At 71.8% G+C, this 56,404-nt stretch carries 52 protein-coding genes, 3 tRNA genes and 1 pseudogene; 33 read left to right on the top strand and 23 right to left on the bottom strand.

The window, feature by feature from the left end; genetic code table 11:
• Positions 1–283: 283 nt before the first annotated feature.
• The 7 genes from AB0D99_RS14260 (at position 284) to AB0D99_RS14230 (ending at position 7,592) form a co-directional block, all read left to right on the top strand.
• Positions 284–1,291, top strand: coding sequence for a DUF5937 family protein (locus AB0D99_RS14260; RefSeq protein WP_362360304.1), 1,008 nt, complete (start codon positions 284–286; stop codon positions 1,289–1,291).
• Entirely contained in the window at positions 1,288–2,115 is an 828-nt protein-coding gene (locus AB0D99_RS14255) for an alpha/beta hydrolase (protein ID WP_362360301.1), read from the top strand. Before AB0D99_RS14260 ends, AB0D99_RS14255 begins: the two co-directional genes overlap by 4 nt.
• A gap of 317 nt (positions 2,116–2,432) precedes the next feature.
• A complete protein-coding gene (locus tag AB0D99_RS14250; RefSeq protein ID WP_362360298.1) occupies positions 2,433–3,488 on the top strand; it encodes an aldo/keto reductase in 1,056 nt (351 codons plus the stop codon).
• Between the two features lie 264 nt (positions 3,489–3,752).
• Entirely contained in the window at positions 3,753–4,934 is a 1,182-nt protein-coding gene (locus AB0D99_RS14245; RefSeq protein WP_362360295.1) for a winged helix DNA-binding domain-containing protein, read from the top strand.
• 74 nt (positions 4,935–5,008) lie between these two features.
• The gene (locus AB0D99_RS14240) at positions 5,009–5,935 is read left to right on the top strand and encodes an ATP-grasp domain-containing protein (RefSeq protein WP_362360292.1); all 927 of its coding nucleotides are present in this window, start codon (positions 5,009–5,011) and stop codon (positions 5,933–5,935) included.
• A gap of 20 nt (positions 5,936–5,955) precedes the next feature.
• Positions 5,956–6,381 carry a YciI family protein gene (locus tag AB0D99_RS14235; protein ID WP_362360289.1) on the top strand — a complete coding sequence of 142 codons (426 nt, stop codon included), beginning with the start codon at positions 5,956–5,958 and terminating at the stop codon, positions 6,379–6,381.
• A gap of 2 nt (positions 6,382–6,383) precedes the next feature.
• On the top strand, positions 6,384–7,592 hold the full coding sequence (locus AB0D99_RS14230) for a sigma-70 family RNA polymerase sigma factor (protein WP_362360286.1): 1,209 nt from the start codon (positions 6,384–6,386) through the stop codon (positions 7,590–7,592).
• A gap of 38 nt (positions 7,593–7,630) precedes the next feature.
• On the opposite strand, the gene wrbA is transcribed toward AB0D99_RS14230, so the two are convergent.
• Positions 7,631–8,239 carry an NAD(P)H:quinone oxidoreductase gene (gene wrbA, locus AB0D99_RS14225; RefSeq protein WP_362360283.1) on the bottom strand — a complete coding sequence of 203 codons (609 nt, stop codon included), beginning with the start codon at positions 8,237–8,239 and terminating at the stop codon, positions 7,631–7,633.
• Positions 8,240–8,408: 169 nt separating this feature from the next.
• On the opposite strand from wrbA, the gene AB0D99_RS14220 reads away from it, so the two are divergent.
• Positions 8,409–9,077, top strand: a complete 669-nt coding sequence (locus tag AB0D99_RS14220; RefSeq protein ID WP_362360280.1) for a TetR/AcrR family transcriptional regulator — start codon at positions 8,409–8,411, stop codon at positions 9,075–9,077.
• Here AB0D99_RS14220 and AB0D99_RS14215 read toward each other — a convergent pair.
• The gene (locus AB0D99_RS14215) at positions 9,049–9,840 is read right to left on the bottom strand and encodes a TetR/AcrR family transcriptional regulator (protein WP_362360277.1); all 792 of its coding nucleotides are present in this window, start codon (positions 9,838–9,840) and stop codon (positions 9,049–9,051) included. The genes AB0D99_RS14220 and AB0D99_RS14215 overlap by 29 nt on opposite strands.
• 98 nt (positions 9,841–9,938) lie before the next feature.
• Between AB0D99_RS14215 and AB0D99_RS14210 the strand changes: the two genes are divergently transcribed.
• The 5 genes from AB0D99_RS14210 to AB0D99_RS14190 all read left to right on the top strand — a co-directional run bounded on the left by AB0D99_RS14210 (position 9,939) and on the right by AB0D99_RS14190 (position 16,579).
• On the top strand, positions 9,939–12,209 hold the full coding sequence (locus tag AB0D99_RS14210) for an excinuclease ABC subunit UvrA (RefSeq protein ID WP_362360274.1): 2,271 nt from the start codon (positions 9,939–9,941) through the stop codon (positions 12,207–12,209).
• A 175-nt stretch (positions 12,210–12,384) separates the two neighbouring features.
• Positions 12,385–12,945 (top strand): alpha/beta hydrolase, encoded by a 561-nt coding sequence (locus AB0D99_RS14205; RefSeq protein WP_362360271.1) that lies wholly within the window; start codon positions 12,385–12,387, stop codon positions 12,943–12,945.
• A gap of 79 nt (positions 12,946–13,024) precedes the next feature.
• Positions 13,025–14,170, top strand: coding sequence for a hypothetical protein (locus tag AB0D99_RS14200; RefSeq protein WP_362360268.1), 1,146 nt, complete (start codon positions 13,025–13,027; stop codon positions 14,168–14,170).
• A gap of 137 nt (positions 14,171–14,307) precedes the next feature.
• Complete coding sequence (locus tag AB0D99_RS14195; RefSeq protein ID WP_362360265.1) at positions 14,308–14,901, top strand: HhH-GPD-type base excision DNA repair protein; 594 nt, start codon at positions 14,308–14,310, stop codon at positions 14,899–14,901.
• 115 nt (positions 14,902–15,016) lie between these two features.
• Positions 15,017–16,579: a M28 family metallopeptidase gene (locus AB0D99_RS14190; RefSeq protein WP_362360262.1), complete on the top strand. Its 1,563-nt coding sequence runs from the start codon at positions 15,017–15,019 to the stop codon at positions 16,577–16,579.
• A gap of 116 nt (positions 16,580–16,695) precedes the next feature.
• Here AB0D99_RS14190 and AB0D99_RS14185 read toward each other — a convergent pair whose 3' ends face one another.
• Positions 16,696–18,261 carry a helicase HerA-like domain-containing protein gene (locus tag AB0D99_RS14185; protein ID WP_362360259.1) on the bottom strand — a complete coding sequence of 522 codons (1,566 nt, stop codon included), beginning with the start codon at positions 18,259–18,261 and terminating at the stop codon, positions 16,696–16,698.
• A 97-nt stretch (positions 18,262–18,358) separates the two neighbouring features.
• Between AB0D99_RS14185 and AB0D99_RS14180 the strand changes: the two genes are divergently transcribed.
• Both AB0D99_RS14180 and AB0D99_RS14175 read left to right on the top strand, forming a co-directional pair.
• Positions 18,359–18,655, top strand: a complete 297-nt coding sequence (locus AB0D99_RS14180; protein WP_009067182.1) for a type II toxin-antitoxin system VapB family antitoxin — start codon at positions 18,359–18,361, stop codon at positions 18,653–18,655.
• Between the two features lie 105 nt (positions 18,656–18,760).
• Complete coding sequence (locus AB0D99_RS14175) at positions 18,761–19,390, top strand: LytR C-terminal domain-containing protein (protein WP_362360256.1); 630 nt, start codon at positions 18,761–18,763, stop codon at positions 19,388–19,390.
• A gap of 106 nt (positions 19,391–19,496) precedes the next feature.
• Here AB0D99_RS14175 and upp read toward each other — a convergent pair whose 3' ends face one another.
• The gene (gene upp / locus AB0D99_RS14170) at positions 19,497–20,132 is read right to left on the bottom strand and encodes a uracil phosphoribosyltransferase (RefSeq protein ID WP_260230861.1); all 636 of its coding nucleotides are present in this window, start codon (positions 20,130–20,132) and stop codon (positions 19,497–19,499) included.
• Positions 20,133–20,218: 86 nt separating this feature from the next.
• Between upp and AB0D99_RS14165 the strand changes: the two genes are divergently transcribed.
• The 4 genes from AB0D99_RS14165 (at position 20,219) to AB0D99_RS14150 (ending at position 21,789) form a co-directional block, all read left to right on the top strand.
• Positions 20,219–20,416 carry a hypothetical protein gene (locus tag AB0D99_RS14165; protein WP_355110872.1) on the top strand — a complete coding sequence of 66 codons (198 nt, stop codon included), beginning with the start codon at positions 20,219–20,221 and terminating at the stop codon, positions 20,414–20,416.
• 217 nt (positions 20,417–20,633) lie between these two features.
• On the top strand, positions 20,634–21,161 hold the full coding sequence (locus tag AB0D99_RS14160; RefSeq protein ID WP_362360251.1) for a hypothetical protein: 528 nt from the start codon (positions 20,634–20,636) through the stop codon (positions 21,159–21,161).
• A gap of 47 nt (positions 21,162–21,208) precedes the next feature.
• Positions 21,209–21,637, top strand: a complete 429-nt coding sequence (gene tadA / locus AB0D99_RS14155) for a tRNA adenosine(34) deaminase TadA (RefSeq protein WP_362360586.1) — start codon at positions 21,209–21,211, stop codon at positions 21,635–21,637.
• Between the two features lie 67 nt (positions 21,638–21,704).
• A tRNA-Ser gene (locus AB0D99_RS14150) sits at positions 21,705–21,789 on the top strand.
• A gap of 1,191 nt (positions 21,790–22,980) precedes the next feature.
• Here AB0D99_RS14150 and AB0D99_RS14145 read toward each other — a convergent pair.
• A pseudogene (locus AB0D99_RS14145) lies at positions 22,981–23,211 on the bottom strand (site-specific integrase); the annotation flags it as partial.
• Positions 23,212–23,237: 26 nt separating this feature from the next.
• Between AB0D99_RS14145 and AB0D99_RS14140 the strand changes: the two are divergent.
• Positions 23,238–23,786 carry a phosphogluconate dehydrogenase gene (locus AB0D99_RS14140; RefSeq protein ID WP_362360248.1) on the top strand — a complete coding sequence of 183 codons (549 nt, stop codon included), beginning with the start codon at positions 23,238–23,240 and terminating at the stop codon, positions 23,784–23,786.
• A 266-nt stretch (positions 23,787–24,052) separates the two neighbouring features.
• Positions 24,053–24,811 carry a DUF6193 family natural product biosynthesis protein gene (locus AB0D99_RS14135; RefSeq protein WP_362360245.1) on the top strand — a complete coding sequence of 253 codons (759 nt, stop codon included), beginning with the start codon at positions 24,053–24,055 and terminating at the stop codon, positions 24,809–24,811.
• Between the two features lie 242 nt (positions 24,812–25,053).
• Here AB0D99_RS14135 and AB0D99_RS14130 read toward each other — a convergent pair whose 3' ends face one another.
• Positions 25,054–25,446, bottom strand: coding sequence for a hypothetical protein (locus AB0D99_RS14130; RefSeq protein WP_362360242.1), 393 nt, complete (start codon positions 25,444–25,446; stop codon positions 25,054–25,056).
• A gap of 627 nt (positions 25,447–26,073) precedes the next feature.
• Between AB0D99_RS14130 and AB0D99_RS14125 the strand changes: the two genes are divergently transcribed.
• From AB0D99_RS14125 to AB0D99_RS14100, 6 genes are all read left to right on the top strand, one after another.
• The gene (locus AB0D99_RS14125; RefSeq protein ID WP_175439350.1) at positions 26,074–26,238 is read left to right on the top strand and encodes a hypothetical protein; all 165 of its coding nucleotides are present in this window, start codon (positions 26,074–26,076) and stop codon (positions 26,236–26,238) included.
• 23 nt (positions 26,239–26,261) lie between these two features.
• Positions 26,262–26,555, top strand: coding sequence for a Dabb family protein (locus tag AB0D99_RS14120; RefSeq protein ID WP_362360238.1), 294 nt, complete (start codon positions 26,262–26,264; stop codon positions 26,553–26,555).
• A 210-nt stretch (positions 26,556–26,765) separates the two neighbouring features.
• Entirely contained in the window at positions 26,766–27,686 is a 921-nt protein-coding gene (locus AB0D99_RS14115) for an RNA polymerase sigma factor SigF (RefSeq protein WP_362360235.1), read from the top strand.
• Between the two features lie 235 nt (positions 27,687–27,921).
• Positions 27,922–28,824, top strand: a complete 903-nt coding sequence (locus tag AB0D99_RS14110; RefSeq protein ID WP_362360232.1) for an RNA polymerase sigma factor SigF — start codon at positions 27,922–27,924, stop codon at positions 28,822–28,824.
• A gap of 50 nt (positions 28,825–28,874) precedes the next feature.
• Positions 28,875–29,594, top strand: coding sequence for a hypothetical protein (locus tag AB0D99_RS14105; protein ID WP_362360229.1), 720 nt, complete (start codon positions 28,875–28,877; stop codon positions 29,592–29,594).
• 52 nt (positions 29,595–29,646) lie between these two features.
• A complete protein-coding gene (locus AB0D99_RS14100) occupies positions 29,647–30,027 on the top strand; it encodes a hypothetical protein (RefSeq protein ID WP_362360226.1) in 381 nt (126 codons plus the stop codon).
• Between the two features lie 196 nt (positions 30,028–30,223).
• On the opposite strand, the gene AB0D99_RS14095 is transcribed toward AB0D99_RS14100, so the two are convergent.
• Positions 30,224–30,454, bottom strand: a complete 231-nt coding sequence (locus tag AB0D99_RS14095) for a hypothetical protein (RefSeq protein ID WP_362360223.1) — start codon at positions 30,452–30,454, stop codon at positions 30,224–30,226.
• 276 nt (positions 30,455–30,730) lie between these two features.
• On the opposite strand from AB0D99_RS14095, the gene AB0D99_RS14090 reads away from it, so the two are divergent.
• The 3 genes from AB0D99_RS14090 to AB0D99_RS14080 all read left to right on the top strand — a co-directional run bounded on the left by AB0D99_RS14090 (position 30,731) and on the right by AB0D99_RS14080 (position 34,623).
• Complete coding sequence (locus AB0D99_RS14090; protein ID WP_362360220.1) at positions 30,731–31,174, top strand: MarR family winged helix-turn-helix transcriptional regulator; 444 nt, start codon at positions 30,731–30,733, stop codon at positions 31,172–31,174.
• Between the two features lie 124 nt (positions 31,175–31,298).
• On the top strand, positions 31,299–33,713 hold the full coding sequence (locus tag AB0D99_RS14085) for a DHA2 family efflux MFS transporter permease subunit (RefSeq protein ID WP_362360217.1): 2,415 nt from the start codon (positions 31,299–31,301) through the stop codon (positions 33,711–33,713).
• Positions 33,714–33,819: 106 nt separating this feature from the next.
• A complete protein-coding gene (locus AB0D99_RS14080) occupies positions 33,820–34,623 on the top strand; it encodes a YceI family protein (RefSeq protein WP_362360214.1) in 804 nt (267 codons plus the stop codon).
• A 252-nt stretch (positions 34,624–34,875) separates the two neighbouring features.
• Here the strand turns inward: AB0D99_RS14080 and AB0D99_RS14075 are convergent, their stop codons facing one another.
• From AB0D99_RS14075 to AB0D99_RS14030, 10 genes are all read right to left on the bottom strand, one after another.
• Entirely contained in the window at positions 34,876–35,649 is a 774-nt protein-coding gene (locus tag AB0D99_RS14075) for a TetR/AcrR family transcriptional regulator C-terminal domain-containing protein (protein WP_362360211.1), read from the bottom strand.
• 44 nt (positions 35,650–35,693) lie between these two features.
• Positions 35,694–37,217, bottom strand: coding sequence for an MFS transporter (locus tag AB0D99_RS14070; protein WP_362360208.1), 1,524 nt, complete (start codon positions 37,215–37,217; stop codon positions 35,694–35,696).
• A gap of 76 nt (positions 37,218–37,293) precedes the next feature.
• Positions 37,294–39,459: a glycosyltransferase family 39 protein gene (locus AB0D99_RS14065; protein WP_362360205.1), complete on the bottom strand. Its 2,166-nt coding sequence runs from the start codon at positions 39,457–39,459 to the stop codon at positions 37,294–37,296.
• Positions 39,456–40,715: a bifunctional glycosyltransferase family 2/GtrA family protein gene (locus AB0D99_RS14060; protein ID WP_362360202.1), complete on the bottom strand. Its 1,260-nt coding sequence runs from the start codon at positions 40,713–40,715 to the stop codon at positions 39,456–39,458. The genes AB0D99_RS14065 and AB0D99_RS14060 overlap by 4 nt, the downstream gene beginning before the upstream one ends.
• A 190-nt stretch (positions 40,716–40,905) precedes the next feature.
• Positions 40,906–42,456, bottom strand: a complete 1,551-nt coding sequence (locus AB0D99_RS14055) for a HAMP domain-containing sensor histidine kinase (RefSeq protein WP_362360199.1) — start codon at positions 42,454–42,456, stop codon at positions 40,906–40,908.
• Between the two features lie 8 nt (positions 42,457–42,464).
• Positions 42,465–43,202 carry a response regulator transcription factor gene (locus tag AB0D99_RS14050; protein ID WP_362360196.1) on the bottom strand — a complete coding sequence of 246 codons (738 nt, stop codon included), beginning with the start codon at positions 43,200–43,202 and terminating at the stop codon, positions 42,465–42,467.
• A gap of 40 nt (positions 43,203–43,242) precedes the next feature.
• The gene (locus AB0D99_RS14045) at positions 43,243–44,139 is read right to left on the bottom strand and encodes an amidohydrolase family protein (RefSeq protein ID WP_362360193.1); all 897 of its coding nucleotides are present in this window, start codon (positions 44,137–44,139) and stop codon (positions 43,243–43,245) included.
• Between the two features lie 136 nt (positions 44,140–44,275).
• Positions 44,276–44,611 (bottom strand): antibiotic biosynthesis monooxygenase, encoded by a 336-nt coding sequence (locus AB0D99_RS14040; RefSeq protein WP_362360190.1) that lies wholly within the window; start codon positions 44,609–44,611, stop codon positions 44,276–44,278.
• Between the two features lie 116 nt (positions 44,612–44,727).
• Complete coding sequence (locus AB0D99_RS14035) at positions 44,728–45,567, bottom strand: DUF2797 domain-containing protein (protein ID WP_362360187.1); 840 nt, start codon at positions 45,565–45,567, stop codon at positions 44,728–44,730.
• A gap of 122 nt (positions 45,568–45,689) precedes the next feature.
• Positions 45,690–46,055, bottom strand: coding sequence for a PH domain-containing protein (locus AB0D99_RS14030; protein WP_362360184.1), 366 nt, complete (start codon positions 46,053–46,055; stop codon positions 45,690–45,692).
• A 147-nt stretch (positions 46,056–46,202) separates the two neighbouring features.
• Here AB0D99_RS14030 and AB0D99_RS14025 point away from each other — a divergent pair, with 147 nt between their 5' ends.
• The gene (locus tag AB0D99_RS14025; protein ID WP_362360181.1) at positions 46,203–46,478 is read left to right on the top strand and encodes a hypothetical protein; all 276 of its coding nucleotides are present in this window, start codon (positions 46,203–46,205) and stop codon (positions 46,476–46,478) included.
• A 36-nt stretch (positions 46,479–46,514) separates the two neighbouring features.
• On the opposite strand, the gene AB0D99_RS14020 is transcribed toward AB0D99_RS14025, so the two are convergent.
• The 3 genes from AB0D99_RS14020 to AB0D99_RS14010 form a co-directional block, all read right to left on the bottom strand.
• Entirely contained in the window at positions 46,515–46,976 is a 462-nt protein-coding gene (locus tag AB0D99_RS14020; RefSeq protein WP_362360583.1) for a DUF5959 family protein, read from the bottom strand.
• An 84-nt stretch (positions 46,977–47,060) separates the two neighbouring features.
• Positions 47,061–47,133, bottom strand: a tRNA-Arg gene (locus tag AB0D99_RS14015).
• 228 nt (positions 47,134–47,361) lie between these two features.
• Positions 47,362–47,452, bottom strand: a tRNA-Ser gene (locus AB0D99_RS14010).
• Between the two features lie 204 nt (positions 47,453–47,656).
• On the opposite strand from AB0D99_RS14010, the gene AB0D99_RS14005 reads away from it, so the two are divergent.
• Positions 47,657–48,109 (top strand): SSI family serine proteinase inhibitor, encoded by a 453-nt coding sequence (locus AB0D99_RS14005; protein ID WP_362360178.1) that lies wholly within the window; start codon positions 47,657–47,659, stop codon positions 48,107–48,109.
• Between the two features lie 159 nt (positions 48,110–48,268).
• Positions 48,269–52,102 carry a PAS domain-containing protein gene (locus AB0D99_RS14000; RefSeq protein ID WP_362360175.1) on the top strand — a complete coding sequence of 1,278 codons (3,834 nt, stop codon included), beginning with the start codon at positions 48,269–48,271 and terminating at the stop codon, positions 52,100–52,102.
• A gap of 76 nt (positions 52,103–52,178) precedes the next feature.
• Here the strand turns inward: AB0D99_RS14000 and AB0D99_RS13995 are convergent, their stop codons facing one another.
• The 3 genes from AB0D99_RS13995 to AB0D99_RS13985 form a co-directional block, all read right to left on the bottom strand.
• Complete coding sequence (locus AB0D99_RS13995) at positions 52,179–53,831, bottom strand: long-chain fatty acid--CoA ligase (protein WP_362360172.1); 1,653 nt, start codon at positions 53,829–53,831, stop codon at positions 52,179–52,181.
• A 481-nt stretch (positions 53,832–54,312) separates the two neighbouring features.
• Entirely contained in the window at positions 54,313–54,882 is a 570-nt protein-coding gene (locus tag AB0D99_RS13990; RefSeq protein ID WP_362360169.1) for a SigE family RNA polymerase sigma factor, read from the bottom strand.
• Positions 54,883–55,088: 206 nt separating this feature from the next.
• A complete protein-coding gene (locus tag AB0D99_RS13985; RefSeq protein WP_362360580.1) occupies positions 55,089–56,255 on the bottom strand; it encodes a lipid-transfer protein in 1,167 nt (388 codons plus the stop codon).
• Between the last annotated feature and the right edge of the window lie 149 nt (positions 56,256–56,404).

Below are 56,404 nucleotides of genomic sequence, written 5' to 3'. Positions count from 1 at the left end.
CTCGCCGCCAGGGCGTGGCCCGTCCTTCGAGGGAGGGGCAGGCGGCGTCGGCGGCCGGCCCAGGAGGTGGCGGACGCGGCGTCGGCGGCCGGGACCAGGAGGTTGCGGACACCGACGACGTACGTCTACCTCCTCCCCGTCACATGCTGTGCGCCAGGAAGAACGCGGGAAAGCCGTCCACACGGTCCGCGGACGGAGGGGACATCGGCGGGCCACCGCGCCGGGCGTCGGGGCGGTCCGGTGGCTAAGCTCGGGCCGAGTCGATCTACGGTGTGGGGGACCCATGGAATCGGGGCTCAACTTCTCGGCCGCGGACCTGGCGCAGACCCGGTTCATCGTCTCGCCGATGTGGGAGGTCGTCACCAGTTTCCGGCTGCTGCGGGACACCACCGATCCGCCGCTGCACCGGCGTTGGGCCGCGCAGGTGCGGCCCCGGCTCGCGCAGGCGGGCCTGGACAGCGGCTGGCTGGCCGAACTCGTGCCCGGCCACGGCTACCTCGCCGACTTCCTCACCCCGACCCCCGCCACCCCCTTCCCCGCCCTCGCCGCCGAACTCGACGCCATCCGCGCGTCCACCCCCGCGCAGGTCCACGCCGACCTGGACGTCCTCCGGGCCAAGGATCCGGTCGGCGGCCGGCCCTCGCCCCGGCTCAGGCTGCTGCGCGAGGCGCCCGAGGAGGCCCTGGAGAAGGTCGCCGCCGAGATCGAGACGTACTGGGAACTCGCCCTCGCCCCCTACTGGGCCCGCATCCGCCAGATCCTCGAAGCCGATGTCTTCCACCGCGCGCGGCAGGTCGCCGAGCACGGCTCCGCGCGCGTCCTGAGCGAGCTCCACGAGACCGTCCGGTGGGACGACGACACCCTGCACATGGTCCGCCGCCACCGCGCCACCATGACCCGCGACCAGGTCGGCGCGGGGCTGTTGCTCGTCCCCTCGGCGTTCGCCTGGCCACGCGTCCTCACCCGCGCGGTGGCGGCGGATCCGCCCCAGCTCGCCTATCCCGCGAGGGGCGTCGGCAACCTCTGGGAACCGCGTACGAACGCCGCGACCGACGCCGTCGCAGCCGTCCTCGGCCGCTCCCGCACCCTGCTCCTCACCGAACTCGACACCCCGGCCTCCACCACCCAGCTCGCCGCCCACTGCGGCCTGTCGGCCGCCGGTGTCTCCCAGCACCTGACGGCGCTGCGCAACGCCGGCCTCGTCACCGCGCACCGCAGCGGCCGCTCCGTCCTCTACGCCCGTACGTCGGTCGCGGACGCACTGCTCGCCCCCTCGGAGGAGTTCGTATGACCTGGTCGGAGCGGATCGTCGAACGGGAGGACGGCGTACGGCTGTCCTGCCGGGACGGGGGCGGCTCCGGAGCCCCCGTCGTGCTGCTCCACGGGCTCGCCGGGCACGCCGGCGAGTGGGACGCGGTCGCCGTACGGCTCCGGGCGGACGGCCACCGGGTCGTCGCCGTCGACCAGCGCGGGCACGGGCACAGCGAGCGCTTCCCGAAGGACACCTCACGAGCCGCGTACGTCGCCGATGTCGTGGCCGTCGTCGATCGACTGGAGCTGGAGCGGCCCGTGTTGATCGGGCAGTCGCTCGGCGGTCACACCGCCATGCTCACCGCCGCCGCGCATCCCGGGCTGCCCGGCGGGGTGGTGCTGGTCGACGCCGGGCCGGAGCGGGCGGACTCGGGGCTCGGCGAGGAGATCGGCGGCTGGCTGAGGTCCTGGCCCGTGCCGTTCCCCTCGCGGGAGGCGGCGGTGCGCTTTCTGGGCGGCGGGGCCGTCGGGGAGGGGTGGGCGGCCGGACTGGAGGAACGTGACGGCGGTGGTCTCTGGCCGCGCTTCGACCCCGAGGTGATGGTGCGCTCGCTCGCCGAGAACGCCGCCCGTGGCTGGTGGGAGGAGTGGGCGGCGATCGAGTGCCCGACGCTGGCGGTGGTCGCCGAGAACGGGATCATCGCGGCGGAGCAGTTCGACGGGATGGTCCGCGGACGGCCCGCCCTGTGGTCGGCGAGCGTCCCCGGATCGGGTCACGACGTCCACCTGGAACGGCCCGATGCCCTCCACCGGCTGCTGGTCGACTTCATCGGCACGTGCGCTGGAGTCCACCCCAGATCCTGAGAGGCCGCGCGGACCCGCCGCACGCCCGACGCCCACCCCTTGCGCCGGAGTCCACCCCAGCTCCTGAAATGCCACGCGGACCCGCCGCACGCCCGACGCCCACCCCTTGCGCTGGAGTCCACCCCAGATCCTGAGAGGCCGCGCGGACCCGCCGCACGCCCGACGCCCACCCCTTGCGCTGGAATCCCCCCAGCTCCTGAAATGCCACGCGAACCGGCCGCACGCCCGACGGCCACCCCTTGCGTTGGAGTCCACTCCAGCTCCTAGAGTGCGCGCGAACCGGCTGTACGCCGGAAGACCAGGGGGAGGTTCGACACATGCGTTATCGCGTACTCGGCGGGACCGGGATCGAAGTCAGCACGTACTGCCTCGGCACGATGATGTTCGGCGCCGTCGGCAATCCCGACCACGCGGACTCCGTACGCGTCATCCACGCCGCGCTCGACCAGGGCATCAACTTCGTGGACACCGCCGACATGTACTCGGCCGGTGAGTCCGAGGAGATCGTCGGCAAGGCGCTGCGGGACCCCAGGCGGCGGGACGGCGTCGTCCTCGCCACCAAGGGGTACTTCCCGCTCGGCGAGGGGCCGGGCCGCGGCGGTCTCTCGCGGCGCTGGCTCACCCGGGCCGTCGAGGACAGCCTGACGCGGCTCGGCACCGACCGGATCGACCTCTACCAGGTCCACCGTCCCGATCACCGTACGGACATCGAGGAGACGCTCGCGGTCCTCGGCGACCTCCAGGCGCAGGGCAAGATCCGGGCGTTCGGCTGCTCCACGTTCCCCGCCGAGGAGATCGTCGAGGCGCATGCCGTCGCCGAGCGGCGCGGGCTGCGGCGCTTCCGCACCGAGCAGCCGCCGTACTCCCTGCTCGCGCGGGGCATCGAGGCATCGGTGCTGCCGGTGGCGCAGCGGTACGGGATGGGGGTGCTGACCTGGAGTCCGCTGGCGTCGGGGTTCCTGACCGGGAAGTACCGCAAGGACCGGCCGATCGACCTCACGAGCGGGCGTCCCGCGCTCCATCCGCACCGCTTCGACCCGGCGATCCCCGGAAACGCCGCCAAACTCGACGCCGTCGAGCGGCTCGTCGCCCTGGCGGAGGACATCGGCTGCTCGCTGCCCGAGCTCGCCATCGCCTTCGCGGCCGCGCACCCCGCGGTGACGTCCGTGATCATCGGCCCGCGGACGGCGGAGCAGCTGGAGGGTCTCCTCAAGGGCGCCTCGCTGGTCCTCGACGACGACGCCCTGGACCGCATCGACGAGATCGTCCCGCCGGGGACGAACCTCTACCAGCCGGACGGCGTCTGGCGCCCGGCGGCCCTGACGGACGCGACGCTGCGGCGCCGGCCGCTGAGCGAGCGCCCGGCGGCATGACGGCCCGGCCGCTGAGCGAGCACCCGGCGGCATGACGGCCCGGCCGCTGAGCGAACGCCCGGCGGCATGACAGCCCGGCCGCTGAGCGAGCGCCCGGCGGCATGACGACCCGGCCGGTGAGCGAGCACCCGGCGGAGTGACGGCCCGGCCGAAGACCGAGCGCCCGCCCGAATGACGCCCCGGCCCAGGGGCTCCCGCCCGCATCGCCCCACCAAGGTGAGTGCCCCGGGCCTCCTGTCAGTGTGAGGAGCCATGCTTACCGGCATGGGTACGAAGAGGCGTCCGGTCACGACGGACGAGCGCAGGGCCCGGCTGGCCGTACGGCACCGGCTGGCCGGGGAGGCACGGACGGCGGACGTGGCGGAGGTGGCGCGGTCCCTCGTGGCCCTGCACGCGACGGACCCGGCGAGCGTCTTCCTGTCGGTGGGGGCGCGGCTGAGCGGGGACGAAGGGCCGGTACGAGCCCTGGAACGGGCCCTGTACGAAGAGCGGACGCTGACCCGGATGCACGGGATGCGGCACACCATCTTCGTCTTCCCGACCGATCTCACGCCCGCCGTGCACGCCTCCACCACGCGGGACGTCGCCACCCGCGAACGGGCCATGCTGGTCAGGGACTTGCGCAAGGGGAGCGCGTACGACGAGGAGTGGCTGGCGGAGACCGAGCGGCTGGTGACGGCGGAGTTGGCGGCGCGCGGCGAGGCGACCGGCGCGGAGCTGGGCGCGGCCGTCCCGCGGCTGCGCGTGCAGTACGTGTACGGGGCCGGCACCCGCCAGGAGGGGAACCAGCCGCTCTCCAGTCGGCTGCTGCGGGTCCTCGGCATGGAGGGCCGGATCGCCCGCGGCCGGCCGCAGGGGAGCTGGACCTCCAGCCGGTTCCGCTGGACGCTGACCCCGGAGCGCCCCGATCCCGACGACGCGGACGCCCACGCCGAGCTCGTACGGCGCTGGCTGGCGACCTGCGGGCCCGCGACCGAGGCCGACCTGAAGTGGTGGACCGGCTGGAAGGTCACCGACGTCCGCAAGGCGCTGGCGGCGCTGGGCACGCAGCAGGTGGAGCTGGCGGAGGGCACCGGCCATGTCCTGCCGCACGACACCGATCCCGTACCGGCGCCGGAGCCGTGGGCTGCGCTGCTGCCCTCACTGGATCCGACGGCGATGGGCTGGCAGCAGCGCGACTGGTACGTCGACCCGGAGTTCAGGCCCGTGCTGTACGACCGCAGCGGGAACATCGGCCCGACGGTGTGGTGGAACGGCCGCGTCGTCGGTGTGTGGGCGCAGCGACCGGACGGCGAGATCGTCCACCGGCTGCTCGCCGACGTGGGATCGGAGGCCGGCGCCGCCATCGGCGCGGAGGCGGAGCGGCTCGCGGGCTGGATCGGCGACGTACGGGTGACTCCCCGCTTCCGCTCGCCGCTGGAGCGGGAGCTGGCGGCCGGGGGATGAGCGGGGGCGAGAGGACGGTGGAGGGCAGGATGCCGGGCTCCGGGGAGGGGATGGGGGACGAAGGGAGCGCGGACGTGCGGTCCGAGGGCGGGCGACCGGTGCTGGTGACCTCGCCGCAGCTCACGTCCACGACGGTCCTGCTGTCGGAGGCGGCAGCGCGGCGCGGCATGGGGGTACGCGTCCTGGACGGGCTGCCCGACCCCGTCGCGCCCGGCCCGCCGTGGCACCACTGGTACGGCGGCCCGCTGCTCGCCGACCGGATCGCCCTGCCGCTGGGCCTCGGCCTGCTGGAGCCGGCGGACGCGTGGCTCGCGGACCTGTCGGAGGAGTTCACCGCCCGTCGCGTCGTCCTGACGACTCTGGAGGAGGCCACGGCGACCCTTCGGCAGCCGGCGTTCGTGAAGCCGCCGGTGGACAAGTCCTTCCCGCCGGCGGTGTACGCGGACGGCGACGGCCTCGCGCGAGGGGTGCCGGGGCACCTGCCGCCGGACACGGCGGTCCTGGTCTCGGAGGTGGTCGGTTTCGCGGGCGAGTTCCGGCTCTTCGCGCTCGACGGGCGGATCGTCACGGGGAGCCGGTACGCCGTGCACGGCCGTCTCGACCCGGGTCCGCTCCCGGCGGATGCCCGGCGCTTCGGCGAACGGCTCCTCGCCGAGGCGGGCGAGTCGCTGCCGAGCGCGGTCGTCGTCGACGTCGGCCTGGTCGGGGACGCGGAGACGGGCGGGGGACGGTGGGCGGTGGTCGAGGCGAACATGCCGTGGTTCGCGCACAGCTACGGGGCCGAGCCCGACCGGGTCCTCGACGTCGTGCTGCGCGCCGCGGGGCCGCTGCCCCTCGTCACGGAGCGGGACCGGCCCTTCCTGCGGCGGAGGAGCACCGGGGCCGGAGCCGTGGTTCCTGCGGGTGGAATCCGAGAAGAATTCGGATCGGACCCCGCGAGGTGTCGAGGATCGGCGCCCGGCTCCGACGTCCCTTGTGAGAGGCATCCGGAAACCGGATGAGACCACCGAAGGAGAACGTCATGAAGTACCTCGTCATGGTGCAGGGATCCCAGGCCGACTACGACGTGATGAGCGGCAAGAGCTCCGGGCAGGGTCCCGTGTGGAGCGAGCAGGACATGAAGGCGATGTTCGAGCACATGGGGTCGATCAACAACGACCTCGCGGAGTCGGGCGAGCTGGTCGACGCACAGGGGCTCGTCGAGCCGGCCAGGACGCGGTTCGTGTCCGTCGACAAGGCCGGGCAGCCGGTGATCACCGACGGGCCGTACAGCGAGACGAAGGAGCTGCTCGCCGGGTACTGGGTGCTCGACTGCGCGAGCCTGGAGCGGGTCACCGAGATCGCGGCGCGCGTCGCCCGGTGCCCTCAGCCGGACGGTGCGCCGGAGTACCCGGTGGTGATCCGGCAGATCGACGAGCGCTCCGAGTCCGAGTTCCTCGCCGGCTGAGCGTGGGCGAGGAGGAGAGGGTCGAGGACCTGCTGCGCAGGCACGCGCCGCAGGTCCTCGGCGCGCTCGTGCGCCGTTACGGCCACTTCGACGCCGCCGAGGACGCCGTGCAGGAGGCGCTGCTGGCCGCCGCGCGGCAGTGGCCGGAGGCGGGGACGCCCGCGAATCCGCGGGGCTGGCTGATCCGGGTGGCCTCGCGGCGGCTGACCGACCAGTTGCGCGCGGACGAGGCGCGGGCGCGGCGGGAGGAGACCGCCGCCCGTCTGGAGCCCCGCGAGACCCGGGCCGCTCCGTCCGACGACGACACCCTCACGCTGCTGTTCCTCTGCTGCGACCCGGCGCTGGCGCCCGCCGCGCGGATCGCGCTGACGCTGCGCGCGGTGGGCGGCCTCACCACGGCGGAGATCGCCCGGGCCCATCTCGTACCCGAGGCGACGATCGCGCAGCGGATCAGCCGGGCGAAGGCGAAGCTCCGCGACCATCCGTTCCACCCGCCCGGCCCGGACGACCGGGACGCCCGGCTGGCCACCGTCCTGCAGGTGCTCTACCTGATCTTCAACGAGGGGTACACCGCGACCTCGGGCGCGGCCCTGCGCCGCGGTGACCTGGCGGGCGAGGCGATCCGGCTGACGCGTGCCGTGCGCCGCCTGCTGCCGCGGGAGGGGGCGGTGACCGGGCTGCTGGCCCTGATGCTGCTGACGGAGGCTCGCAGCGCGGCCCGGACGGGTTCGCACGGCGAGCTGATCCCCCTGGACGAACAGGACCGCTCGCTCTGGGACTCCGGCGCGATCGCCGAGGGCACGGCCCTGGTCGAGGAGGCGCTCGCGGAGGGCCCGCCGGGGCCGTACCAGCTCCAGGCGGCGATCTCGGCGCTCCACGACGAGGCGGCCCGCCCGGAGGACACGGACTGGCCGCAGATCCTCGCCCTCTACGACCTCCTGGCCGCCCGGGCCCCCGATCCGATGGCGGAACTGGGCCGCGCGGTGGCCGTCGCGATGGTGCACGGCCCGGAGTCGGGGCTCGCCGAACTCGCGTCTCTGGAACCGCGTCTGAAGGACCACCACCGCCTCGCGGCGGTCCGCGCCCATCTCCTGGAGCGCACCGGAGCGACGGAAGCGGCCCGCGCGGCCTACGAGGAGGCGGCGCGCCTCACCCTCAGCCTCCCGGAACGCCACTACCTGCACACGAAGGCGTCCCGCCTGGGCGACTGAGCCCGCGTCCGCCTCTCGTGCGCGGCCCCGTCCGGAGGTCAGTCGGTCGCGAGGCCCTTCAGCTTCTTGGCGAACGTGGTCAGGCGCGCGCCCTGGTAGCGGGCGGCCTGGAGGACGTTCTCCTCCGGGGTGCCGTTCGCGCCCGGGTGCGCCGTGCCGTAGGGGTTGCCGCCCGCCGCGTAGACCGCCGGGTCGGTGTAGCCGGGGGAGACGATGACCGAGCCCCAGTGGTGGAAGGTGTTGTAGAGGGCGAGCAGCGTCGACTCGTTGCCGCCGTGCACGTTGTGGGCGCTGGTGAAGGCGGTCGCCGGCTTGTCGGCCATGCCGCCCTGCTGCCAGAGCCCGCCCGAGGTGTCGATGAACTGCTTCAGCTGGGCGGCGACGTTGCCGAACCGGGTGGGCGAGCCGAGGGCGTAGGCGTCGGCCCACTCCAGGTCGTCGAGCGTGGCGATCTCGACGTCGCTCGTGGCGTCCACATGGGCGCGCCACGCCGGGTTCGAGTCGATGGCGGCGTCGGGGGCGAGCTCGGGCACCCGGCGCAGCCGGACCTCCGCGCCCGCCTTCTCGGCGCCTTCGGCGACGGCCTGCGCGAGCTCGTGCACGTTCCCCGTGGCCGAGTAGTAGATGACAGCAACCTTGACGGACATGTCGAGCCCCTTAAGCGGATTCGGTTCCGGTTCTACGGGTCCGAGCGTAAACGGATAGCCATCCACTTCGCAAGAGGAGCTCATGAGGAACCGGATACCGCTCCGTTATGCTCGACTCACGGACGGACCGAGGGGGCTCGGGGCGAAGGGCGAAGGGCAGGCGGACGACATGAGCACGGAGAAGAAGAAACCGGCGCAGGGCGGCCCCGCGCCGCTCCCCGTCGCGGGCGTCCCCGCCACCCCCGGGATCACCCTGCTGCCCACCGCCGGACGCGCCGCCCCCGAGCGGGCCGACGCCGCGCGCAACCGGCGCAAGATCCTCGACGCGGCGGCCCGGATCGTCTCCGAGGTGGGGCCCGAGGCCGTCACCATGAACCAGGTCGCCCACGCCAGCGGCATCGGCGTGGGCACGGTCTACCGCCGCTTCGGCGACGTCTCCCAGCTCCTGTGGGCCCTCCTCGACGACCGGGAGCGGCAGTTCCAGGAGGCGTACATGGGCGGCCCGCCCCCGCTCGGCCCTGGCGCCCCCGCCGACGAGCGGCTGCATGCCTTCCTCGACGCCCTCGTCGACCGGGTCATCGAACAGCGCGAGCTCCTGCTCGCCGCCCAGGCCGCCGCCCCCAGCGCCCGCTACACCAGCGGGGCGTACCTCGCGATGCACACCCATGTCGCGCTGCTGCTCTCGCGGCTGCGACCCGAGGCGAACGGCGCGCTGCTCGCCCACCTCCTGCTCGCGCCGTTCTCGCCGAGCCTGATGCACCATCTGTCGGTCGAGCGCGAGCTCTCCGCGGACGAGCTCAAGGAGGGGCTCAACGCGCTGCTGAACCTGGGGGGATGAGCGCCGCGAGCCCGTCCAGGACGCGGGAGAGACCGAAGGCGTAGGCGTGGCCGGCGTCGTACAGACCCTGGTACGCCACCGCCGACGCCTCCCCCACCCGCGCCGCCAGCGGGAAGCGCTCCGGGTCGAGCACCCGGGTCAGCAGGGGCTCGTGCGCGGCCCACCACTCGTGGTCGGACAGCACGCTCTCCCGCTCCACGGCCCGCGCGTCCAGCTCCGTCCGCGCCACGGCCTGCACGAAGCCGAGGAGATGGGTCAGGGCCGAGTCCATGGCCACGTCGTCGAGCCCCATGCCCTCGAAGGCGCCGAGCTCGTGTTCGTACTTCGTCATCACCCCCGGCCCGAGCGGCGGCCGGTGGACCCTGAGCTCCGCCAGCCAGGGATGGCCCAGATAGAGCGCGCGGTTGGCGTCGGCGACCGCCGTCACCCGCTCCCGCCAGGGCTCCCGCGCCGCGAACGCCGCGCGCGGCATCCGCAGGAAGACGGCGTCCAGCATCAGATCGAGCAGCTCGGCCTTGGCCGGTATGTAGGTGTAGAGCGTCATGGGGGTCACCCCCAGGCGCTGCGCGACCGCGCGCATCGTGAGCGCGTCGAGCCCGCCCTCGTCGGCCAGACCGATCGCCGCGTCCACGACCGCGTCCACGGTCAGCCCCTGCCGAGGCCCCCGCCGCCGGCCCCCGGGGGCCGCTGCCGCGCCGTCCCGCCACAGCAGCTCCAGGGTCCGCGCCGGATCCCCCTCCCCGCTGCTCCGATCCTTTGCCATGACACCCATTCTCGCAGGTCAGACCTTACTCACATTACTTTGTACGCTGTATAGAGTAACGTGGTCCCGGTACGGGACCACCATCGGAGGGCGCACACATGACCACCCCCGCCGCAGCGGACAGCCACCACGTCATCCAGGTCCGCGGAGCCAGGGAGAACAACCTCAAGAACGTCTCCGTCGACCTCCCCAAGCGCCGCCTCACGGTCTTCACCGGTGTCTCCGGCTCGGGGAAGTCCTCGCTCGTCTTCGGCACCATCGCCGCCGAGTCGCAGCGCCTCATCAACGAGACCTACAGCGCCTTTCTCCAGTCCTTCATGCCGAGCCTCGGCCGGCCGGACGTGGACGGACTGCACAACCTCAGCGCCGCGATCGTCGTCGACCAGGAGCGGATGGGCGCCAACTCCCGCTCCACGGTGGGCACGGCGACCGACGCGTACACGATGCTCCGGATCGTCTTCAGCCGTCTCGGCACCCCGCACATCGGCACCTCCGGCGCCTTCAGCTTCAACCTGCCCGAGGGCATGTGCCCGCGCTGCGAGGGCGTCGGCGAGGTCTCCGACATCGACGTCGACGAGCTCGTGGACCGCACCAAGTCCCTCAACGAGGGCGCCATCACCGTGCCGGGCTACGCCGTCGACTCCTGGATGTGGCAGATCATGGCCAACTCCGGTTTCTACGACCCCGACAAGAAGCTGGCGGACTTCACCGAGCAGGAGTGGGAGGACTTCCTCCACAGGCCGTCCTGCAAGGTGAAGGTCGGCTCCAACAACTTCACCTACGAGGGCCTGGTCCTGAAGCTCCAGCGCACCGTCCTCACCAAGGACCGCGAGGCCATGCAGGCCCACATCCGGGCCTTCGTGGACCGCGCCGTCGTCTTCCGCACCTGCCCGGAGTGCGAGGGCACCCGCCTGACCCGGGCGGCGCTGTCCTCCCGCATCGACGGAGTCAACATCGCCGAGTGCTCGGCGATGCAGATCAGCGACCTGGCCGAGTTCGTCCGCCGGATCGCGGACCCGTCCGTCGCCCCGCTCCTCGCCGGCCTGCGCGAGCTGCTCGACTCCCTCGTCGAGATCGGCCTCGGCTACCTCAGCCTGGACCGGGCCTCCGGCACGCTCTCGGGCGGCGAGGCGCAGCGCGTGAAGATGGTGCGCCACCTCGGCTCCTCCCTCACCGACGTCACGTACGTCTTCGACGAGCCGACGATCGGACTGCACCCGCACGACATCCAGCGCATGAACGACCTGCTGCTGCGGCTGCGCGACAAGGGCAACACCGTCCTCGTCGTGGAGCACAAGCCGGAGGTCATCGAGATCGCCGACCACGTCGTCGACCTCGGCCCCCGCGCGGGCTCGGCGGGCGGCGAGATCCGCTACTCCGGCGACGTGCCCGGCCTGCGCACCTCAGGGACGCTGACCGGCGACCACCTCGCGCACCGGGCCAAGCTGCGCACCGAGGTACGGCCCCGGACCGGCTCGCTCGCCATCGAGGGCGCGACCCAGCACAACCTCCGGAACGTGAGCGTCGAGATCCCGACCGGCGTCCTGACGGTCGTCACGGGCGTGGCCGGCTCCGGCAAGTCGTCCCTGATCCACGGGAACCTGCCGGGCAGGGAAGGGGTCGTCGTCGCCGACCAGTCGCCGATCCGCGGCTCACGCCGCTCCAACCCGGCGACGTACACGGGCGTCCTCAACCCGATCCGGAACGCCTTCGCCAAGGCCAACGGGGTCAAGGCCGCCCTCTTCAGCGCCAACTCGGAAGGCGCCTGCCCGACCTGCAACGGGCTCGGTCTCGTCTACACCGACCTCGCGATGATGGCGGGCGTCGCCTCGGTCTGCGAGGAGTGCGAGGGGAAGCGCTTCACCACCGAGGTGCTCTCCTACACCCTCGACGGGAAGAACATCCACGAGGTGCTGTCGATGTCGATCGAGGAGGCGTACGACTTCTTCACGGCGAAGGGCCAGGCGCGGACGATCCTCGGCCGTCTGAAGGACGTCGGCCTCGGCTACCTCCGCCTCGGCCAGCCCCTCAACACTCTCTCGGGCGGCGAGCGCCAGCGGCTGAAGCTGGCGATCCACATGGCCGAGAAGGGCGCGATCTACGTCCTGGACGAGCCGACGACGGGACTGCACCTGGCCGATGTCGACAAGCTCCTGGCGCTCCTGGACCGGCTGGTCGAGGCCGGCAACACGGTCGTGGTCATCGAGCACCACCAGGCGGTCATGGCCCACGCCGACTGGCTGATCGACCTGGGACCGGGGGCGGGCCACGACGGCGGAAGCATCGTCTTCGAGGGCACGCCGTCCGAACTGGTGGAGAAGGGCGACACCCTGACGGCACGCCATCTGAAGGCGTACGTCGGCGCCTGACCACGTGGCCGTGGGCGCGGGGGGCGGGAGACACCTCCCGGCGCCCACGGCACCCCGGGGCGCGGGGCGGGAGACACCTCCCGGCGCCCACGGCACCCCGGGGGAATCCGGCATGCCCGTCCACCACCCGGAACGGCCTGGACCGCGCGCTCCCCCGCGGCGCACCATCGGCACCATGGCGACCTTCCTCATCCTCCACGGCTTCCAGAACCACCGTCCGCCCGGCCACTGGCACCACTGGCTGGCCGGGGAGCTGCGGGCGCGCGGGCACGAGGTGCGCTATCCGCAGCTGCCCGAGCCGGACGCGCCCGTCCTGGACGACTGGACGGCGGCGCTGCGCGCACAGCTCCACCGGCCCTCCGAGGGCGAGTTCGTCGTGATCGCGCACAGCCTGTCCGTCCTGCTCTGGCTGCGGGCCGCCTCGCCCGACGTCGACCGGGTCCTGCTCGTCGCCCCGCCCTCCCCCACCGTGACGGCCTCGATCCCCGAGATCGCCGCCTTCGCCGAGGGGCTCGACCTGGACGCCGTACGGCTGAAGGCTCCGGCGCGGCTCGTGTACGCCGCCGGGGACCCGTACTGCCCGGAGGGCGCCGACGTCCCGTACGGCACCCCGCTCGGCCTCGACATGGACGTGATTCCCGGCGGGGTGCACCTCACCCCGGACTCCGGCTACGGGGAGTGGCCCTCGGTCCTCCAGTGGTGCGAGGACCCGGAGACCAGGCTCGGGCCCCGCTAGGGCGTCGCCGTCATCCTCGCGGGCGAACGATCACGGAATCCCCCCGCGGCCCCCCGGGTGCTGCCTAGGGTGGCGAGCCATGAGGTGGCTCAGCAGGGCAGGAGCAGTCGAGAACGCCGTCGTCGCCGGGCAGATGCGGGGCTTCTTCAGAGGGCTGTCGGCCGAGACCAGGAGAGACCCCCGGCGGGTGGCGCAGGCGTACGGCGCGCACCTCTTCCACCGACGCCGGCGCCGGCTCGTGGACGAGAAGCGCTTCGCCGCCTCGCGCTTCCACGTCGGCATCGGCGTCGACTCCGGCGACTTCGCCGACCTGACCAAGCGGGCCGTGCTGGTCACGGACACCCTGCTGCTGTCCCACAACGGGGCGGGGCAGCGCCACCACGTCAGGATGCTCTCGAACCGGAGCTCGTTCATCCCCCGGACCGAGGAGGAGGACCGCACCGGTGTCCTGCCCACCGGGACGGACACCACCGAAGACCTGTACATGTACTGCCCGGACCCGGAGCGGCTGGGCCGCTGGCTGCTGCAGACCGAACCGCTGCTGCGCGCGGGCTGCGCCTGGTACCTGCCCACGTACTCGGTGTCCCGTCACACCACCCACCACGGCTATGTCGGCGAGCCGATCGACCCCACCTATGAGGAGCGCTCCGGGCCGGTCACGGACTCCGACGTGCCGGGCCTGCTCGACTTCGCGGCGAGCGGGCGCCGGGTGGTGGCCCAGAGCCACACCCCCGCCGTGCTCAGCGAGCTCGTGATCCCGGTCATCGAGGAACTGGAACTGCCCTTCATCGACGGCGTCTCGCTGGAGGAGTTCAGCGAGATCACGATGGGGGAGTTCGACGGCTACCGGGCCAATCGCGGATGGCTGCGGATGGAGATGGCCAACATCGACAGCGCGCTCGACGCGGACGGACGGCAGAAGGAGCTGATGAAGATCAGCCTGCGGATGCAGGACGGAGTCCGGGAGATGCGGTCCCAGATGAACCAGGTCCGGCGCAAGCGGGCCGTGGCCGTGACCGGGGCCGTCGTCGGTACGGTCACCGCCAGCCTGGTCGCCGTCTACGGACCCGCCCTCCAGTCGGCGCTCACGGCGGTCGTCGGCGGGGCGGCGGGCGGGCTGTGGGGCGCGTTCCAGGCGGGGGCCGACAACAGCCCGCGCACCCTCCGGGAGAACGCCTGGTACTACGTCTGGACGCTCTCGCGCGCGGCCGACCGCAACCCCTGACCCCGACGTCGCGTGCGCGGGAGGCGGCGTACCGGGGCGGCGGGGCTCGCCTCCGCCGCAGGCGCCCACGTGGCAGCGGATGACCACATCGGGTGACAGCCCGTGCGGGGAGACCGCTCCGGCGCGATCATCGAATCATGACCACCGAGATCCACCTCGCCCAACAGCCGGAGGCCGACGAGCTGCTCGGCCGCTCCCCGCTCGCCGCGCTCGTCGGCATGCTGCTCGACCAGCAGGTCCCGATGGAGTGGGCGTTCTCCGGGCCGTACACGATCGCCCAGCGGCTCGGCACGGACGATCTCGACGCGGGACAGATCGCCGCGTACGACCCCGACGCCTTCGGCGCGCTGCTCTCCGACAAGCCCGCCGTGCACCGCTACCCCGGGTCGATGGCCAAGCGGATCCAGCAGCTGTGCCAGTTCCTCGTCGACGAGTACGGCGGTGACGCCGAGGCCGTCTGGGCGGACGCGGGGAGCGGGAAGGAGCTGCTGGCCCGGTTGAAGGCGCTGCCGGGTTTCGGGGTGCAGAAGGCGCAGATCTTCCTCGCGCTGCTGGGCAAGCAGTACGGCGTACGTCCGGAGGGCTGGCGGGAGGCGGCCGGCGCGTACGGCGAGACAGGCTCGTTCCGTTCGGCCGCGGACATCACGGGACCGGAGTCGCTCGCCAAGGTCCGTGCCTTCAAGCAGGAGGCGAAGCGCGCCGCAAAAGCAGCCAAAGCGGGAGAGAATTGACGGTTCCGCATGTCAATCCTGCTAAATGCGACATGAATTGTCGCGGACCTGTTCACAGGGAGCACCTGAGATCGCTAACTTCCCCTCAACCTCGTTCGCATCGGGAAGGACCTCTGTGAACGCATCCTCTCGCAGAGCCGCGGCCACCCTGGCCGCAGCCGCACTCGCGACCCCGCTCCTGCTGGCCGCCGCTTCCCCCGCCACCGCCATTTCGGACCCCGTGGCCAAGCCCACCCGGGACGCCGCGAAGCTGGCGAAGAAGCTGGTCCGCGAGGCGTCCGGCAAGGACGCCTACCAGCACCTGCAGAAGTTCCAGGCGATAGCCGACTCGGCCGGCGGTCACCGCGCGGCCGGATCGCTCGGGCACGACGCCTCCGCGGCGTACGTGTACCAGCAGCTCAAGAAGGCCGGCTACAACGTCTCGTACCAGAAGTTCGAGTTCCTCTACACGCAGACGCTGGCCGAGAAGGCCTCCGTGGTCTCCCCGGCGCCCCGTGACATCGCGATCTCGGCGATGACCTACACGAAGTCGACGCCGGTCGGGGGCATCAAGGCCGACCTGGCGGCCGTGCCGGTCGACGCCGACGGCACCACCGGCTGCGAGCCGGCGGACTTCGCCTCCTCGACGTTCACCGGCAAGATCGCCCTGATCAAGCGCGGCGGCTGCACCTTCGCCGTGAAGCAGGAGAACGCCGCAGCGGCGGGTGCCGCGGGCGCGATCATCTACAACAACACCGACGGCGCCCTCTCCGGCACGCTCGGCGACCCGGCGGCCGGGAAGATCCCGACCGGCGGTGTCACCCAGGCCGAGGGCGAGAAGCTCGCCGCCGACCTCGCCAAGGGCCCGGTGAACATCTCCTTCGAGATCCGCCAGCTCCAGGAGAAGCGCACCACCAACAACGTCATCGCGGAGACGAAGGGCGGCAACGCGGCCAACACCGTGATGCTCGGCTCGCACCTCGACTCGGTGACCGCGGGACCGGGCATCAACGACAACGGCTCCGGCTCCGCCGGTCTGCTGGAGGTCGCCCTGGACCTGGCCAAGTCCAAGGAGAAGAACCGCAACAAGGTCCGCTTCGCCTGGTGGTCCGCCGAGGAGAACGGCCTGCTCGGCTCCGAGCACTACGTCGCGAACATGAGCGAGCTGGACAAGAAGGAAGTCAAGCTCTACCTCAACTTCGACATGATCGCCTCGCCGAACTACGGCCTGTTCGTGTACGACGGCGACAACTCCGACAACACCGGAGCGGGCGCGGGCCCGGAGGGCTCGGCCCAACTGGAGCGGGACATCACCGACTTCATGGACGACCGCGGCCTCCCGCACGAGGGCACCGACTTCACGGGCCGCTCGGACTACGGCCCGTTCATCGAGATCGGCATCCCGTCGGGCGGCACCTTCACCGGCGCCGAGGGCATCAAGACGGCCGCGCAGGCGGCCAAGTTCGGCGGTACGGCGGGGGTCGCGTACGACGTGAACTACCACGCGGCCGGCGACAACCTGTCCAACATCAACATGAAGGCGTTCGACGCCAACATCGACGTCATCGCCAACGCGGTGGGCACCTACGCCCACGACATCAGCTCCCTGAAGCGTCCGGTCGTCTCCGTCCCGACCGAGGGCGACGCGGGCAGCGGCGGCGGCCTCCACGAGGACCACGGCCACGAGGTCACCGAGTAGGACGACCTCCGAGCCCGGGCCCGGTCCCTTCACGGGGGCCGGGCCCTTCGCCGTCCGGCACCTCCGCGGGTCCGGCGGCCGGGGCTGGAGACCTCGGGTCCGCGGGGTTCCGCGCGTCACCGCCTCCGGCGGGCCGTGCCGAAGATCGAGCGGCTGATCTCCCGGCCCAACTGCGTCCCGATCGAGCGCGCGAGGGAGGTGAACATCCCGCTCCCCATCACCTGCTCGGCGAGCGACTCCTCCTCCTTCGGCGGTGCCTGCGGCGCCCGCGCCGGCGTCTTCGCCGCCTCGGCCTCCCGGGCCGCCCTCAACGCCGCCTCCTCCGCCGCCCGCTGCTCCGCCGTCAGCTTCTCGTAGGCCGACTCCCGGTCGACCGCCTGCGCGTACCGCCCGTACAGCGCCGAGCCCTTCACCGCCGCGTCCAGCGCCCCCGCGTCGATCGGGCCCATCAGCGACTCCGGCGCCCGCAGCCGCGTCACCGCGACCGGCGTCGGCGCGCCCGTCTCGCTCAGCACCGTCACCACCGCCTCGCCCGTCCCGAGGCCCGTCAGGACCTCCTCCAGGTCGTACGGCGACTTCGGGAACGTCCGTACCGTCGCCTTCAACGCCTTCGCGTCGTCCGGCGTGAACGCCCGCAGCGCGTGCTGCACCCGGTTCCCCAGCTGGGCAAGCACATCGCCCGGCACGTCCTTCGGCGTCTGGGTCACGAAGAAGATCCCGACGCCCTTCGAGCGGATCAGCCGGACCGTCTGCGTGATCGACTCCAAAAACGCCTTCGACGCCCCGTTGAAGAGCAGATGCGCCTCGTCGAAGAAGAACACCAGCTTCGGCTTCTCCAGATCCCCGACCTCGGGCAGGTCGTCGAAGAGGTCCGCCAGCATCCACATCAGGAAGGTCGAGAAGAGCTGCGGCTTGTCCTGCACCGCCGGCAGCTCCAGCACGGACACCACCCCGCGCCCGTCGTCCGCCGTCCGCAGGAACTCGGCCGTGTCGAACTCCGGCTCCCCGAAGAACCCGCCCGCCCCCTGCTGCTCGAAGGCGGTGATCGACCGGAGGATCACCCCGGCCGTCACCGTCGAGAGCCCGCCGATCCCCTTCAGCTCCGGCCTGCCGGTGTCCGAGACCAGGAAGGCCACCACGGCCCGCAGGTCCTTCAGATCCACCAGCTCCAGGCCCTTGGAGTCCGCGTAGTGGAAGATCAGGCCGAGCGACTGCTCCTGCGTCTGGTTCAGCTGGAGCACCTTCGACAGCAGCACCGGACCGAAGCCGGTCACCGTCGCCCGCACGGGGATGCCGGGGCCGACGCCCCCGAGCCCGTAGAACTCGCAGGGAAAGCCCCGCGCCGTCCACTCCTGCCCCACCTGCCCGGCCCGCTCGCGGACCCTCTCGCCCTCCGCGCCCGGCGCCGCGATCCCGGAGACGTCACCCTTGATGTCGGCGAGGAAGACGGGCACGCCGTTCGCCGACAGCTGCTCGGCGATGAGCTGGAGCGTCTTCGTCTTGCCCGTGCCGGTCGCACCGGCGACCAGGCCGTGCCGGTTGAGCATCGGAAGGGGGATCCGGATCGGCGCGTCCGGGTGACAGACCCCGTCCCACAGCAGCGCCCCCAGATCGAGCGCGGCCCCGGTGAAGGCGTACCCGGCCGCGATCGTGGTGGCCGGAGACTGTTCGCTCGCGCTCATCAGAGGACCCCAATTCCCGTTCTGCTCCGGTTTGCCCCAGCATCCCACTGCGGTCGCGTGGCTGCGCCGGGAGCCGCTTGCCCGGTAGGCTTTCCGTGTGATCTTCAAGCGCATCGGAAACGGCCGGCCGTATCCCGACCACGGCCGGGAAAGCACCCGGCAGTGGGCGGACGTCGCCCCGCGCCCGGTCCGCCTCGATCAGCTGGTCACCACCAAGGGCCAGCTGGACCTGGAGACGCTGCTCGCCGAGGACTCGACCTTCTACGGCGACCTCTTCGCGCACGTCGTGAAGTGGCGGGGCGACCTCTACCTCGAGGACGGACTGCACCGCGCCGTGCGCGCGGCGCTCCAGCAGCGGCAGGTTCTGCACGCCCGCGTCCTGGAAATGGACTAGCGCGCCCCGCCGTTCTGACCCGTTCGAGCACTCTCTCCGTCCATCCGGACGCGATCGCATGATCGTCAAGTATCCAACTCCGGCGGACCGCATTACGCTGCGTCCATGAGCATGCTCACTCCCCCCGGAATGGGCGGAAAATACCGCATCACGGGCGACAAGTACCCCCGTATGCGCCGCCCTCGGCACAGGCGCAGGATCGTCCTCGTGGCCGGGGCCGCCGTGGTCGTGCTCGGCGCGGCCGGCTGGGGGACCCTGCAGCTCGTCGACGTCTTCTCCGGCGGCGACGACACGAAGACGACGGCCGGTCGCGGCGCCGACTGCAAGCCCGCCGTCAAGGCGACGACGGCGCCCGTCGCCGCGCTCCCCAAACCCGCGCAGATCACGGTGAACGTCTACAACGCGACCCCGCGCAGCGGCCTCGCCAAGTCGACCGCCGACGAGCTGAAGAAGCGCGGGTTCGCCATCGGCAAGATCGGCAACGCGCCCGCGGCGTACGACAAGAAGGTGCCCGGCTCGGGGATTCTGCTCGGCGCCCCCGGGGCCACCAAGGGCGCGTTCACGGTCCTGGGCACCCAGCTGAAGGGCGCCACGACCAAGACGGACACGCGCGCGACGGCGGACGTGGACCTGATCATCGGGACGGCCTTCAAGAACCTGGACCCGAAAGCGACGGCGGACGCGGCCCTGGTCGCTCTCAACAAGCCCAAGCCCGCGCCCACCGGTAAGTGCTGACGCCGTGAGGAAGCCGGTTCCGTGACGGTTCGAACCGCGCGGAACCCCGGCGCCGTCCTGGGGCGCGTATCGAAAGTCCCGCCTGCCCCGCGACGCCTGGGACGCCCTAGTCGGCCGTGCCGTACATGCGGTCGCCCGCGTCGCCCAGGCCCGGGACGATGTAGCCGTTCTCGTTCAGCCGCTCGTCGACCGAGGCGGTCACCACGGTCACCGGCGTGCCCGCCAGCTCGCGCTCCATGATCTCGACGCCCTCGGGGGCGGCGAGCAGCACCACGGCCGTCACATCGTCCGCGCCGCGCTTGATCAGCTCGCGGATCGCCGCGACGAGCGTGCCGCCGGTCGCCAGCATCGGGTCGAGGACGTACACCTGGCGGCCCGAGAGGTCCTCCGGCATCCGCGTCGCGTAGGTCGACGCCTCCAGCGTCTCCTCGTTGCGGATCATGCCGAGGAAACCGACCTCGGCCGTCGGCAGGAGCCGCACCATGCCGTCGAGCATCCCGAGGCCGGCACGGAGGATCGGGACCACCAGCGGCCGCGGGTACGACAGCTTCACGCCCGTCGTGGGCGTCACGGGGGTCTCGATGTCGACCTGCTCGGTCCGCACGTCCCTGGTGGCCTCGTAGGCGAGCAGGGTGACCAGCTCGTCGGCGAGCCGGCGGAAGGTCGGGGAGTCGGTGCGCTTGTCGCGCAGCGTGGTGAGCTTGTGAGCGACCAGCGGGTGATCGACGACGTGGAGACGCATGACCCCAACAGTAGCCCGCACTGGCATCAACCCACGCCGTGGAGGGAAGGTGGTGGCACAGGACCAGTCGTGGGGTGGTGTGGCCCATGCCCGACCCGGCAGACCCGGCAGACGCGGGACGCGGCGAGACGCCGCCCGAGACGGACGCGGAGCGCCGCAGGCGCCGCGCCCAGTTCCTGCGTGAGCTGCACGAGGCGAAGGCACTGCGCGAGCGCGTCCAGCCCCGGCGCGCGCGGGCGGCCAGAATGCGCCAGGCGATGCGGATGCGCACCTTCCGCTGGTGAAGGCCAGAGCGCCCGACACCGCGTGTGCGCCCTCTGTGCGCCGGGGCCGTGCGCCGGTGCCGCGCGTCCACCCGTTCACCGTCGGGATCAGACTGATGCACGACGCAAGAGCCGAAGACCTCTCCTGAAGCCGCTGTTTCTGCCACGATGCCGATTGGGCGGGGCTTCAGGAGCGCACCGCCGGATCGTCACACCTCTGATCAGTGGGAGAGTCACGGTGTACTTCGCCGCACTGCTCGCGCGCACCGAAGACGGGTGGGAAGCGAGCGACACAGAGCTCGACGATGTGGAGACCCTGTCGGACCTGACCGAACTCGCCCGCGAGGCATCGGTCGACGACGACACGGTGATCGTCTTCATCGAGGAGGAGGACGCCTGGTTCGGGCTCCTCCGGATCGAGGGTGAGGACGACCCTCGCATCTACGTGTCGGACGGGGCGGCCGCCGCCCGCTCCTCGTACGGGGAGATCCTCACCAAGGAACTGCTCGGCGACGACCAGGACAGCGACGACCTGGACGCGCTCGACCTCGACGGTACGGAGGACGGCGAGCCTCTCGACCGCGGGGACGACGAAGAGGACTCGGGCACGGCAGCCGATGCCGTGCCGGCCGCGCCGGTCGGTGACCGGCTGATCCTCGCGGATCTCGGCCTGTCCGAGAACAGACTGCTGCTGCTGGAGAGCGACGTGCTGGCGGAGATCGCGGACGCGCTGGGCGCCGCGGAGGTGCTGGAGGCCGTCCGCTAGTGACAGAGGCAGCACCCGACCCCGTACGGGATCCCTGGCGGGAGACCATGCGGCTCGCCCTCGCGGAGGCCGAGCAGGCCGTGCCGGCCGGTGACGTACCGGTCGGCGCGGTCGTGCTGTCCCCGGACGGCACGGTCCTCGCCGTCGGGCACAACGAGCGCGAGGCGACCGGCGACCCCACCGCCCATGCCGAGGTCCTGGCCCTGCGCAGGGCCGCGGCGAAGACCGGGGAGTGGCGGCTGACCGGCTGCACGCTCGTCGTGACCCTGGAGCCCTGTGTGATGTGCGCCGGCGCGCTCGTGCAGTCCAGGGTCGACCGGGTGGTGTTCGGCGCGCTCGACGAGAAGGCCGGCGCGGCCGGCTCGCTCTGGGACCTCGTACGGGACCGGCGGCTGAACCACCGCCCCGAGGTGATCCACGGGGTCCTCGGAGACGAGTGCGCGGAACAGCTCACGGCCTTCTTCCGAAGCCGCTGAACCCCGCTCCGACCTGCGAACCGATACGGATTTCATCGCGGGGCGTCTTTGGGCTAAGCTCTCTCTCGGTAGCGTGTCCGAGCGGCCGAAGGAGCTCGCCTCGAAAGCGAGTGTGGCGCAAGTCACCGAGGGTTCAAATCCCTCCGCTACCGCTGGTAGATGAAGGGTCGGTCCCGCAAGGGACCGACCCTTCATGGCGTTCCGTCTCAATTTCCGTCTCAGTTCATACGCATGCGGAGTGCGAAGGCACCAGGATCCGAGCGACCACGGACGCTCATGATCCGACCGGATGAACCTCTTGTCGGACTCTCAAGGGGATTCCGCTTCGAGTCGATGCATCGGAGGGAAGCGCCAACGGGCTTCCACAGCATCCCTCGATCGGCTTCTCAAGGAGTGGTTCGTGAGTCCTGAGCGCAGCGGAAGATCTGGTTTGGGTCCGCTCTCCAGACAGAGCAAGTGGGCAGCCGGCGGGGCTATGGCAGCGCTGGCACTCGTGTTGACGGCCATGGTGAGCCCAGCAGTCGGCGAGACGTCCGGGGCTGACTCGCCCGTCAGCCCGAGCGTGGCCGCCCCTTCGGCCGACAGTAAGTGCAAGCACAAGCCAGGAAGGCCACGGGACAGAGACGACGACTGCCCGCAGGTCATCGTGGGGCCGTCGGGTCCTCCCGGCCCCTCGGGCCCTCCCGGACCGACCGGTCCTCCCGGTAAAGACGGGGCCACTGGCCCTTCCGGACCTCCCGGCCCCTCAGGACCCGCAGGTCCGTCAGGCAGCACTGGCCCGTCAGGGCCTCCCGGTCCCGGTTTGTCCACCATCACTCCAGTTGGCGGAAACGCGGTAACCATCCCGGCTGGCACTGGCGCCAATAGCACTGCCACCTGCCCGGTCGGCCAAAGGGCGATTTCCGGCGGCTACGTCGGGAGCGACAACGTGACGCCGGTCAGCTCGGTACGGGGCGACAACGGTGCGCCTGGCAATGCCTGGCTAGTCCGCGGTGTCGCGCCCGCGACAGCGCAGGCGTCTATTCAAGCCCTCGTGTACTGCGCGCCCTGATGGTGCGCAGTACTTTGCAGCACCGTCCCATGCGGCTGGCGGCAGGGATCGATGGCGCTGCCAGCTTTGCTGGTCCCGCCCGATGATCTTTCTGCGTCGATGACGCCAGTGTCAGACACCGGGGCGTGTGCCTGCATACCTGAGCCCTGATGCACTCAACGCCCCACGTCAGCAGTCCCGCTCGCAGCTGTCCCATCTCCATGCGGGCAGGGCCCAGCCCTTTCGATCACGGCTGGTCCGGAAGAGCCGATGCGGCGGGCCATGTGGCGCCGCCGCACCCGCGTGGTTCCTCTCAGTTGGTCGGTGTGAGTGCTTCGGCGAGCCCCTCGTCACCATCGGTCGTACCGCCTGCATCCGTCTTCCAGATGAGCCCGTCGACCTGTCGCGCTATTTTCGTCCGGACCGTGTCGACCATGTGCTGGTACCGCGCGGCCATGGCCGTGGAGGACCAGCCCATGAGCCCCATCACGGCCCGTTCGGACACGCCGAGGATCAGCAGCACGGTGGCGCCCGTATGGCGCGCGGACTCCGGTCGAGCACCTCGGGGAAATGACCGAGCGAGCCGACATCATCCTGAGCATCTGTCCTCCCGCTCATGCGCAGGAAGTCGCCGCGGCAGTCGCAGACCAGGGATTCTCAGGGCTCTACGTCGACGGGAACGCAGTCTCGCCGGCCACCATGACCAGCATCAGCGCCACCCTGAGTCAAAGCGGGGCCACCGTCCTTGACGGCTCGGTGATCGGGTCGCCTCCATCGGACTCGAAGGACACACGCTTCTTCCTGTCTGGCCCGAGCGAGGGGCTGGCACAAGTGGCCGCGGTCTTCGCGGATTCGGCGGTACGGGTTCGTCCTCTCCCCGGCGACGTCGGCAAGGCATCAGTACTGAAGCTGTCCTACAGCAGCTACCAGAAGGCAAGCCGCGCGCTCACTGCGGTCGCACGCGCCCTCGCCGCCGACCACGGAGTAGAAGGGGAACTGCTCGACATCGCGCAGGGCCGTACGACCAGCTACCTCACTGAAACGGCGTACTTCCCGAAGGTCGCGGCGCGGGCTTGGCGGTGGGCCCCCCGAGATGCGCGAGGTCGCCCACGCGCTTGATGAGGTGGGCCTGCCCTCGGATCTCGCGACGGCCTCAGCCGCAGTGATGGACCTCTGGAGCGACCTCAGAGATACCTCGACGGAGATCGAGCGGGCACTCGACGCGCTGCACAAACGAGCAGGCTGACCGGTCGCAGCGGACGAGGTCTTCGCGGACGTGTGACGCCCCCAGCTGGACAGAGCAGCCCGCCAGGGCCACCACGTGTTGGTCCCGCAGAATGCAGCGGCCACCTATCGTTGTCGGTCGGACGAGAGGCGAACCATCCGTGACCACACAACCCCAGCACGGCGGACCAACGATGGATTGCACGCTCTACCCGGAGCTCAGCCTCGACGTCGGCGACCCGGGCGCTGGGCTGCGGCGCATCGCGGCGGCAGCCGGGATCACCCTGGCGCCGCTGCGTGTCACGGAATGGGCATCAGCGCCTCACGGGCCGGTCACCCTCGTCGTCGAAGCAGAACGTGGGACCGTCCATGTACTCCTGGAACGCAACCGGCACGAGATCCAGGTCGACCTGATCATGCCCTGGCTGGGAGCGGCCCTTTCCGGGCACGCCGAGACGCTCACGGACGTGGCGCAGGCGATCGACGAGTGGCAGCGTGGCGACACACTCACCGTGATCGCCAGCCGCCGGGCATGGCTCACCGCCTGCCCGCGCGCAGTGGCACACGAGGAGGGGCGCGCTGCCGAGTACGCGTGGGGCATGGCGAGGGAGGAGACTTCCGGCCGGTGGAATGGTCCTCTGGTGGAGGAGGCCTACAACACTCAGGAGCTTCGCCAGCTCGTCCCGTTCCTCACCCACGGCAGACTCACATTTCACCGCGCCCCCGCGCCGCCCTTCTCCCACGACCTCTTCGAGATAGGCCCCGCCGACAACGACAGCTGGCGCGTCGGCAGCCAACAGGCAGGACTCAGCACGCACACCGTAGTCACCACCGTCGCCGAAGCGATCGCCTTGGTCATACAGGCGTTGCCCCCGGACTGCAGCCCGTCCATCCAGGCCAGTGGCTCCCAACTCGACTAGGCAGTGTCTTCAAATTTCACGCCCACATCGGGGCGCGACGGCGACAGCGGCTCGGGAGGATGATGTTCCGCCGCTGCAAGGAGAACCTAGTGTCTCCGCCGGTGAGTTCTGGCCCCACCAGAACGGTCTCGCCGCCCCACCTCTACGCCGTTCAGGTGACGGCCCTGGGCAGTGTCGAGAAGGAACGGAAGCGGCCCCATCCGATCACTGCCGGCTCTTCTACGGTCCGTGCCGGCGTTCTGTCACCCGTTGTCGAGCTCAAGGCGGTGCGGGAGTGGCTCCCACTCCGGCAGCCAGTCGGTGGCCGTCCCGCCGGTCAGCGCGAGGTGGAACCAGTCACTGAAGCCGAGGTCGGTGTCGTGCCAGTCCGCCCAGCCGCGGCGGAACGCCGAGACCGTCCAGGTCCCGTCCTCGCGGGGAACGAGGAACAGCTGGTCGCCTTCGATCGTGTTCCCCCAGACCAGGGCCCCGCCCGGGGTCGGCAGGACCATGTGGGGAACCGTCCGGGACGCCTCCAGCTGCCGGCCCATCCCGCCGGCGTACTCGCGCAGCGTCCGGGCCCCGCAGAAGTAGATGTAGTCCGAGACAGCCGCGTCGCCGTACGCGCCGGCGATCGCGATGAAGTCCTCGGGCAAGGCGACCGACCAAGACGAAGCGATCTCCTTGATCAGATGCCCTTCGTCCGGCCGAACGGGAGCCCCGAGCAAGGGGACGAAATCGCTGACAGCCTTCACAATGTCTCCCACCACTCACAGCACTGACCTGCCTTGGTGGGCCAACTTAAACCGCTACTCGGTGGGGCCACGTGCAGCCGTCACCCCGGGGCCAAGAAACACCGTCCGAGACAACCTAGAGTGTGGCCCTCAGACAGGTGCTGAATGGGTAGGGATCATGGACGTCGATCGAAGGGCCCGGACACGCCTGGGGCGTGGCCGGGGCCTCGTGACGTCGGACGGGGGGAGCGACATCGGGGGGACAAGCCGCTCCCCCCGATGAGAACCGGTCCTGCAAGTCCTGCGCCGCGGTCAGGGGGGAAGCTCGCGGCGCGGACCCCGCAGTGAGGGCCGGTTCCTCGGCCCCGCGGATTCCTGCCAGATCCGCCGGGCTCGACATCCATACTGCTCTGCCGTCACCCTTCCGGGGGGCGGCAAAAGGCCCCGATTCCCGGGCCCTTGGTCCATAAAGGCCCGGTGAAGTGGCCGAAGTGGCTCCGTTAGACTCACGCGTCCACGCAGGGGTGCAGACAGGGGAGGGCGCGGCAGATGGCGCAAGCGAAGAAGGTCGCGCTCTACGCGCTCGTCGTCTTTGTGCTGTACACGATCATCAATTCCCCCGACAGGGCAGCCGATCTCGTCCAGGTAGGGTTCGAGGGCATATCGTCCGCCGCACAGGGCGTCGGCGAGTTCATGACCGAACTCGTCAATTAGAACCACCGACGAGGAGTCCTGCTGTGATCCGCCATCTGGTCCTGTTCAAGCTCAACGAGGGCATCACGAAGGACGACCCGCGCGCCGTCGCCGCGGCCGAGGCGTTCGACGGGCTGGAGAAGGAGATCCCGGAGCTGGGTTTCTGGGAGTGCGGCTGGAACGTCTCCGAGCGGCCGATCGCGTACGACTTCGCCATCAACTCGGCGGTCGAGGACAGCGATGCGCTCCAGCGCTACCTGGACCACCCGGCCCACCAGGCCGGTGTCGCGCTGTGGCGTGAGATCGCCACGTGGGTGATCGCGGACTACGCGTTCTAGGGTTCGCCCGACTCGGTTCCTCAAGGCCCCTCGCCGTCATGGCGGGGGGCCTTCCGGGTGTTTACGTCCCTAATGGCCCCAACTTGCCCTCAACACGTGGTTATACGGTGCTTGCACACAGTGGACATGTCTTGTGATGCTATGACCGCTTTTGATGGATGAGTTTGACCGTAGTTGACCAGCAACACCAGCCAAAGGGGTGGCGTGAACGTGCCGGCCAGTACTGCGCCTCAGGTCCCGCCCCAGAACGAGGCCGGCGACCCGGAGCCCACGCGCCCGCCCTCCCCGCCCGCCCGGCCGCAGGCCAACCGGCCACAGCCGGCCCGGCCGCAGCCCCACCGCCCCCAGTCCACCCGGCCGCAGTCCACCCGGGGCGCCGACACCCGCGCACTCACCCAGGTCCTCTTCGGGCAGCTCAAGGAGCTCGAACCGGGCACCGCCGAGCACGACCGGATCCGCGGGGCGCTGATCGAGGCCAACCTCCCCCTCGTCCGGTACGCGGCGGCCCGCTTCCGCTCCCGCAACGAACCGATGGAGGACGTCATCCAGGTCGGCACCATCGGCCTGATCAACGCCATCGACCGCTTCGACCCCGACCGCGGCGTCCAGTTCCCCACCTTCGCGATGCCCACCGTCGTCGGCGAGATCAAGCGCTACTTCCGCGACAACGTCCGCACCGTGCACGTCCCGCGCCGTCTGCACGAGCTCTGGGTCCAGGTCAACGGCGCCACCGAGGACCTCACCACGGCCCACGGCCGCTCCCCCACCACCGCGGAGATCGCCGAGCGCCTGAAGATCGGCGAGGACGAGGTACTGGCCTGCATCGAGGCCGGCCGCTCCTACCACGCCACCTCGCTGGAGGCGGCCCAGGAGGGCGACGGGCTGCCCGGACTGCTCGACCGGCTCGGCTACGAGGACCCCGCGCTCGCCGGTGTCGAACACCGGGATCTCGTACGGCACCTGCTCGTCCAGCTGCCCGAGCGCGAGCAGCGGATCCTGATGCTCCGTTACTACAGCAACCTGACCCAGTCTCAGATCAGTCAGGAACTCGGCGTCTCGCAGATGCATGTGTCAAGGCTCCTCGCCCGGAGCTTCGCCCGATTGAGATCCGCAAACAGGATCGAGGCGTAACCGAAACGGGTAGACCGCTTCGGAGAGGTTCCACGGCTCCCCAAATGCCGTACACCCCTTGTTTCCTGCAGATATTCGCCCACGCCATGTCGACAAGTCACTACAGCGTGTTGCCGACATGTGACATTCTGCTGGAACCGCGTTTGCCGCAGCCCCGCCTCCGGTATTCAGGTGGAGGCTGCGTTCCTCCGATGGTCGTGGCCGCCGCGACCGTCCGCGACCTCAAGGGGGTGGCATGTCCGCAGAACAGGGCAGCTCGAAGGTGCTCACGCTCACGCCCGCGCAGACGCCGGTACCGATGCCGGTCCAGCCGACGGCGGAGACCGCCGAGCCCGCCGCGCCGCTTGTCGTCACGCCGGAAGCCATCGACACCCGCACGCTCTCCCGCTCCCTCTTCCTGCGGCTCCGCGCCCTGGACGACGAGGGCGCGGCCGCGGACAGCCCCGAGCGGACCTACGTCCGCGACACCCTCATCGAGCTCAACCTCCCGCTCGTGCGGTACGCGGCGGCCCGCTTCCGCTCCCGCAACGAACCGATGGAGGACATCGTCCAGGTCGGCACCATCGGCCTGATCAAGGCGATCGACCGCTTCGACTGCGAACGCGGCGTGGAGTTCCCGACGTTCGCGATGCCGACCGTCGTCGGCGAGATCAAGCGCTTCTTCCGCGACACCTCCTGGTCGGTGCGTGTCCCGCGCCGGCTCCAGGAACTGCGCCTGGCGCTGACCAAGGCCAGCGACGAGCTGGCGCAGAAGCTGGACCGCTCCCCGACCGTCCCCGAACTCGCCGCCGTACTCGGGGTTTCGGAGGAGGACGTCGTCGACGGCCTCGCGGTCGGCAACGCCTACACCGCCTCCTCGCTCGACTCCCCCTCTCCCGAGGACGACGGCGGCGAGGGCTCGCTCGCGGACCGGCTGGGCTACGAGGACACCGCCCTGGAAGGCGTCGAGTACCGGGAGTCCCTGAAGCCCCTCCTCGCCAAACTCCCGCCTCGGGAGCGGCAGATCATCATGCTGCGCTTCTTCGCCAACATGACCCAGTCACAGATCGGCGAGGAGGTCGGCATCTCCCAGATGCACGTCTCCCGGCTGCTGACCCGGACCCTGGCCCAGCTCCGCCAGGGTCTCATCGCCGACTGAAGTTCGCTCTTCAGGTTCACAACTGACATGCCGTCAGCAAGACTGACGCCATGCGGCGACAGAGGTCACTTCTGACGGTGGTCGCGCTCTGCCTCGGCGGAGCGCTGACCGCGTGCGGCAGCGGAGACGACGGCGAGGGCTACGCGGCGGTCGGCGCGGGCTCCACCCCGAAGGACGCGGTGCGCCCGTCGGGATCGGTCACCCTGATCCCGCTGGACACCCCGTCGACCGAGGGCACGACCTCCAGCACGTCCTCCCCCTCTCCCCGCCCACCCGGGACGACCCCGGCCCCCGGCGGAACGGGCCCGGGAAGACCCGCGGACACGGAACCGGTCCCCGGGGCCTCGCGTCCCGCGACGACACCCGCCCGGCCCGGCACGACCCCGCCGCGCACCGCGACCGCTCCGCCCCCGGGCACGACCGCGCCCCCCGCCCCGTCGCGACCTCCCACGAGCCCCGCCACCCCCGCCACGCTCGCCCTCTCCGCCCCGGTCCTCGCCGACGCGGACGAGCGGTGGTGCGAACGCGTCACGGTCACCTTCCACAACACGGGTGGTACGGCGGCCACTTCGGGGACGGTCACCTTCGCCACCCACATCATCGGCGCGCTCGGCGTCGACTGGGCGACGATCGAATCGGCTCAGCCGCTCCCCGCCCCGATCCCTGCCGGAGCGGCACGGACTCGGACGTACACCGTCTGCGTGGACTCCTGGCGCGTCCCGCTCGGCATGCGCGTGGACACCCGGAAGGTGACGGCGACGTGGAAGTGAGCCCGGAAACCCGGCGAGGCGTGGGGGACCGACTCGTGGGCACTGTGTGACCGTGGAGACCACCAAGACACTGTCCATCGGACTGCACCCCCGGTCGATCGACTACAGCGCCCTGCCCGGAGTCGACGAGGCGACCCTCACCGCGCGCATCGCCGCCGGGAACGCCGCGCTGCGCGAGGCGGGGTTCGACGTCGTGACCTGTCTCGTCGACCCTTCGCCCGACGGCGCCGAGGCCGCCGTCCGGGAGCTGATCAAGGACGAGACCTTCGGGCTGGCGATGATCGGCGGCGGGGTGCGGATGATCCCCGAGCACACGCTGCTCTTCGAACGGCTCGTGAACGTCCTCACCGAGGCCGTCCCCGGGATCCGGCTCTGCTTCAACACCTCGCCGGAGACGACCGTCGACGCGCTGCGGCGCTGGATCGCGCGGTAGCCGTACGCCTCGTACGCGGCGGGCGTGAGCCCCGGCCCGGCCGCCCTCCGCGCGTGAAGGGGCGACCGGGGCCGCCGTACTCGGTCAGCGGCTCGACGACCCACGGGGCCTTGACGAGGCCCGTGGAGGACCGGGCCTTCGGAAGGCCCGCCGGCCCGGGAGTCTCGGCCTTGACGAAGCCCGCGAGGGCCCGGAATCAGGCCAGCGCCAGCCAGGCCACCGCCGCCACGACCACGATCGCCGCGATCACACCGACGATGAGGCCCACCCGGGGGCCGGAGGACTGGGGAGCAGCCGCCTGGCGGCCGCCGCCCTGCGGGGCGCCCTCGTCGACGAAGGCGCGGAACATCTGCGTGCTGCCGGCCGGGTCGTAGTTGCCCTCGGGGCCGGGGCCCTGACCGTACGGAGCTTGGGGGTTGTGTGCCATGAGCCAGGACCCTAGCGAACCCCGGCTCCCGCCCCCAAGCCCCCGCCGGGTCCGGGGGCCGGTCCGGCACCGGTCCGGCACCGCCCGGACACTCCTCAGGCACCGATCCCCCGCACGACGACCCCCTCGATCCACCCCTCCACACACCCTCTCCTCGGCCTCCTCTTCCCCTTTGCCGTTTCTTTAGCGCCGTTTGACCGATTTAGTTTGCCTGAAGCAACCATCCATCTCTATGGTTGCCCTAAGCAACAAGATGCATCGGGTCATGGGGTCGCAGTGGACAAGCCGAACCGGTACGAGAACCTCGCCCGACAGGTCAGCGCCATCGGCGCGGTCAAGCGCGGGATGGCCCGCTCACTGCCCGCCGACTGCCCCAGCGGCTCCGCGATCGTCCTCGCCCTGCTCAAGCACGACGGGGACATGCGGATGAGCCGCATCGCGGAGCGGATGGCCGTCGACATGTCGGTCAGCAGCCGCCACGTCTCCCACGTCGTCGACCGCGGCTGGGTCGAGCGGCTGCCCGACCCCGCCGACCGGCGCTCCCGCATCCTGCACCTCACCGCCGAGGGCAGGGAGAAGCTCGACGAGCTCGACCGCCGGCTGACCGCGATGCTCACCCGCAACCTCGCGGACTGGTCCGACGACGACGTCGAACTGCTCACGCACCTGCTGGCCCGCCTCCGGGACTCCTTCGGGGACTGCCGGGCCCACCACGCCTGACGCACCCGCCCGACAGCACCCGCCCGACAGCACCGGCCCGAAGCGCCGGCCCGACAGCACCCGGCCGAGGCACCGGCCCGACCGCACCCGCCCGACAGCACCCGCGTACCAGCAAAGGACGTTCATGGCCACGACAACACCCGCCCCGCCAGCGCAGGCGGGCGGCCACACCTCCGGCACCGGGGCGCCCATGACGCACCGGCAGATCATGGAGGCGCTCTCCGGGCTGCTGCTCGGCATGTTCGTCGCCATCCTGTCGTCGACGATCGTCTCCAACGCCCTCCCCGAGATCATCACCGACCTCGGCGGCGGCCAGTCCGCCTACACCTGGGTCGTCACGGCCGCGCTTCTCTCCATGACCGCGACCACCCCGCTCTGGGGCAAGCTCGCGGACCTCTTCTCCAAGAAGCTGCTCGTCCAGGTCGCGCTGATCATCTACGTCGCCGGCTCGGTGGTCGCCGGACTCTCCCAGAACACCGGGATGCTCATCGCCTGCCGTGTCGTCCAGGGCATCGGCGTCGGCGGCCTGACCGCCCTCTCCCAGATCATCCTCGCCGCGATGATCGCCCCGCGTGAGCGCGGCCGGTACAGCGGCTACCTCGGCGCCACCTTCGCCGTCGCCACCGTCGGCGGCCCGCTGCTCGGCGGCGTCATCACCGACACCGACTGGCTCGGCTGGCGCTGGTGCTTCTACGTCGGCGTGCCCTTCGCGCTGATCGCGCTGCTGGTCCTCCAGAAGACGCTGAAGCTCCCCGTCGTGAAGCGCAAGGTCAAGGTCGACTGGACCGGTGCCTTCGTCATCAGCGCCGCGGTCTCCCTCCTGCTGATCTGGGTGACCTTCGCCGGCGACAAGTACGACTGGATGTCCTGGCAGACGGCCGCCATGGTCGGCGGCTCCGTCGTCCTCGGCGCGCTGTTCGTCCTCGTCGAGTCGAAGGCCGACGAGCCGATCATCCCGCTGCGCCTCTTCCGCAACCGGACCATCACCCTCGCCTCCCTCGCCTCCCTCTTCGTCGGCGTCGCGATGTTCGCCGGCACGGTCTTCTTCAGCCAGTACTTCCAGCTGGCGCGCAACGAGTCGCCGACGATGTCCGGCGTCCTCACCATCCCGATGATCGCCGGTCTGTTCGTCTCCTCGACGGTCTCCGGCATGATCATCACCAAGACCGGCAAGTGGAAGGCGTGGCTGGTCAGCGGCGGTGCCCTGACGACCGGCGGACTCGGTCTGCTCGGCACGATCCGCTACGACACGGAGTACTGGCACATCGCGCTCTTCATGGGCGTCATGGGTCTGGGCCTCGGCATGATGATGCAGAACCTGGTGCTCTGCACGCAGAACCAGGTGGCCCCGGCCGACCTCGGCTCCGCCTCCTCCGTCGTCACCTTCTTCCGCTCCCTCGGCGGTGCGATAGGTGTCTCGGCGCTCGGCGCGGTGCTGGCCAACCGGGTCACGCACTACGTCCAGGACGGCATGACCGCCCTCGGTCCGAAGGCCGCGGGCATGGCCGGCGGCGGTTCGGGCGGCGGCATCCCGGACATGGACAAGCTGCCCGCCCCGATCCGTACCGTCATGGAGGACGCGTACGGGCACGGTGTCGCCGACGTCTTCCTCTACGCGGCGCCGTTCGCGCTGATCGCCTTCCTCGTGACGCTGTTCATCAAGGAGGTCGCGCTGAAGAGCGGTTCGGCCCCCACGGCGGACGCGACGCAGGACGCCCCGGAGGAGCCGGTGGCCGCCGTGGCGGACACCGCGACCACGTCCACGGTGACGACCGGCCTGACCATCGGCGGCACCGTCCGCACCGCCGAGGGCGCCGACCTCGTCGGCGCGACGCTCACGCTGATCTCGCTCGGCGGGCAGCAGCTCGGCCGCGCGGTCGTCGGCGCCGAGGGCCGGTACGCCGTCGACGCACCGGCAGCGGGTTCGTACGTCCTGATCGCCTCCGCCGACGGCTTCCAGCCGCAGGCATCCACGGTCGTCGTGAACGACGGCCCGCTCGACCACGACGTCCTCCTGACCGGCACCAGCGGGCTCCACGGCTCGGTGACCGCGGCGGAGACGGGCGCGCCCGTCGACGGGGCGATGGTCGTGATCACCGACGTCCGGGGCGAGGTGCTGGCCACCGGCAAGTCGGGCGCGGACGGCGGCTTCGCCTTCGGCGAGCTGGTGCCGGGCGCGGTCACGGTCGCGGTCACCGCGGCCGGCTACCGCCCGCAGGCGCTGCCCGTCGAGATCGGCGGCCAGGGCGCGACCCGGCTCGACGTGGCGCTCGCGGCCGGAGCGGTCGTGCACGGCACGGTCCGCGCGGGACTCGACCACCGGCCGCTGGCCGACGCCCGGGTGACCCTGGTCGACGCCGCCGGGAACGTGACGGCCTCGGCGACGACGGACATGGACGGCGCGTACGCCTTCGCGGACCTGGACGCCGGTGAGTACACGCTCATCGCGACCGGCTACCCGCCGGTGGCCGGACGGCTGACCGTGACCGGAGCCGGGGTCGACGGCCACGACATCGAACTCGCCCACCCGGGCGAGTGACCGACTCCCGGGCGCGCTCCGAGCGGAGGCGCGACCGGGTCCGGGGCGGCAGGGGTCATGGGGACGGCCTGCCGCCCCGCTGTTCTCTGGGAAGAGTGAGGTACGGATGGGACTGCACGCACAGGTACGGACCCGCGACGGGTGGCCGGTCCAGCACGCGGTGGTGACCGTGACGGACGGCTCGGGCGGACAGGTCCTGCGGGCGGCGGCCGACGGGGACGGAGTCGTACGGGCCGAGGGCTCGCTGGTCCCCGGACCGTACACGGTGGTGGTGACCGCGCTCGGCTACGCGCCGGACGCGCGCACGTCCCTGGTGGGCGGGACCGGGCGGGCCGAGGTCGGGACGGTCGTCCTGGCCCGCACGGGCGGCACGGAGCTCCCGCCGCCGGGGGTGTGGAGCCTGGACGCGGCGCACTCCTCGGTGGGGGCGGTGGCCCAGCACCTGGGGATCTCCAGCGTGCACGGCCGGTTCACCGAGTTCACCGGCCGGATCGAGATCGCGCCGGAGGTCCTGGCCTCGCGGGTGGAGGCGGTCATCGCGGCCGACTCCGTCGACACCGGCAACGGCCTGCGGGACAAGCACCTGCGATCCGAGGACTTCCTGGACGTGGACCGCTTCCCGGAGATCACGTACCGCAGCTCGGCGCTGCGCGTGGCCGGGCCGGACCGGTGGACGGTCGACGGCGAGCTGACCCTGCGGGGCGTCACGCGACCCGTCCCGCTGGATCTCACGTACCTGGGGACGGGCGCGGACCCGTGGGGCGGGGTGCGGGCGGCGTTCCGCGCGGAGGCGGAACTGCGGCGCGAGGACTTCGCGATGAACTACAACCAGGTGGTGTCGGCGGGCATCACCACGATCGGCGCGACCCTGCGGGTGACGCTGGACGTCCAGGCGGTACGGGAGGGCTGAGCCCGGCGCGGAGGTCGACGACCCGCGGCTCGCCGGAGGTCCCCCGCCCGCGCCGCGCCCTCGGGAGCCTTCGGGTTCAGGAGCTCCCGGCCTCGGGAGCCCTCGGCCCCAGGAGCCTTCGGGTTCACACCCGCGGGAGGTCCGGGGCTCTCGGCCTCAGGAACCCTCGGTCTCAGGAGCCCCCAGCCTCAGGAACCCTCGGCCGCAGGAGCCCTCGGCCTCAGGAACTCTCGGCCGCAGGAGCCCTCGGCCTCAGGAACTCTCGGCCTCGCGGGACACCATGACTTCGATGCCCGCGATCAGGATGTCGAGCGCGTAGGAGAAGTCCCGTTCCCAGATGTCGCTGACGCTGCCGTGCGAGGCTCGTTCGGCGAACAGCTCCTCCATCTTGGCCATCGGCTCGGCGAACTGCGGCTCCTCGCGGAAGGCGGCGACGGACTCCGTGTAGAACTCGTCCTGCGTCATGCCCGCCTCGGCGGAGCGCCGGGCGAACAGGGCCTCCGCCGTGCCGTATCCGTACACGAACTGGAAGACCGCGGCGAGCGTGCCCGGCTGCCCGTGGACGGGGAGTCCGGTGGCCCGGACGGCGTCCTGGATCGAGGTCCCGACGGCGAGCGCCCTCGGCCCGACGTTCAGGTAGCTGCCCACGCAGGCGGAGACCCACGGGTGCCGGACCAGCATCCGGCGGTATCCGAGCGCGAGGACGCGGAGCCGGTCGCGCCAGTCCCCGGCAGCGGCGACGGCGTCCAGGTCGATGGAGCCGTACACGGCGTCGAGGGCGTACTCGATGATGTCGTCCTTGGTGTCCACGTACCAGTAGAGCGACATCGCCGTGACGCCCAGCTCGCTCGCCAGCTTGCGCATCGAGAGCCCGGCGAGGCCGTCCTCGTCGAGCATCCGGATCGAGGTCGCCACGATCCGGTCGCGGTCGAGGCCGGCCGGGCCGCCACCGCTGCGCTGGGTCGGCCGTTCGAGCCATACGGAGGAACGCGCCGGGTTCTTGGCCCGGTCTGCGGCCTTGACCATCGCGTTCCTCCGTGAGCTCACTCCGTCAGCGGTCCGTCACCATGCTATGCAGCCGCCTCCCTCTTCTCGGACCGTTCCGCGCGGCGCAGCAGCGCCGCGGCGAGCAGACCGCCCGCGAAGACGGCGATGGCGCCGACCAGCTGGCTGGTCTGGAGACCGGTGGCGAACGCCGCGGAGATCTCCGCCCGTTCGGCGTCGCTTCCGGCCGCCGCGAGGGCGGCGGGCAGCGAGGCCGCGGTGACGGCGACGAGCGCGGCGAACCGGGCGTTGAGCACGGCGCCGAGGACGGCGACGCCCAGGCCGTTGCCGAACTCGGCGAGGGTGCCGTTGATGCCGGCGCCCACGCCCGCCTTCTCCGGCGGGATCGCGCTCATGATGGCGTTGGCCATGGCCGGGGAGGAGACGGCGATGCCGCCGCCCATCAGGACCAGGCCGAGCAGCATCCCCCAGTAGCTGCCGTCCGTACCGCCGCCGAGCACGGCGATCGAGGTGAGACCGCCGGCGACCAGCGACATGCCGAGGACGACGGCCGCCGGGGTGCCGATCTTCATCACCAGCTTGGGGCCGATACCGGTCAGGTTGAGGCCCACGATCGTCAGCGCGAGGGGCGCCATGCGGAGACCGGCCTCCAGCGGCTCGTAACCGAGCACGAACTGCAGGTGCTGGGTGAGCAGGAAGAGCGAGCCGCCCATGCCGAAGACGACGAGCAGCGAGCCGCCGATGGCCCCGATGAACTTCTGGTTCCGGAAGAAGTGCATGTCGAGCATCGGGTACGGGGTGCGCAGCTCCCAGAGCGCGAAGGCGCCGAGGACGAGGACACCGAGGGCGGCCGGGACCAGCACCTCTGCGGAGGTCCAGCCGTGTTCGGGACCGGTGATGATCGCGTACACGACGGCGGTCATGCCGATCGTGGAGAGCAGCGCGCCGAGCAGATCGGGGCGGTCGCCCTGCGGGTTCTTCGACTCCGGTACGAGCTTGAGGACGGCGACGAGGCCGACAGCCGCGACCGGGATGTTGATGAGGAAGATCATTCCCCACCAGAAGTGGTTCAGGATCACGCCGCCGATCAGCGGGCCCGCGGCGAAGCCGAGCGAGCTGACGGTGGACCAGAGCGCGATGGCCTTGACCCGCTCGGAGTCGTCGAAGATCTGCATGACGACGGCGAGGGTGGTGGTCATCAGGAGCGCGCCGCCGACGCCCATGCCGGCCCGGGCGGCGATCAGCTGCGCGGTGGAGTCGGCGAGTCCGGCGGCGAGCGAGCCGAGGCCGAAGAGCGCGAGACCGACGGCGAGGAGCTTCTTGCGGCCGTAGCGGTCGGCGGCGTTGCCCGCGGTGAGCAGAAGGCCGGACTGGACGAGCGAGTACGCGTTGATCATCCACTGGATGTCGGTGGTCGTCGCGTGGAGCTCGGAGGTCAGCGAGGGGATCGCGACGCTCAGGACGGTGTTGTCGAGCAGCACGGTGAGCTGGGCGAGACAGATGACGCCGAGGATCAGCCAGCGCTGCGGATGCCCGCCGGGGGTGGCCTTCCCGGCGGTGGGTTCGTTCGCGGCGGTCGTCGCCGTCATGGACAGCACTCCTTGTACGGTGTACGGGACTCGGTCTCGTACACCGTACAAGGGTCTCTCTTACGCTGTATAGCGGTTATTTCCTCTGCGTCAGGTCGTAGAAGGTGGCGCCGTCCACGGTGACCTCCTCGAAGGTGGCCGTGACCCACGCGGAGATCTCCGAGCCGCCGCCCATCCCGCCGCCACCACCCATTCCGCCGCCGTTGCCGCCGACGAAGTAGTGGATCTTCCCCTGGGCCACGTACTGCTTGAACTGGGCGAGGGTCGGGGACGGGTCGCTGCCGTTGAAGCCGCCGATCGCCATCACCGGCTTTCCGGTGGCGAGCTGGTAACTGGCCGCGTTCTGGGCGCCGATGGCGGCCGCGACCCAGGTGTGGTCGTCGGCGCCGGCGAGGAGGGTCGCCTTGGCCTTGGAACCGACGGACGCCCCGTTGAGCAGACCGCCCATGCCGCCGGGGCCGCCGCGCTCCCTGCCCGCACCGCCGTCCCCCCGGGCGCTTCCGCCGCCGTCGCCCTGCGGAGGCGTCCCACCGGGCATCATCCGCCCACCCTGCCCGCCGGGCATCTGACCACCCGGACCGCCGGGCATCTGTCCCCCCTGCCCGCCGGGCATACGGCTCCCCGGGCCGCCGTCCGCCCGGCCCGTGCCGCCCCCGTCGACCATCCCGTACATCGCGCGCGGGCCGCCGCGGCCACCCCCGGGGCCGCCCATCGCACCGCCCGCCGGGCCCGCCGTCACGATCGACCCCTGATGGCCGGTGCTCAGCGTGGAGAGGGTGTACGCGACCGGGCCCGCGAGCCCCGCCGCCAGACCGAGCCCCGCGAGACCCAGCCCGATCCGCCGGTCGAGCCGTCCGGCGAGCAGCAGCCCGAGCGCCGCGGCCGAACCCGCGATCAGGACCGCCCAGCGCAGCCACGGCATCCAGTCGGGAGTCCGGCCGAGCAGGACGTACCCCCACACCGCCGTCCCCGCCACCGTCACCGCGAGGGCCGCCGAGGCGAGGAACCTGGTGCGCTCCTCCCACAGGACGCTCGCGCCCATGCCGACGAGCGCGGCGATGGAGGGCGCAAGGGCCACCGTGTAGTACTCGTGGAAGATGCCGGCCATGAAGCTGAACACGGCCAGTGTCATCAGCAGCGAACCGCCCCAGACCAGGAACGCCGCCCGCGCGGTGTCCGTCCTCGGCGCACGCCGGGTGACGACGAGCCCGGCGAGGAGCAGGATCAGCGCGGCGGGCAGCAGCCAGGAGATCTGGCCGCCGACGGCGTCGTTGAACATCCGCCCGATGCCCGTCTCGCCCCAGCCGCCTCCCGGACCGCCGCGGCCTCCGCCGCCGACGCTGCCGGTCTCGTTGCCGTTGATCCGGCCCAGACCGTTGTAGCCGAAGGTCAGCTCCAGGAAGCTGTTGTTCTGCGAGCCTCCGATGTACGGGCGGGAGGACGCCGGCCACAGCTCCACCAGGGCCACCCACCATCCGGCGGAGACGATCAGCGCGAGCCCCGCGAGGGCCAGTTGCCCCATCCTGCGACCGAGGCCGACCGGGGCGCACACCGCGTACACGAGCGCGAGCGGCGGCAGGATCAGGAACGCCTGGAGCGTTTTGGCGAGAAAGGCCAGGCCGAACGCGACTCCGGCCCACACCAGCCACCGCGTCCCGGTCTTCGCGTCTTCGAGGGCCCGCAGGACGCCGTACACGGCCACGGTCATCAGCAGGGCCAGCAGCGCGTCCGGGTTGTTGAAGCGGAACATCAGCGCGGCGACCGGGGTGAGCGCGAGAACCAGGCCCGCGAGGAGACCGGCTCCCGCGCCGAACCGGCGTCGTACCGCCGCGTAGACGACGGCGACGGTCGCCACCCCCATCAGCACCTCGGGGAGCAGAATCTGCCAGGACCCGAGCCCGAAGAGGCGCACGGACAGCGCCATCGGCCAGAGCGCGGCCGGCGGCTTGTCGACGGTGATGGCGTTCGCCGCGTCGAGCGAGCCGAAGAAGAACGCCTTCCAGCTCTCGCTGCCGGCCTGGACGGCGGCGGAGTAGAAGGAGTTCGCGTAGCCGGAGGCGCTCAGGTTCCAGAGGTAGAGCAGGGTGGTGGCGAGGAGGAGACCGAGGAACGCGGGGCGCACCCAGGGGGCGTCCTCGGCGCGCCCGCGCCAGAGTCGGGCGATGCGGCCGGTCCGGGGCGACGGAGCGGCGTGGCCCGCGGGCCCGGCGGGCCCGGCGGGGGTGTCGTACGTGGTGGTCATCGGGTGTTCCTTGAGGGCGAGGTGTCCGGGAAGACCCAGAGCCGGAAGAGGAGGAAGCGCACGACCGTCGCGGCGAGGTTGGCCACGATCAGCACGGCGAGTTCGGTGGAGTGCGCGGGATCGCCGGTCGCCGAGCCGAGCGCGGCGAGCGAGCCGCTGGTCAGGGCGAGGCCGATGCCGAAGACGACGAGGCCCTGCGCCTGATGGCGGACGGCCCGGTCCCGGCCCCGCACGCCGAAGGTGAGTCGGCGGTTGGCGGCGGTGTTGGCGACCGCCGACACCAGCAGTGCGCCGGCGTTGGCGAGTTGGGGACCGACACCGAGCCTGAACAGCGAGTACAGCGCCAGGTAGAACAGCGTCGACAGCGCGCCCACGACACAGAAGCCGACCAACTGCCGGGCCAGCCCGCGCGGAACGCCCGTGAGCTCGCGGTCCCGGGGGTCGTCGCCGAAGGGCCGGGCGAGCCGGTCGAGCGGCAGCGAGCCGGTGGCGAGCGCCCGGCCCACCCGCCAGACGCCCTTCAGGTCGTCGGTGGCCGTCCGCACGATGTGCACCGTGGAGTCGGGGTCGTCGACCCAGTCGACGGGCACCTCGTGGATGCGGAGCCCGGCCCGCTCGGCGAGCACGAGCATCTCGGTGTCGAAGAACCAGCCCGTGTCCTCGACCATCGGCAGCAGCCGGGCGGCCACGTCACCGCGGATCGCCTTGAAACCGCACTGGGCGTCGGAGAACCGGGCGGCGAGCGAGCCGCGCAGGATCAGGTTGTAGGCCCGCGAGATGAACTCGCGCTTCGGCCCGCGCACGACCCGCGAGGACCGGGCGAGCCGGGAGCCGATCGCCAGGTCGGAGTGGCCCGAGATGAGCGGTGCCACGAGCGGCAGCAGGGCGTTCAGGTCGGTGGAGAGGTCCACGTCCATGTAGGCGAGGACGGGCGCGTCCGAGTGCGACCAGACGGTACGCAGCGCCCGCCCCCGCCCCTTCTCCTCCAGCCGCACCGAACGCACCTCGGGCAGCGTCGCCGCGAGTGCGGCGGCGACCTCGGGGGTCCGGTCGGTGGAGGCGTTGTCGGCGACGGTGACGCGGAAGCCGTACGGGAAGGTGCGGGAGAGGTGGTCGTGGAGCCGCAGGACGCACGGCTCCAGGTCCTTCTCCTCGTTGTAGACGGGAATCACCACATCGAGGACGGGCCGCCCGGCCACGCCCACGGGCAGGTGTTCCCGGGCGGGGAGGGTGCCCGCGATCGTTTGGATTCGCATGGCACAGACCCTCGCCGGGACCGCTGTCACGGCTGTGTGATGAGCCTGTGGCCCGGCTGTGAGTGGGGCGGGACGCCGGGTTGGTCAGGCCCGCTCAAGGAGCGGCGGAGTCCGGTGGTGTGCTCAAGGGGCGGCCACGGCGGAGCCCGGCGGTCCGCTCAAGGGGCCACGGCGGAGCCCGGCGGTCCGCTCAAGGGGCCACGGCCGAGTCGGACCCCGCAAGGGCGACGGAGCCCCGCGGCTCCGGAGCGAGCGCCTCGGCGGGACCGGACCCTTCCACGGGCAGCGCCACGGTGAAGACGGTCTCTCCCGGACGGCTCCGCACGGTCACCTCTCCGCCGTGGGCGACCGTCACCGCCCGCACGATGGCGAGCCCGAGCCCGGTGCTGCTGCCAACGGCCCGACGGGTGCGGGAGGCGTCACCACGGGCGAACCGTTCGAAGACGACGGGAAGGAGCTCCGGCGGGATGCCCGGCCCGTCGTCCCCGATCTCGACGAGGGCGCGTCCGCCCTCCGCTCGTACGCGCGCGGTCACGGTCGTGCCGGGCGGGGTGTGGGTGCGGGCGTTGGCGAGCAGGTTGACGAGGACCTGGTGGAGACGGGCGCCGTCCGCCCGTACCGACACGGCGGTCCGGGGCAGTTCGAGCCGCCAGCGGTGGTCGGGTCCGGCCGCGCGGGCGTCGGAGAGCGCGTCCACGACGAGCGGGGCGAGATCGGTGCTCTCGTACGAGAGCGGGCGTCCGGCGTCCAGCCGGGCGAGCAGCAGCAGGTCCTCGACGAGCCCCGTCATCCGCGTCGCCTCGGACTCGATCCGCCCGAGGGCGTGCCGGGTGTCGGGCCCGCACTCCTCCCGGCCGCGCCGCGTCAGCTCCGCGTACCCCCGGATGGAGGCGAGCGGTGTACGCAGCTCGTGACTGGCGTCGGCGACGAACTGCCGTACCCGCGTCTCGCTCTGCTGACGGGAGTGGAGCGCGGAGTGGACGTGGTCGAGCATGCGGTTGATGGCCGCGCCGACCTGTCCGACCTCGGTGCGCGGGTCCGCCTCCGCGACACGGTGGTGGAGGGCCGGCTCGCCGCTGTGCAGCGGCAGTTCGGAGACCTGGGTGGCGGTGGCGGCGACCCGCCGCAGCGGCCGCAGCGCGATCCCGACCAGCGCCCCGCCGGCCAGCGAGGCGGCGACGAGCCCGGCGCCGGTGACGCTCACCTCGACGAGGACGAGCGTGGAGAGGGTGTCCTGGACGTCGGCGAGCGGGATGCCGACGAGGTAGTCCCCGCGGCTCCCGGAGGCGTATGCGACCCGGTAGTCGTCCATCCCGGGCAGCTCGACGGTGTGCGGCGAGCCGTCGCGCGGAACGGCGGCGAGGGCGGCGCGCTGCGCCGCGTCCAGGGCCTGGGCGCGGTACTTCGGGCCGTACGTCCCCTGTTCCTCCTCCTGGGACACGGCGGCGGCCGGCAGCTCGCCGTCCACGACGGACGCGCCGACCGTGCCGAGCGGGGCGCCGGGGCCGGTGAGGAATCCGAGCGCGTCGCGCGCGTCGCCGGGGATCGGCATCGGCAGGTTCTGCGGCGGCCCGGCGGCCCGGTTGGCGATGCCCCGCAGCTGCCCGTCGGCCTGGTCGTACAGATAGGACCGGAACGCTATCGTCGTCACCGTCCCGATCACCGTGGCGACGATCGCGATCAGGGTCACGGCGGAGACGACGAGCCGCGTGCGCAGCGACCAGGAGCGGGAGCCTCGCATCGGTCGCCCTACTCCCCCGGCTTGATGAGATAGCCCGCCCCGCGCCTGGTGTGGATCATCGGGGCGCGGCCCGCGTCGATCTTCCGCCGCAGGTACGAGATGTACAGCTCGACGACGTTGGCCTGGCCGCCGAAGTCGTAGGACCACACCCGGTCGAGGATCTGCGCCTTGCTGAGCACGCGGCGCGGATTGCGCATGAGGTAGCGCAGCAGCTCGAACTCGGTGGCCGTGAGGTGGATCGACTCGCCGCCCCGGGTGACCTCGTGACTGTCCTCGTCCAGCGTCAGGTCGCCGACGGCGAGCAGCGACTCGTCGCGGGCCTGCGCGGCGCCGGAGCGCCGGATGAGACCGCGCAGCCTGGCCACGACCTCCTCCAGGCTGAACGGCTTGGTGACATAGTCGTCGCCGCCCGCCGTGAGGCCGGCGATCCGGTCCTCGACGGCGTCCTTGGCGGTCAGGAACAGCACCGGCACGTCCGGTTGCTCGCGCCGCAGCCGGCCGAGGACGGAGAGCCCGTCCATGTCGGGCAGCATCACGTCGAGGATCACCGCGTCGGGCCGGAACTCGCGCGCCGCGCGCAGGGCCCCCGCCCCGTCGCCCGCGCTGTGGACCTGCCAGCCCTCGTACCGCAGGGCCATGGAGAGGAGTTCGGCGAGCGACGCCTCGTCGTCCACGACGAGAACGCGGACGGCCGAGCCGTCGGGCCGGGTCATGTCGGTACGCCCGCGGGGCTTGGTGGCAGTCATACGGCCACGCTTCCCGGACGCACTGAGATCTCCCTTTCGCTTACCTGTGAATTCCCTGAGAAAGCCGGGGGAACAGCTCGGCGCCGTTGTCGTGGAGGACCCGGCGCATCCAGTCGTCGCCGAGCCCGAGCCGTTCGAGGGCCTGGAGCTGGTGGGCGTACGGGTAGGGGATGTTCGGGAAGTCGGAGCCGAGGAGGATCTTGTCCTCCAAGGCGCGCAGGCGGGGGAGTTCGGCGGCGGGGAAGGGGGCGAGGCGCTCGCTGAAGTCGGTGAAGGCCATGGTGGTGTCGAGGTGGACGCCGTCGTACCGCTCGGCGAGGTCGAGGAAGTCCGTGTACTCGGGCATCCCCATGTGCGCGACGATGAGCCGCAGCGCGGGATGGCGGGAGAGCAGCCGCCCGATGGGACCCGGGCCGGTGTACTTCCCGGGTGCGGGACCCGATCCGCAGTGGATGACGACCGGCGTGCGCGCGTCCGCGAGCGTCGCCCAGGCACCGTCGAGCAGAGGATCGTTGGGGTCGAAGTCGCCGACCTGGAGGTGGACCTTGAAGACGCGCGCGCCGTCGTCGACCGCCTTGCCGACGTACGCGGTGGCGTCCGGCTCCGGGTAGAGGGTGGCGGTGCGCAGGCAGTCGGGCGTACGGGCGGCGAAGTCGGCGGCCCAGGTGTTGAGCCAGGTCGCCATGCCGGCCTTGTGCGGATAGAGCATCGAGGTGAAGGCGAGGACGCCGAACTCCCGCAGCAGAGCGACCCTGCGGTCCTCCTCCTCGCGGTAGGTGATGGGCCACTCCATGCCGGTCAGGGGGCCGACGGAGTCGAAGTAGGCCCAGACCTTGTCGAGGACGTTGCGGGGCATGAAGTGGGTGTGGACGTCGATCAGTCCGGGCAGACCGAGCCGCCGGACGAGGCTCCGGACGACCTCGACCGTCTCGTCCACCCCGGCGGCGTCACCTTCCCTGTCCGAGCCGCCCACCCTGGCCGCGCCGCTCGCCCCAAAAGCCCCGTCAGGCCCATCAGCCTTCTCAGGCTCATCAGCCTTGTCAGACCCATCAGCCTTGTCAGACCCAGGGATCTCAGTTGCGCACAAAGCCGTAGCTCCGTTCGACCTTGCCGATGTGGACGCTGTAGCTCTCGTACCAGTGCTCCCGGCCACGACGCTTGGCCGCCCGGTGCTCGTCGTTGTCCCGCCAGGCGTCCAGGGACTCGATGTCGCGGAAGTACGCGACGGTGATGCCGATGCCGCCGGGGGTGCGGGCGGACTCGTACCCGAGGAAGCCGGGAAGCTCGGCGACGATCTCCCGCATGCGGGCGTTCGTGGCGGCGTATCCCTCGGGGTCGTCGGGACGGACCGAGGTGAAGACAGCGGTGTAGTAGGGCGGTTCGAGGCCCGCCACCAGGCTTGCGGTCATGTGGATCACCCTCCGCCGGGCGGGGCGGGTGTGTCCACAGGAGCCGCCGGAAGGGATCCAAGTCTTTACTCCGCGACGATCCCGACGCTCCCGACGACCCCGACACTCCCGACGCTCTACGGGAACAGCCCGTCCTGGACGTCGGTGCTCGCCTTCCGCACGGGCACGGTGACGCGATGGCCGGGGTCGACGGCGACGAGTCCCCAGCCGCGGACGATCCGGGTGTCGAGGGCGAGCACCCGGCCTTCGGCGTCGAGAAGGTGCAGGTCGGGCCCGGCGGCGGCGAGGAGGCGGCCGGCGACGACGCCGTCGGCGCGAAGCTCGGTGACGGTCCCGGCGAGTCCGGGAAGCGCGTCGAGCCGGAAGGCCACTGCGTGGTCGCGCACCGCGCAGGGAAGCGTCTCCAGGGTGTCGCCCCAGGCCGGCAGCGCGACCGCCGAGCGATACAGCTCCTCGATCTCGTGCCGTCGTGCGTCCGGACCGGGCAGCTCGTGCCGCACGGCGCGCTTCCGCTCGTACGGGATGCGGTCGGGCACCTTCAGGGCGTGCCGCAGCAGCTCCTCGGTGCGCCGGGCCGCCATGAGCGGACCCCGCCCGAGCCAGCTGAAGGCGACGGCCCCCTGCTCCAGGAGCCGGGCGTCACCCCGCTCCTCGCCGGTGATCCCGACCTTGGTCATCCCGGGCCCGAACCAGGCGAGGTACACGCGGTACGTCCGCGGATCGTCGGCGATGGTGTCGGCCGCGACCGAGTGGACACGGTCGAGCCGCGCGCACTCGGGACACTGCCCGCCGGTGGCCCGCGGGGGCACGGCGGCCGCGAGCGGGCAGGGATTCCCACGGGCCCCCGGACACAGGCGCTGCCCGACGGCCCGGAAGGCGACCTGCTGTCCGTACGCGAGCGCGGAAACCCGTCCGCCCTCCCAGCGGAGCCCGGGCACGCCCCCGCTCCACCGCATTCCCGTACACCGCCACGTCACGGAACCAGTCTCCACCGAGGGTCTGACAGCGACGACGACGGAGGCCCCCGGGGACGTGTCCCGGGGGCCTCGCACGCGTACGACGTTTGACGACGGCCTGACTACCGCGCGACGAACTGCGTGAGGATCGCCTGCACTTCGTAGATGTCCACACCCTTGGTGAAGGTCTTCTGGACGGGAACGGAGTTGCCGGAGATCCAGATCTTCAGCTCGGCGTCGAGGTCGAACGTGCCGGCGGTCTCCACGGCGAAGTGCGTGATGCTCTTGTACGGGATCGAGTGGTACTCGACCTTCTTGCCGGTGATGCCCTGCTTGTCGACGAGCACGAGCCGCCGGTCGGTGAAGAAGATGGTGTCGCGGATCAGCAGATACGCGGCGTGGATCTGCTCCCCCTGCCCGAGCAGCCGCGCGTACTCCTGCTGCGCCTGCGCCGGATCGATCTTGTGCGCGTTCCCGAAGAGCGCCATACCCAACCCCCACGATGAGAAGAAAGAACGATCTTCCGACCTTATCCCGCCGAACCGGCCGCCCGGCGGGATCGGGCCGTGCCGTCGGTTGCGCGGGGCAAGGATCAGCGCATCCTGGAGGTGACGCCTCTCCGAAAGGGCCGGACCATGGCTACTGTTCACCGCCCGACGGACATCGAAGCATCCGCCGTCGAGGTCTTCAGGCTCGAACTGAGCGAGGACGAACAGAGCGCGCTCCATGCGGATCCCGAGCGCTTCGTGAAGGACCTGATGGAACGGGACGGGCACACGGTCAACCGCGTACTGGTCGACACGGCGATCCTCAAGGCCGAGTGCCCCGGCGGCTCGTACGAGCTGGTCCACCTTCTCTCGCCACCACACCGCCGCTCGGACCACGCGCTCAGGTGCATCCCCCTGAAGTGAGCCCCGGCGCACGAAACGCGACTCGGCGATCCCCCCTCAACCCCGGAGCACTTCACGCGCCCGCGCGAGCCGGGCCCTGGCCTCCGCGATCCAGTCGTCGTCCAAGGCGAGTGGTACCTGGACGCAGATGCCGGTGCCGGGCGCGTCGCGGACCTCGATGACGAGAGGGTCCTCGGCCATAAAGCGGAGGTACGCCGTACGGCCTTCTCTGGGCCAGTCGCCGGCGAACACCTCGTCGTCGTCCTCGGGAGCGTCCTCCATGGCTTCCTCCACGGCGTCGAGGAGGTGGCCCCACTCCTCGACTTCTTCGTCGAAGACGCCCATCCGCACGGAAGCGTTCACGAAGCCGCTTCGGATCTGGATCTCCGCGTCGAAGTAGCGGCCTGAGACCCCGGTGAAGGACGGGCTGGTCGACAGCAGCCGGACCACGACACTCTGTGTTCCGCTGTCCAGCACGATCAGCTCCAGCGGTTCCCCGGCTTCGGCCACGGTGCCCATCCCCTTCATACCGTTGCTGTACTTCGCTGCTGTACACCCCGGAAACGCAAGAGGCCCGGACTCTCGTCCGGGCCTCTCAGGCTGTGCACTCGGCAGGATTCGAACCTGCAACCTTCTGATCCGTAGTCAGATGCTCTATCCGTTAAGCTACGAGTGCTTGTGCTTCTCGGCTTTTTTCTTGCCGGTCGGCGTTGCGTGGACAACATTACATGACCTGCGCCGTAGCGCGAAATCCATTAGCCAGACCCCCTCTGACCTGCGGAAACGCCATCTGGGGGCTCCTCCCCGGATGCGCGCCCTCCGCCGGACGGGTGACCCGCGTGGGCTCGCAAGGGGCTGGAACGGCCGAAGCCCCGGCCTTGGGGGCCGGGGCTTCGGTGTGGGGCGGAGGCGGAGGGATTTGAACCCTCGATGGGCTTTAAGGCCCAAACCGCATTAGCAGTGCGGCGCCATAGACCGGACTAGGCGACGCCTCCATGCACCTCGCGCGGGCGCGAACGGTGCGTGCAGATGATGACACAGGCGAGCCCGGTGTCACCAATCGCTTCTCACCGTACTAGCCCTCCGGGGCCAAGGGCAAAGCCCCTCGGCCCATCCCGGTTGCGCAACGAACGGCAGTACGGAGCGTTAGAGGAGACGGGCCCGAGCCCATGGCCCCCACCCGCCTCCCTGGAGTTCGTATGCTGCGCCGACTCGTACTCGCCACCCTCGCCACCACCGCCGCGGGAGCCGCCGGGCTCGGGCCCGTGCCGCCGCTGCCTCTGCTCTCGCCCGCGCCGGCGTCGGCTTCGGCGCAGGCGCCGGACGTGCTCACGGTGACGATCAGCAAGAGCGGACACAAGGAGGCCGACGGCACGTTCCGGCTCGACTGCGACGGCGAGCCCGGCGGCGACCACCCCGCCGCCGCCCGCGCCTGCGCCCGGCTCTCGGAGCTCGCCAAGCAGAAGCAGGACCCCTTCAAGCCGGTCCCCAAGGACACGCTCTGCGCGCAGCAGTACGGCGGGCCCGTCGTCGCCCGCATCACCGGCGACTGGCGGGGACGCTCCGTCGACGCCGGCTTCTCCCGTGCGAACGGGTGCGAGATCGACCGCTGGGAGAACCTGGAGCCCGTGCTCCCCCGCGTGCGGGGATGAGGTGAGGATGACGTTCGGATGTTGCCGGGGGCATGAGACCTCTCCCCGGGACCGCCGGAGCAGCCCTTAGACTCCTCGCAGTGACAGGCTGCGGCCCGAGGGGCAAGATGGGGCCGGCCAGCCGGGCAAGGTGCAGTGGGTCAGGGAGGAAGCGTCGTCGTGAGCAGCAGGCCATCCCGAGGCGCTGCTCGCCTCGCAGCCATACTTGACGCCCTCCCCGACGGCCTCGTGCTCGTCAACTGCAACGGCACGGTCGTCAACGCCAACACCATCGCCCTCGGCATGTTCGAGACCCCCGGCACCGCGCTCGTCGGGCGCGGTCTGCTCGACCTGCTGCCCGGGTTCGACTCACGGCTGATCCCCGGCTCCATGCGGCGCCCCGAGGGAACCGACGAGAGCGGCCGTACGAAACCGACCCGGATGATCGCCCGCCGGACGGACGGCAGCGAGTTCGCCGTCGAGGTCACCAGCGCCAACCTGGAGGACGGGCGCGAGGCGTACGACTCGTACAGCGCCTACACCGGCGACGAGCTGCTCATGCTCGTCGTCCGCGACCTCACCGGCACCCTCGACACCGAGGCCGAACTCGCCCGCTCGCAGCGCCAGACCGAGATGATCCTGCGCGCCGCCGCCGAGGGCGTCGTCGGCACGGACACCGACGGGCGGGTCGTCCTGGTCAACCCCGCCGCCGCGCAGATCCTCGGCTTCCGCGCCAGCGATCTCGGCGGCAAGGAGCTGCACCCGCTGATCCTGCACTCGCGCGCGGACGGCGAGCCGTTCGCGTACGAGGACTCGCCGCTCGCCGACACGCTCAAGTCGGGGCGCAAGCACCGTGTCCGCGGCCAGGTGCTGTGGGCGAAGAACGGTTCGCGGGTGCCGGTCGACCTGACGACGGCTCCGGTACGGGACGGCGACCAGCTCGTCGGCGCGGTGATGACCTTCACCGACCGCCGGCCGTACGAGCAGCTCGCCCAGGAGCAGGAGTCCGAGCGCGTCGGCCTCGCCGAGAAGCACGCCGCCGAGCTCGCCGAGCTCAGGGAGGGCCACGAGGAGCGGGCGAAGGCGGACAAGGAGCGGTACGAGGCCCTGGCGGGCCGGCACGAGCAGCTGACGGCCGTCCTCGGCGAGTCGCTGCGCGGTCCGCTGGAGGAGCTGCGGACGGAGCTCTCCACGCTCGCCGCCGACGACGCCGGCCAGCTGTGGCCGGAGGCCAACCAGCTCCTGCACCACCTGGCCGCCGGGTACGCCCGGATGACCACCCTCGTCGACAACGTCCTCGGCTACCAGCGACTGGACGCCGGGGAGGAGACCCTCGGCACGGCCGTCGTCCTGCTCGACGGGGTCGTGACCGCGGGTGTCGACGGGGCCGTGGAGCTCATCGGTCCCGGCCGGGCGCAGTTCGCCGTGCACGCGCCGCCGATCGAGGCGGAGGTCGACGCGGGCCGCCTCGCGACCGCGCTCGCGCACCTGGTCGCGGACGTGGCCGGCGTCGACTCCACGGGCAAGGCCCGGGTCGTCCCCGGCGCGGGGTACGCCGACTCGACGATCGTGGTGGCCGCGGCGCAGCGCGGCGATGTCGTACGGATCGAGGTGCGCGGACCGTACGCCGGCGGCGACCCGGTCCACCAGCCGATCGTGCGGGGGATCGTGGCCGCGCACGGTGGCGTGGTGCAGACCCATGAGGTGCCCGGGACGACCGGCGGCGCGTACGTCCTGGAGGTGCCGCTCGGGGCCGGCAGGGGCACGGTCGCCGCGCCGCCCGCCCCCACGGCGGCCGAGACGCCGGTGGAAGCGACGGCGGACGCCGCGACCGCGCCGGAGTCGGGTCCGAAGACCGATGCCGAGGACCGGGCCGCTCCGGCCGGTGGGCAGCTCGCGCTGCCCGCACAGGCATCCGACACCCAGGGCGGCGGACGGCGTCGCGCCCGGCGGGCGTCCACCGACGCCTTCCTGGAGAGCCCGGTGGCTCCCGAGGGCGCGAGCGCCGGTGCGGGCGAGCCGACCGGACGGCGCCGAGGCCGTACGGAGGAGGCCCCGGCCGCCCCCGCCGAACTGATCCCCGCCCAGAGCGCGGGCGGCGCGCCCGCCGCCGAGCCGACCGGCCGCCGTCGCGGCCGGCCCGCCGAGGGCTCCGTGGTGACCGCCGCCGAGGGCGCGCAGGGGCGTGCCGCGCTCGGGGACGCCGTGCCCCCGCAGGGTGTTCCCGTACCCGCCCAGGGCGTTCCCGCCGAGGCCCCCGCCCTCGCGCGGGCTGCCCTGCCCGCCGTCGCGAGCGGCGATCAGGCGGGCGACGAGCGGCCCACCGGCCGGCGGGCACGCCGCGCGCTCGCCGCGCAGGAACGGACCGCCGCCGCCGAGGCCGGTCCACGTACGCCGTTCGCGCTGCCCCCGGCCGACGCCGACCGCGCTCCGGAGCCGGCCGCCCAGCCCGCACCGCAGGCCATGGCCCTGCCTCAGCCGATGCCGGTGATGCAGGCGATGCCGGCGGCACAGGTGAGCGACGAGGGGCGGCACGACGCCGCGGGGTCCCTGCCGGACGCCGACCACACGCCGCCGCAGTCCCACCCGCAGGCCCACCCGCAGCCTCTGCCCGAGCCGACCGGTCGGCGTCGTGGGCCGGGGGTCGCCGAGGAGACGCGGAGCGGCACCGGATCCGTACCGCTGCCTCCCGAGATGCCCGCGCCCGCTGCCCCGGCCCCTCAGGCGGCTCCGGCGGCCCCGGCGGCTCCGGCGGCTCCCGGCAACTCGACCGCGCCTGCCGCGCCTGCCGCCCCTGCCGCTCCGGCCGCCCCTGCCGCTCCCAGGGACGCGACGCACAGCGGGCGGGCGTTCAGCGTGCGGACCCTCGGACAGGGCGTGCCCTTCGCCCAGCAGATCGCCGCACAGCAGGCCGGTACGCAGCAGGCGGGTACGCAACAGAGTGGTACCCAGCAGGGCGGTGCGTCGCTCGGCGGTGGGTCGCTCGGCGGCGCTTCGCAGAACGGTCAGAGCAATGGCTCCGGGCGGCGGCGCAAGCTGGCCACCCCGCCCGAGGGCGACCGTCCGGCGCCGGCGACGGCGCCCGCTCCCGCGCCGACGGCACCGGCGGAGGCCGCCGCCAAGGCGCAGCCGAAGCTCGCCCAGCTCGCTCAGACGGCGCCCGAAGGCCGTTCCTACGCCATAGGGGCGCCCGCCGAGGGCGCCGCCGAGGGCCCGGAACCGCTCGACGGGCCCGGTGGTGCGGTCGAGGTCGCCAACAAGCCGCTGCCCCAGCCCGTCGACGACGAGCTGCCCCCGGAGCCGCTGGACAACCCGCGTCGGCTGCTCGTCTGGCCCGCGCCGGACGTCTCCACCCAGCAGGCGCTGAGCGACCGCGGCTACCGCCCGGTGATCGTCCACTCGCGTGAGGAGGTCGACGCCCAGATCGCCGCCTTCCCGGCCGCGCTGTTCGTCGACCCGCTGACCGGGCCCATCACCCGTACCGCGCTCCAGTCCCTGCGCCAGGCGGCCGTCGCCGCCGAGGTGCCCGTGCTGCTCGCGGCCGGGCTCGGGCAGGCGACGCGGGAGGCGGCGTACGGCGCCGATCCCGCCGTACTCCTCAAGGCGCTGGCGCCCCGCGACAGCGAGCAGCACCCCTCGCGCGTGTTGCTCATCGAGGAGAACGACCACATCGCGCAGGCGCTCGCGGCCACCCTGGAACGGCGCGGGATGCAGGTGGCGCGGGCGGCGGCGGACACCGACGCCGTCACGCTGGCCACCCAGATCCGGCCGAACCTGGTGGTGATGGACCTGATGCAGGTGCGTCGCCGGCGCGCCGGGATCATCGACTGGCTGCGGGCGAACGGTCTGCTGAACCGCACGCCGCTCGTCGTCTACACCTCGGCGGACCTCGACGAGGCCGAGCTGCCGACGCTGTCGTCCGGCGAGACGGTCCTCTTCCTGGCGGAGCGTTCGAACAGCAACGAGGTGCAGGCCCGGATCGTGGACCTGCTCGCGAAGATAGGGACCAACTGAGAAGGAGGGGAGCGGTGGACACCGCTCCCCTCCTTCCGTCAGGACTCCGTACGCCCGGACTCCTCCCGTACCGGAACTACAGCTGGGTCACGTCCAGCTCGCCCTCCGCGTACTGCCGTCGGATGACCTTCTTGTCGAACTTGCCGACGCTCGTCTTCGGCACGGCGGGCACGATCGCCCAGCGCTCCGGGAGCTGCCACTTGGCGATTCCGCCCTCGTCGGCGAGGAATGCCTTGAGCGTCTCGTAGTCCGCCGTCGCGCCGTCCTTGAGGACGACGGTCGCGAGCGGGCGCTCGCCCCACTTCTCGTCCGGCACGGCGACGACCGCCGCCTCGGCGACCTCGGGGTGGGCCATGATCGCGTTCTCCAGCTCGACGCTGGAGATCCACTCGCCGCCGGACTTGATGACGTCCTTGGCGCGGTCGGTGAGCGTGAGGAAGCCGTCCGGGCTGATGACGCCGACGTCTCCGGTCTTGAGCCAGCCGTCCTCGCTGAACTTGTCGGCGGGGCGGATCGGCTCCCCGTCGGCACCGCCGAAGTACGAGCCCGCGATCCAGGTGCCGCGCACCTCCAGCTCACCGGCCGACTCGCCGTCCCAGGGCAGGTGTTCGCCGCCGGGGCCCACCAGCCGGGCCTCGACACCGGCCGGGAAGCGGCCCTGCGTGATGCGGTACGGCCACTCCTCCTCGGCGGTCAGCCCGGCCGGCGGGTGGGCCATGGTGCCGAGGGGGGAGGTCTCCGTCATGCCCCAGGCGTGGCAGAGGCGGACGCCGAGCCTGTCGTACGCCTCCATGAGGGAGGGCGGACAGGCCGCGCCGCCGATGGTGACCTGCTTCATGGAGGAGATGTCGCGGGGGTTGGCGGTGACCTCGGCGAGCAGGCCCTGCCAGATGGTGGGGACTGCGGCGGCGTGGCTCGGCTTCTCGCGCTCGATCATCTCGGCGAGCGGGGCGGGCTGCAGGAAGCGGTCCGGCATCAGCATGTTGATGCCGGTCATGAAGGTGGCGTGCGGCAGACCCCAGGCGTTGACGTGGAACTGCGGGACGACGACGAGGGTCGTGTCCTTGCCCGTCAGGCCCATCGACTCGGCCATGTTCACCTGCATGGAGTGCAGGTAGATGGAGCGGTGGGAGTAGACGACGCCCTTCGGGTCTCCGGTGGTGCCGGAGGTGTAGCACATGGCGGCGGCCGAACGCTCGTCGATCTCCGGCCAGTCGAAGGTGGTGGGGCGGCCCGCGATCAGCTCCTCGTAGTCGTGCACGCGGGGCGTCACACCGTCCAGGGCGGAACGGTCGCCGGGGCCCGCGACCACGATGTGCTCGATGGTCGGCAGGTGGGGGAGGAGCGGAACGAGGAGGGGGAGCAGCGAGCCGTTGACGATGACCACGCGGTCGTCCGCGTGGTTGACGATGAACGCCAACTGCTCGGGGGGAAGCCGCAGGTTGAGGGTGTGCAGGACGGCGCCCATGGACGGGATGGCGAAGTACGCCTCGACGTGTTCGGCGTTGTTCCACATCAGGGTGGCGACGCGCTGGTCGCCGGTCACGCCGAGTTCGTCGCGCAGGGCGTTCGCCAGCTGGCTCGCGCGGGCACCCGCCTCCGCGAAGGTGCGGCGCTGCGGCTCGGGCTCACCCGTCCAGGTGGTGATCAGTGACTTCCCGTGGATCGTCATCCCATGGTTCAGGATGCGGGTCACGGTCAGCTGTACGTCCTGCATGGTGCTCAGCACGGCGTCCTCCCGGTGGGCGCTACGTGGCAGTAAGGGTGTGGAGATTCTGCGCACGTACCGCGCGGTATGTCACTACCCGGGAGTACGGAAATTGCCAGTGATTACTGGCGGATGCCGTCCCGACAGCACCCGGTCACCGCCGGGAACGGCACGGGGCGGGGGTCCGGGGCGGGGTCCGCGGCGCGGTGCGGGTCACGGTCGGGGCGGGGATTGAGGGGCATGGTGGGGGTGCGGGGCGCGGTTCTGGGGTGCGGGGCACGGTGGGGGGCGCGGTGCGCGTCGCCGTACCGGCGGGTGGTGCGCGTCGCCGTACGGGCGGGTGGTGCGCGTCGCCGTACGGGTGGGTGGTGCGGGTCACCGCCGGGGAGGGCGGTGGGGGTCACCGCCGGGGAGGGCGGGGGAGAGCTGTGCGGGAAGAGGAGCTGTGCGGGTCACCGCCGGGGAGGGCGGTGGGGGTCACCGCCGGGGAGGGCGGTGCGGGTCACCGTACGGGGGTCAGCTCCGGGTCCTCGCGGAGCTTGCCGAGGGCGCGGGAGACGGCGCTCTTGACCGTGCCGATCGAGACGCCGAGCACTTCCGCCGTCTGCGCCTCGCTGAGGTCCTCGTAGTACCGCAGGACGACCATCGCCCGCTGGCGGTCGGGAAGCTTCATGACCGCGCGCCACATCGCGTCGTGCAGCACCTGCTGCTCGGCCGGGTCCGGCTCGGGCAGCCCGGCGGGCTCCGGCAGCTCCTCGCAGGCGAACTCGTCGACCTTGCGCTTGCGCCACTGGGACGTCCGGGTGTTCAGCAGCGCCCTGCGGACGTAGCCGTCCAGGGCACGGTGGTCCTCGATCCGCTCCCAGGCGACGAACGTCTTGGCGAGGGCGGTCTGCAGGAGGTCCTCGGCGTCGCAGGGGTTGGCGGTGAGGGAGCGCGCCGTGCGCAGCAGGACGGGCCCGCGGGCCCGTACGTACGAGGAGAACGACGGGTAGCCGACGGTCGTCACGGCGGTCCCGAGGGCGGCCGTGGAGGCGCCGGCGCAGACGGGGCCAGAGGGTGGCGGAGTCATGACTCCACGCTAGGAGCGGCGACTCCCCGGGGGATCGGCCCCAGGTCCCGACCCGCACTCCGCCTCAGGTTGTAGGGGTGGGGACGGCTGGACCTCCTGAAGGTGGAGAGGGGGTACGACGGCCTCAGGGTCGGGACGGGGGACCCGGCCGCCGCCCCGGTCGCCCCGCACCCGCACCCGCACCCCCACCCGAAGGGGCCCGCACCTCAGTCGTCGGCGCCCAGGACGAGGCCCGAGGTGGGGACACCCGTGCCCGCCGTGACCAGCGTCCTGGACGCGCCGGGTATCTGGTTCACGGACGTGCCCCGCACCTGGCGTACGGCCTCCGCGATGCCGTTCATCCCGTGCAGATACGCCTCCCCCAGCTGGCCTCCGTGCGTGTTCAGCGGCAGCGCGTCCGCCGCCACGAAGTCGGCCGCCTCGCCGCGTCCGCAGAAGCCGAACTCCTCCAGCTGCATGAGGACGAACGGGGTGAAGTGGTCGTAGAGGATGGCCACATCGATGTCACGGGGCGCCAGCCCCGCCGACCGCCACAGCTGCCCCGCCACGACCCCCATCTCCGGGAGGCCGGTCAGTTCGTCGCGGTAGAAGCTGGTCATCGCCTCCTGGTTGCGTCCTGCCCCCTGCGCGGCCCCGACGATGACCGCGGGCGGCCGGCGCAGGTCGCGGGCCCGCTCCACGGACGTGACGACGATCGCCTGACCGCCGTCGGTCTCCTGGCAGCAGTCCAGGAGCCGGAGCGGCTCGACGATCCAGCGCGAGGCGGCGTGGTCGGCGAGCGTGATCGGTTTGCCGTGGAAGTACGCGGCGGGGTTGCGGGCGGCGTGCCGACGGTCGGTGACGGCGACGTGGCCGAAGACCTCGGGGGTGAGCCCGTACGTGTGGAGGTAGCGCTGGGCGATCATGGCGACCCAGGAGGCCGGGGTGAGCAGCCCGAAGGGGAGCTGCCAGCCGAGCGCGGCGCCTTCGGCGGAGGGCTCGCGCTGCTGGACGCCCGAGCCGAAACGGCGCCCCGAGCGTTCGTTGAACGCCCGGTAGCAGACGACGACGTCGGCGACCCCGGCGGCGACCGCGAGGGCGGCCTGCTGGACGGTGGCGCAGGCGGCCCCGCCTCCGTAGTGGATACGGGAGAAGAACGACAGCTCGCCGATCCCGGCCGCCTGGGCGACGGTGATCTCGGGGCTGGTGTCCATGGTGAAGGTGACCATGCCGTCGACGTCGGCGGGGGTGAGCCCGGCGTCGTCGAGGGCAGCCCGCACGGCCTCGACGGCGAGCGTGAGCTCGCTGCGTCCGGAGTCCTTGGAGAACTCGGTCGCCCCGATGCCGACGATGGCGGCGCGGCCGCCGAGACGGTCGGCGCTGCGGATGCTCATGCGCCCGCTCCGTCCGGCCGCCGTTCGACCCCTGGCCCGGACGGCGGCGAGGGGGAGGGAGTGGGGGTGGGTGTAGAAGACCGGGTTGAAGACGGGTGACTCACCGGGCTTGACGGGGCGGGGGTGATCCAGACCGTACGCGATCGACC

The sequence above is a fragment of the Streptomyces sp. NPDC047971 genome (genome assembly GCF_040653355.1).
GTDB lineage: Bacteria > Actinomycetota > Actinomycetes > Streptomycetales > Streptomycetaceae > Streptomyces.
This window is presented reverse-complemented; position numbering and strand designations above follow the sequence as displayed.

Bases quoted from the DNA above. Each gene is read 5' to 3' on its own strand.
- AB0D99_RS14140 (WP_362360248.1), top strand. From the start codon at position 23,238: ATGACCGAGCGAGCCGACATCATCCTGAGCATCTGTCCTCCCGCTCAT.
- AB0D99_RS14105 (WP_362360229.1), top strand. From the start codon at position 28,875: ATGCGGCGACAGAGGTCACTTCTGACGGTGGTCGCGCTCTGCCTCGGC.
- AB0D99_RS14125 (WP_175439350.1), top strand. From the start codon at position 26,074: ATGGCGCAAGCGAAGAAGGTCGCGCTCTACGCGCTCGTCGTCTTTGTG.
- AB0D99_RS14215 (WP_362360277.1), bottom strand. From the start codon at position 9,840: ATGGCAAAGGATCGGAGCAGCGGGGAGGGGGATCCGGCGCGGACCCTG.
- AB0D99_RS13985 (WP_362360580.1), bottom strand. From the start codon at position 56,255: ATGAGCATCCGCAGCGCCGACCGTCTCGGCGGCCGCGCCGCCATCGTC.
- AB0D99_RS14195 (WP_362360265.1), top strand. From the start codon at position 14,308: ATGACCACCGAGATCCACCTCGCCCAACAGCCGGAGGCCGACGAGCTG.
- upp (WP_260230861.1), bottom strand. From the start codon at position 20,132: ATGCGTCTCCACGTCGTCGATCACCCGCTGGTCGCTCACAAGCTCACC.
- AB0D99_RS14005 (WP_362360178.1), top strand. From the start codon at position 47,657: ATGCTGCGCCGACTCGTACTCGCCACCCTCGCCACCACCGCCGCGGGA.
- AB0D99_RS14070 (WP_362360208.1), bottom strand. From the start codon at position 37,217: ATGACGGCGACGACCGCCGCGAACGAACCCACCGCCGGGAAGGCCACC.
- AB0D99_RS13990 (WP_362360169.1), bottom strand. From the start codon at position 54,882: ATGACTCCGCCACCCTCTGGCCCCGTCTGCGCCGGCGCCTCCACGGCC.
- AB0D99_RS14095 (WP_362360223.1), bottom strand. From the start codon at position 30,454: ATGGCACACAACCCCCAAGCTCCGTACGGTCAGGGCCCCGGCCCCGAG.
- AB0D99_RS14055 (WP_362360199.1), bottom strand. From the start codon at position 42,456: ATGCGAGGCTCCCGCTCCTGGTCGCTGCGCACGCGGCTCGTCGTCTCC.
- AB0D99_RS14235 (WP_362360289.1), top strand. From the start codon at position 5,956: ATGAAGTACCTCGTCATGGTGCAGGGATCCCAGGCCGACTACGACGTG.
- AB0D99_RS14085 (WP_362360217.1), top strand. From the start codon at position 31,299: ATGGCCACGACAACACCCGCCCCGCCAGCGCAGGCGGGCGGCCACACC.
- AB0D99_RS14245 (WP_362360295.1), top strand. From the start codon at position 3,753: ATGGGTACGAAGAGGCGTCCGGTCACGACGGACGAGCGCAGGGCCCGG.
- AB0D99_RS14065 (WP_362360205.1), bottom strand. From the start codon at position 39,459: ATGACCACCACGTACGACACCCCCGCCGGGCCCGCCGGGCCCGCGGGC.
- AB0D99_RS14035 (WP_362360187.1), bottom strand. From the start codon at position 45,567: ATGCGGTGGAGCGGGGGCGTGCCCGGGCTCCGCTGGGAGGGCGGACGG.
- AB0D99_RS14080 (WP_362360214.1), top strand. From the start codon at position 33,820: ATGGGACTGCACGCACAGGTACGGACCCGCGACGGGTGGCCGGTCCAG.
- AB0D99_RS14030 (WP_362360184.1), bottom strand. From the start codon at position 46,055: ATGGCGCTCTTCGGGAACGCGCACAAGATCGATCCGGCGCAGGCGCAG.
- AB0D99_RS14025 (WP_362360181.1), top strand. From the start codon at position 46,203: ATGGCTACTGTTCACCGCCCGACGGACATCGAAGCATCCGCCGTCGAG.
- AB0D99_RS14185 (WP_362360259.1), bottom strand. From the start codon at position 18,261: ATGAGCGCGAGCGAACAGTCTCCGGCCACCACGATCGCGGCCGGGTAC.
- AB0D99_RS14250 (WP_362360298.1), top strand. From the start codon at position 2,433: ATGCGTTATCGCGTACTCGGCGGGACCGGGATCGAAGTCAGCACGTAC.
- AB0D99_RS14175 (WP_362360256.1), top strand. From the start codon at position 18,761: ATGAGCATGCTCACTCCCCCCGGAATGGGCGGAAAATACCGCATCACG.
- AB0D99_RS14075 (WP_362360211.1), bottom strand. From the start codon at position 35,649: ATGGTCAAGGCCGCAGACCGGGCCAAGAACCCGGCGCGTTCCTCCGTA.
- AB0D99_RS14110 (WP_362360232.1), top strand. From the start codon at position 27,922: ATGTCCGCAGAACAGGGCAGCTCGAAGGTGCTCACGCTCACGCCCGCG.
- AB0D99_RS14165 (WP_355110872.1), top strand. From the start codon at position 20,219: ATGCCCGACCCGGCAGACCCGGCAGACGCGGGACGCGGCGAGACGCCG.
- AB0D99_RS14255 (WP_362360301.1), top strand. From the start codon at position 1,288: ATGACCTGGTCGGAGCGGATCGTCGAACGGGAGGACGGCGTACGGCTG.
- wrbA (WP_362360283.1), bottom strand. From the start codon at position 8,239: ATGTCCGTCAAGGTTGCTGTCATCTACTACTCGGCCACGGGGAACGTG.
- AB0D99_RS14210 (WP_362360274.1), top strand. From the start codon at position 9,939: ATGACCACCCCCGCCGCAGCGGACAGCCACCACGTCATCCAGGTCCGC.
- AB0D99_RS14205 (WP_362360271.1), top strand. From the start codon at position 12,385: ATGGCGACCTTCCTCATCCTCCACGGCTTCCAGAACCACCGTCCGCCC.
- AB0D99_RS14260 (WP_362360304.1), top strand. From the start codon at position 284: ATGGAATCGGGGCTCAACTTCTCGGCCGCGGACCTGGCGCAGACCCGG.
- AB0D99_RS14220 (WP_362360280.1), top strand. From the start codon at position 8,409: ATGAGCACGGAGAAGAAGAAACCGGCGCAGGGCGGCCCCGCGCCGCTC.
- tadA (WP_362360586.1), top strand. From the start codon at position 21,209: ATGCGGCTCGCCCTCGCGGAGGCCGAGCAGGCCGTGCCGGCCGGTGAC.
- AB0D99_RS14040 (WP_362360190.1), bottom strand. From the start codon at position 44,611: ATGACCGCAAGCCTGGTGGCGGGCCTCGAACCGCCCTACTACACCGCT.
- AB0D99_RS14060 (WP_362360202.1), bottom strand. From the start codon at position 40,715: ATGCGAATCCAAACGATCGCGGGCACCCTCCCCGCCCGGGAACACCTG.
- AB0D99_RS14050 (WP_362360196.1), bottom strand. From the start codon at position 43,202: ATGACTGCCACCAAGCCCCGCGGGCGTACCGACATGACCCGGCCCGAC.
- AB0D99_RS14020 (WP_362360583.1), bottom strand. From the start codon at position 46,976: ATGGGCACCGTGGCCGAAGCCGGGGAACCGCTGGAGCTGATCGTGCTG.
- AB0D99_RS14200 (WP_362360268.1), top strand. From the start codon at position 13,025: ATGAGGTGGCTCAGCAGGGCAGGAGCAGTCGAGAACGCCGTCGTCGCC.